General features: G+C 33.7%; 40 protein-coding genes (2 of these 40 only partly in view). 18 read left to right on the top strand and 22 right to left on the bottom strand.

The window, feature by feature from the left end; translation table 11 throughout:
• A protein-coding gene (locus tag IPK88_01715) for a DUF3836 domain-containing protein (GenBank protein ID MBK8242117.1) crosses the window boundary here: on the bottom strand, positions 1–508 show its 5' portion. 839 nt of this gene lie to the left of the window's left edge; 508 of the gene's 1,347 nt are visible here — the first part of the coding sequence; it begins with the start codon at positions 506–508; its stop codon lies beyond the left edge, outside the window.
• 301 nt (positions 509–809) lie between these two features.
• Between IPK88_01715 and IPK88_01710 the strand changes: the two genes are divergently transcribed.
• Entirely contained in the window at positions 810–959 is a 150-nt protein-coding gene (locus IPK88_01710; GenBank protein ID MBK8242116.1) for a hypothetical protein, read from the top strand.
• On the opposite strand, the gene IPK88_01705 is transcribed toward IPK88_01710, so the two are convergent.
• Both IPK88_01705 and katG read right to left on the bottom strand, forming a co-directional pair.
• Positions 943–2,478, bottom strand: a complete 1,536-nt coding sequence (locus IPK88_01705; GenBank protein MBK8242115.1) for a T9SS type A sorting domain-containing protein — start codon at positions 2,476–2,478, stop codon at positions 943–945. The two genes, IPK88_01710 and IPK88_01705, sit on opposite strands and share 17 nt — an antisense overlap.
• 176 nt (positions 2,479–2,654) lie before the next feature.
• Positions 2,655–4,856: a catalase/peroxidase HPI gene (gene katG, locus IPK88_01700; GenBank protein MBK8242114.1), complete on the bottom strand. Its 2,202-nt coding sequence runs from the start codon at positions 4,854–4,856 to the stop codon at positions 2,655–2,657.
• A gap of 499 nt (positions 4,857–5,355) precedes the next feature.
• Here katG and IPK88_01695 point away from each other — a divergent pair, with 499 nt between their 5' ends.
• The 6 genes from IPK88_01695 to IPK88_01670 all read left to right on the top strand — a co-directional run bounded on the left by IPK88_01695 (position 5,356) and on the right by IPK88_01670 (position 10,412).
• Positions 5,356–5,985, top strand: coding sequence for a DUF523 domain-containing protein (locus IPK88_01695; protein ID MBK8242113.1), 630 nt, complete (start codon positions 5,356–5,358; stop codon positions 5,983–5,985).
• Between the two features lie 197 nt (positions 5,986–6,182).
• Positions 6,183–6,572, top strand: a complete 390-nt coding sequence (locus tag IPK88_01690; protein ID MBK8242112.1) for a hypothetical protein — start codon at positions 6,183–6,185, stop codon at positions 6,570–6,572.
• On the top strand, positions 6,559–6,723 hold the full coding sequence (locus IPK88_01685) for a hypothetical protein (protein ID MBK8242111.1): 165 nt from the start codon (positions 6,559–6,561) through the stop codon (positions 6,721–6,723). The genes IPK88_01690 and IPK88_01685 overlap by 14 nt, the downstream gene beginning before the upstream one ends.
• A 38-nt stretch (positions 6,724–6,761) precedes the next feature.
• Positions 6,762–7,706 (top strand): hypothetical protein, encoded by a 945-nt coding sequence (locus IPK88_01680; GenBank protein ID MBK8242110.1) that lies wholly within the window; start codon positions 6,762–6,764, stop codon positions 7,704–7,706.
• A 247-nt stretch (positions 7,707–7,953) separates the two neighbouring features.
• Positions 7,954–8,583: a hypothetical protein gene (locus IPK88_01675; GenBank protein MBK8242109.1), complete on the top strand. Its 630-nt coding sequence runs from the start codon at positions 7,954–7,956 to the stop codon at positions 8,581–8,583.
• A gap of 245 nt (positions 8,584–8,828) precedes the next feature.
• A complete protein-coding gene (locus IPK88_01670; GenBank protein ID MBK8242108.1) occupies positions 8,829–10,412 on the top strand; it encodes a T9SS type A sorting domain-containing protein in 1,584 nt (527 codons plus the stop codon).
• A 592-nt stretch (positions 10,413–11,004) separates the two neighbouring features.
• On the opposite strand, the gene IPK88_01665 is transcribed toward IPK88_01670, so the two are convergent.
• On the bottom strand, positions 11,005–12,912 hold the full coding sequence (locus IPK88_01665; GenBank protein ID MBK8242107.1) for a von Willebrand factor type A domain-containing protein: 1,908 nt from the start codon (positions 12,910–12,912) through the stop codon (positions 11,005–11,007).
• Between the two features lie 344 nt (positions 12,913–13,256).
• On the opposite strand from IPK88_01665, the gene metH reads away from it, so the two are divergent.
• Complete coding sequence (metH, locus tag IPK88_01660; protein MBK8242106.1) at positions 13,257–16,961, top strand: methionine synthase; 3,705 nt, start codon at positions 13,257–13,259, stop codon at positions 16,959–16,961.
• A gap of 128 nt (positions 16,962–17,089) precedes the next feature.
• Here metH and IPK88_01655 read toward each other — a convergent pair whose 3' ends face one another.
• Complete coding sequence (locus tag IPK88_01655; protein ID MBK8242105.1) at positions 17,090–17,476, bottom strand: hypothetical protein; 387 nt, start codon at positions 17,474–17,476, stop codon at positions 17,090–17,092.
• Positions 17,477–17,628: 152 nt separating this feature from the next.
• Positions 17,629–20,598, bottom strand: a complete 2,970-nt coding sequence (locus IPK88_01650) for a PKD domain-containing protein (GenBank protein MBK8242104.1) — start codon at positions 20,596–20,598, stop codon at positions 17,629–17,631.
• Between the two features lie 338 nt (positions 20,599–20,936).
• Here IPK88_01650 and IPK88_01645 point away from each other — a divergent pair, with 338 nt between their 5' ends.
• The gene (locus tag IPK88_01645) at positions 20,937–22,874 is read left to right on the top strand and encodes a T9SS type A sorting domain-containing protein (protein ID MBK8242103.1); all 1,938 of its coding nucleotides are present in this window, start codon (positions 20,937–20,939) and stop codon (positions 22,872–22,874) included.
• 131 nt (positions 22,875–23,005) lie between these two features.
• Here the strand turns inward: IPK88_01645 and IPK88_01640 are convergent, their stop codons facing one another.
• Both IPK88_01640 and IPK88_01635 read right to left on the bottom strand, forming a co-directional pair.
• Positions 23,006–24,970 carry a T9SS type A sorting domain-containing protein gene (locus IPK88_01640; protein ID MBK8242102.1) on the bottom strand — a complete coding sequence of 655 codons (1,965 nt, stop codon included), beginning with the start codon at positions 24,968–24,970 and terminating at the stop codon, positions 23,006–23,008.
• Between the two features lie 225 nt (positions 24,971–25,195).
• The gene (locus IPK88_01635; GenBank protein ID MBK8242101.1) at positions 25,196–26,029 is read right to left on the bottom strand and encodes a methyltransferase domain-containing protein; all 834 of its coding nucleotides are present in this window, start codon (positions 26,027–26,029) and stop codon (positions 25,196–25,198) included.
• Positions 26,030–26,428: 399 nt separating this feature from the next.
• On the opposite strand from IPK88_01635, the gene IPK88_01630 reads away from it, so the two are divergent.
• Genes IPK88_01630 through IPK88_01615 form a run of 4 tightly spaced genes read left to right on the top strand, consistent with a single transcriptional unit; the run spans position 26,429 to position 33,014 of the window.
• Entirely contained in the window at positions 26,429–28,150 is a 1,722-nt protein-coding gene (locus tag IPK88_01630; GenBank protein MBK8242100.1) for a carboxypeptidase regulatory-like domain-containing protein, read from the top strand.
• Positions 28,151–28,174: 24 nt separating this feature from the next.
• The gene (locus IPK88_01625) at positions 28,175–28,741 is read left to right on the top strand and encodes a sigma-70 family RNA polymerase sigma factor (GenBank protein MBK8242099.1); all 567 of its coding nucleotides are present in this window, start codon (positions 28,175–28,177) and stop codon (positions 28,739–28,741) included.
• Entirely contained in the window at positions 28,722–30,194 is a 1,473-nt protein-coding gene (locus IPK88_01620) for a hypothetical protein (protein ID MBK8242098.1), read from the top strand. Before IPK88_01625 ends, IPK88_01620 begins: the two co-directional genes overlap by 20 nt.
• A 51-nt stretch (positions 30,195–30,245) precedes the next feature.
• A complete protein-coding gene (locus tag IPK88_01615; GenBank protein MBK8242097.1) occupies positions 30,246–33,014 on the top strand; it encodes a T9SS type A sorting domain-containing protein in 2,769 nt (922 codons plus the stop codon).
• Between the two features lie 95 nt (positions 33,015–33,109).
• Here the strand turns inward: IPK88_01615 and acs are convergent, their stop codons facing one another.
• From acs to IPK88_01575, 8 genes are all read right to left on the bottom strand, one after another.
• Positions 33,110–35,038 carry an acetate--CoA ligase gene (gene acs, locus IPK88_01610; protein MBK8242096.1) on the bottom strand — a complete coding sequence of 643 codons (1,929 nt, stop codon included), beginning with the start codon at positions 35,036–35,038 and terminating at the stop codon, positions 33,110–33,112.
• A gap of 125 nt (positions 35,039–35,163) precedes the next feature.
• On the bottom strand, positions 35,164–35,577 hold the full coding sequence (locus tag IPK88_01605; protein MBK8242095.1) for a VOC family protein: 414 nt from the start codon (positions 35,575–35,577) through the stop codon (positions 35,164–35,166).
• Positions 35,578–35,775: 198 nt separating this feature from the next.
• Positions 35,776–36,189, bottom strand: a complete 414-nt coding sequence (locus IPK88_01600) for an SET domain-containing protein-lysine N-methyltransferase (GenBank protein ID MBK8242094.1) — start codon at positions 36,187–36,189, stop codon at positions 35,776–35,778.
• Between the two features lie 85 nt (positions 36,190–36,274).
• Positions 36,275–37,369 carry a hypothetical protein gene (locus tag IPK88_01595; GenBank protein MBK8242093.1) on the bottom strand — a complete coding sequence of 365 codons (1,095 nt, stop codon included), beginning with the start codon at positions 37,367–37,369 and terminating at the stop codon, positions 36,275–36,277.
• Between the two features lie 201 nt (positions 37,370–37,570).
• Positions 37,571–38,065 carry a hypothetical protein gene (locus IPK88_01590; GenBank protein ID MBK8242092.1) on the bottom strand — a complete coding sequence of 165 codons (495 nt, stop codon included), beginning with the start codon at positions 38,063–38,065 and terminating at the stop codon, positions 37,571–37,573.
• A gap of 67 nt (positions 38,066–38,132) precedes the next feature.
• Complete coding sequence (locus IPK88_01585; protein ID MBK8242091.1) at positions 38,133–38,627, bottom strand: hypothetical protein; 495 nt, start codon at positions 38,625–38,627, stop codon at positions 38,133–38,135.
• Positions 38,628–38,674: 47 nt separating this feature from the next.
• The gene (locus IPK88_01580) at positions 38,675–40,258 is read right to left on the bottom strand and encodes a DUF1501 domain-containing protein (GenBank protein MBK8242090.1); all 1,584 of its coding nucleotides are present in this window, start codon (positions 40,256–40,258) and stop codon (positions 38,675–38,677) included.
• Between the two features lie 21 nt (positions 40,259–40,279).
• Complete coding sequence (locus IPK88_01575; GenBank protein MBK8242089.1) at positions 40,280–41,941, bottom strand: DUF1800 domain-containing protein; 1,662 nt, start codon at positions 41,939–41,941, stop codon at positions 40,280–40,282.
• Positions 41,942–42,069: 128 nt separating this feature from the next.
• Here IPK88_01575 and IPK88_01570 point away from each other — a divergent pair, with 128 nt between their 5' ends.
• The gene (locus tag IPK88_01570) at positions 42,070–42,672 is read left to right on the top strand and encodes a hypothetical protein (protein ID MBK8242088.1); all 603 of its coding nucleotides are present in this window, start codon (positions 42,070–42,072) and stop codon (positions 42,670–42,672) included.
• Positions 42,673–42,857: 185 nt separating this feature from the next.
• Here IPK88_01570 and IPK88_01565 read toward each other — a convergent pair whose 3' ends face one another.
• Together IPK88_01565 and IPK88_01560 are read right to left on the bottom strand one after the other, a co-directional pair.
• Positions 42,858–44,093: a hypothetical protein gene (locus IPK88_01565; GenBank protein ID MBK8242087.1), complete on the bottom strand. Its 1,236-nt coding sequence runs from the start codon at positions 44,091–44,093 to the stop codon at positions 42,858–42,860.
• Positions 44,094–44,284: 191 nt separating this feature from the next.
• Positions 44,285–45,217, bottom strand: a complete 933-nt coding sequence (locus tag IPK88_01560) for a TIGR01777 family protein (protein MBK8242086.1) — start codon at positions 45,215–45,217, stop codon at positions 44,285–44,287.
• A 42-nt stretch (positions 45,218–45,259) separates the two neighbouring features.
• On the opposite strand from IPK88_01560, the gene IPK88_01555 reads away from it, so the two are divergent.
• On the top strand, positions 45,260–46,993 hold the full coding sequence (locus tag IPK88_01555) for a hypothetical protein (GenBank protein MBK8242085.1): 1,734 nt from the start codon (positions 45,260–45,262) through the stop codon (positions 46,991–46,993).
• 7 nt (positions 46,994–47,000) lie between these two features.
• Positions 47,001–48,035, top strand: a complete 1,035-nt coding sequence (locus IPK88_01550; protein MBK8242084.1) for an ABC transporter permease — start codon at positions 47,001–47,003, stop codon at positions 48,033–48,035.
• A gap of 62 nt (positions 48,036–48,097) precedes the next feature.
• On the opposite strand, the gene IPK88_01545 is transcribed toward IPK88_01550, so the two are convergent.
• The 4 genes from IPK88_01545 to IPK88_01530 form a co-directional block, all read right to left on the bottom strand.
• Positions 48,098–48,397, bottom strand: a complete 300-nt coding sequence (locus IPK88_01545) for a type II toxin-antitoxin system RelE/ParE family toxin (protein ID MBK8242083.1) — start codon at positions 48,395–48,397, stop codon at positions 48,098–48,100.
• Complete coding sequence (locus tag IPK88_01540; protein ID MBK8242082.1) at positions 48,394–48,642, bottom strand: type II toxin-antitoxin system ParD family antitoxin; 249 nt, start codon at positions 48,640–48,642, stop codon at positions 48,394–48,396. Before IPK88_01540 ends, IPK88_01545 begins: the two co-directional genes overlap by 4 nt.
• A 168-nt stretch (positions 48,643–48,810) precedes the next feature.
• Positions 48,811–49,197: a T9SS type A sorting domain-containing protein gene (locus IPK88_01535; protein ID MBK8242081.1), complete on the bottom strand. Its 387-nt coding sequence runs from the start codon at positions 49,195–49,197 to the stop codon at positions 48,811–48,813.
• Positions 49,198–49,373: 176 nt separating this feature from the next.
• A complete protein-coding gene (locus IPK88_01530; GenBank protein MBK8242080.1) occupies positions 49,374–55,100 on the bottom strand; it encodes a hypothetical protein in 5,727 nt (1,908 codons plus the stop codon).
• A 389-nt stretch (positions 55,101–55,489) separates the two neighbouring features.
• Here IPK88_01530 and IPK88_01525 point away from each other — a divergent pair, with 389 nt between their 5' ends.
• Together IPK88_01525 and asnB are read left to right on the top strand one after the other, a co-directional pair.
• On the top strand, positions 55,490–56,731 hold the full coding sequence (locus IPK88_01525) for a glycosyltransferase (GenBank protein MBK8242079.1): 1,242 nt from the start codon (positions 55,490–55,492) through the stop codon (positions 56,729–56,731).
• 3 nt (positions 56,732–56,734) lie between these two features.
• Positions 56,735–57,671, top strand: partial view of an asparagine synthase (glutamine-hydrolyzing) gene (asnB, locus tag IPK88_01520; protein MBK8242078.1) — the 5' portion only. It continues 890 nt past the right edge of the window; only the first 937 of its 1,827 coding nucleotides appear in the window; it begins with the start codon at positions 56,735–56,737; its stop codon lies off the right edge, out of view.

Here is a 57,671-nt window from a genome sequence, read left to right as displayed (position 1 = left end):
TGTGATTTATCCAAGTGTTATCTTCTTTATGCCAGGATTGTTGTAAAGTTTCTAATAGATTATGGTCTACACTATAACTATTAATGAATTGGGTTGTATTTTCCCATTTATTATCGGTTTTATTCCACATTTGGGATAATGTCGCCGTAAGACTTTTTAAACTATCATATTGCAGTAAATATTTAATATTGAATTCCCAATCATTTAGAACAGAGTTCCATTCTTGGTATATATGTTCTATTGAATTATTATTATACAAGAAGTTTAATTTCTTAACATTGACCCAATCATTAGAATTCCTATCCCAATTTTGACTTAGGTCTTCCAATAATTTATCTTCAGCATTATATTTGTAAATGGTTCTTTGAAAATTATTTTTAATTGAGGTTCCAGGTTCATACATAAAAGTTATAACAGTGTCTTTTCTGCACTCGGCATGAATTGTTGAAAAAATGCACATGAGTGTGAACATAAAAATTGTACCGGCGATGTAGTATGCTTTTTTCATAATGGAAATTTTTAAATGTAAATAAAATTTATATTTGGAAATATGTATTGTTAAATATTTCTTTCTCTATAATTGCATTAATGATCAAGTTATTAAATATGTAACTCTTTAGATAAACGAATCAAAAAGCAAAATGTATTGGGTACAGGTTTAAATTTGTATAATAAATTGTAATTTAGGGAATCATGACGTGAGTTCAAAGACTCCATCAATTAAGAAATATTTTTAATACAATTAGGTTATTGGATATTGTATAAAATAGTTCGATATAACACCCAATCGCAATACGATTAACAGTGGTATGAAACCATTTAAAGATATGGCTACAGCTATTATGAAGTTTATTGCTACTTTATCTTCTAAATTGGTTTATTTAATGAATTGCAATACTGACGGTTGCCAATCAACCGATTCCACGATTACCAATCATTTTATCAACGCTCTATTATAACCTTAAAGCCAAGGTCATTGATTTTTAAGAAATAAAATCCATTTGTAATATTCTGATTTAAAGCTAAGGTATTATTCCCTTCATTAAAGACTCCTTTTATTAGAATTTGGCCTGATAGATTCATTAATTCAAAATTGGATTTGTTTTGAAGAATTACATTCAGGTAATTACTATTAGTTGGGTTGGGGTAGATCTGAATATCATTACTTTTTCGAATATCTTGACTATTTACTAGTTGAGCGCAGATGTATTCTTCACGTCTATGGCTTTTAAAATACAAACCTAAAGTATCCCAGCTATTGTAACTATCTTTAGCGATCAAATCTCCAATGGGTGCATATTCATAGGTATATTGATAATTATTAAGCCATGCATTGTTGTTGATATTCCATAGTTGTATTAAATTAAATGTAAGTTTATTTGAATTATTGTATTCATTTGAATTTTTATAATAATTTTCCCAATGGAGATTTAAATAATTCCACATTTGAACTATTTGTTCTATTACTTTATTCTGAGAATTATATGTATAATTAATCTTCAAACTGTTTTCCCAATCACTGTTAAAAGTATCCCATGATTGATCAATTTTTTCCTTAAGATTATTATTTGAATCATAATATGAATAAGACCTTCCTCTGTTTTCCCAATCACTGATATCGGTATTCCATTCTGATCTGAGTTGATAAGTTTCATTATTAATGAGGTCATACTCATAGATGATTTTATTATCATTTATCCAAACGCTATCATTGATGCCTATTTGCCGTAAATATTCTGATTTTTTATTATTGAGATTAAATGTAAACAATTCTTTATCAACAAATGTCCATTTCTTTTTAAAAAAATCCCATCGTTCCCTATATAATTCGATTAGATTGTTATTACTAGCAAACTTATAATTATATCTTGTACCATTCATCCAAGTACTGCTATTATTATCCCAATATTGTGTAGTATATACTGTTTTATTATTATTTACATCATACTCATTATTTTCTTTAATCTGATTTTTCCAAATACTATCAACTTTGGTCCAAGTTTGTTTTAAAAATTCTATAAGGTTATTATTAAGGTCATATATATTTTTGACTTTAATGTTGTTAGCCCAAACATCACAACATATGTCCCATTCTTGATAAATTTCTTCTATTTGGTTATGGTTTGCATCGAAAGTAAATAGATCTCTGTATTTATTTTCCCAGACTGTTCCTCCTATATTCCATTCTTGATATAATAGTTCAATTCGGTTGTTATTCGAATCATAAATGTTGTTTGTTCTTTTTGTATTTTCCCAAATATTAAAACTTGAATTCCATGATTGATCTAATATTTCTAATACTGAATTCGAGGCATTGTATTTATTAATTGTTCTGGCTATAAGTTTTTTAACTGTTGACCCAGGATCAAAATTATAATATAGAATGGTATCAAATCTACACTGAGCACGTACCGATGTAAGATTAAAAATAAAAGCCAGAAGAATTATGGTCAAGGTGTTTCTAATATTTTTTTTCATAGCAGGATATTTAGAATCCAAATATAATACAAGTTATTGTTGGATTCATGAAACCATCGCAGAAAGAGATAATTAAAGGCTATTTTAACTAAATTTGAAAATTCGGGTTGGAACAAAAAAAAGATGGCCTGTCTCCAGACCATCTTCTTTATTCTTGAAATGTTCTCTAATCCATATTAAGCTACATCATAACGATCTAGGTTCATCACTTTAGTCCATGCAGCAATAAAATCTTTGATGAATTTTTCTTGAGCATCTTCGCAAGCATAGACTTCAGCTATAGCACGAAGTTCGGAGTTAGATCCAAAAATGAGATCTACTCGGCTTCCAGTCCATTTATGGTCTCCCGTCTTTCGATCATGACCTTCAAAGATTTCTTGAGCATCTGAGCTAGCTTTCCATGTCGTTCCTAAATCAAGTAGGTGCACGAAGAAATCATTGGTCAGCGTCTCAGGATTCTTGGTAAATACACCGATTTTTGAACGATTGAAATTAGTATTGAGCACGCGCATGCCACCAATAAGGACTGTCATTTGTGGTGCAGTTAAGTTTAAAAGTTGAGCTTTGTCGATGAGCATTTCTTCTGCAGTTGAGCTGTATTTAGATTTTAAATAATTGCGGAAGCCATCTGCTAAGGGTTCCAATACAGCAAAGGATTCTACATCGGTCTGTTCTTGTGTAGCATCAGCTCGTCCTGCAGTAAATGGAACTAAAACTTGATGACCTGCATTTTTAGCAGCCTTTTCAATACCAACGCCACCAGCTAACACGATAAGATCTGCAAGAGAAACTTGCTTGCCATTGGATTGAGCAGCATTGAATTCTTTTTGAATGAGTTCGAGTGTTTTAAGAACTTTTGAAAGTTGATCCGGTTGATTGACTTCCCAATTTTTTTGAGGTGCTAGACGAATTCGAGCACCATTCGCACCACCACGTTTGTCTGATCCACGAAATGTAGATGCTGAAGCCCAGGCAGTTGATACCAATTCAGATACGGTTAAATCCGTTGCTAAAATTTTATGTTTCAAATTTTCGATATCCTGACTATCTATTTGCTTGTAGTTGATGGTTGGAAGTGGATCTTGCCAGATAAGATCTTCTTTTGGTACTTCAGGACCAAGATATCTGGCGCGAGGGCCCATGTCACGATGAGTTAATTTAAACCAAGCCCGTGCAAAGGCATCTGCAAACTGATCTGGGTTTTCGTGAAAACGTCTTGAAATTTTTTCATAAATAGGATCAAATCTCAAGGCTAAATCAGTAGTTAACATGATCGGTGCATGACGTAAATTTGGATCATGAGCATCGGGAACTGAATCGGCACCCATTCCATGTTTTGGTCTCCATTGTTGAGCACCTGCAGGACTCTTGAATAATTCCCATTCATATCCGAACAGATTCCAAAAAAAGTTATTGCTCCATTTAGTAGGTGTAGTTGTCCATGCTCCTTCAAGACCACTTGTGATGGTATTGATACCATTTCCACTACCTAAAGTATTTTTCCAACCTAAGCCTTGTTCTGCAATATCCGCGGCTGCTGGTTCAGGACCAACATATTTGCCTGGATCACCTGCACCATGTGTTTTACCAAAAGTGTGACCTCCTGCGATTAGCGCCACTGTTTCTTCATCATCCATAGCCATTCGACTAAAGGTCTCACGAATGTCTCGAGCTGCGGCTATAGGATCAGGATTTCCATTTGGGCCTTCAGGGTTTACATATATAAGACCCATCTGAACTGCTGCGAGTGGATTCTCTAATTCCCGATCACCAGAATATCGTTTGTCATCCAACCATTTACTTTCAGAACCCCAATAGATTTCTTCATCAGGTTCCCAAACATCAGCACGCCCACCGGCAAAACCAAAAGTTTGAAAGCCCATGGATTCAAGGGCGCAATTCCCGGCGAGTATCATCAAATCAGCCCATGATATTTTTTTACCATATTTTTTCTTGACAGGCCAAAGAAGTAATCGGGCTTTATCCAAGTTTGCATTATCCGGCCAACTGTTTAGCGGGGCAAATCTTTGGTTTCCCGAACCGGCTCCTCCACGACCATCAGCAATACGATATGTTCCAGCGCTGTGCCAAGCCATACGAATGAAAAATGGACCATAATGTCCATAATCTGCTGGCCACCAATCCTGAGATGTGGTCATTAAATCAACAATATCTTTTTTTAGAGCTGCCAAATCAAGGGTCTTGAAATGTTCAGCATAATCAAATCCTTGCTCCATTGGATCAGATAGAGAAGAATGTTGTCTAAGAACATTTAATTTCAATAAATTGGGCCACCAATCTCGGTTTCTAGTGCCAGCTCCGGCGCTTTGTTTTGGTGTTCCACCTGAAAACGGGCATTTGCCTTCGCCGTTTGTCATGTTTGGTTGGGGTGTCGATTTTGAATTAGCTTCCATATTTTTAAAAAATTTATAGATTGATTTTTAAATTTACTTATGAATCAGAAAGGATAACCGAGTCATTATACTATGACACATTTTCTCTACCTGATTTAGTCAAATGTAATTGACAAAGGCGTTTAAAAAATCGGTACTTCACCAATTTACATTTACTAATTTGGTAACAATTGAAACATGTGTTTGTTTGGAGAATTGGCAATTACTATTCTTGTGAATCGTAAGTTGTAGTCATCTTTATTAATTCTGATGCATTCAGCGGTATTTTTCATATTTTTTACAATGTTGCTTTTATCCAAAAAAATATTAATTTTGACGTCAATACATCATAATGGAAAGCATTTTATTGAATTGCTTGAAATAAATACTTTTTTATATCTTCAATAATGTTTTTCAGGAATTTTAAGCTTATTGTTTTAATTATATAATGATAATAAATGGCGACTATTTAAATCCAGTATGAATGACAGATAGAAATTATTTAAACGCATTGCGAATTCCAACTGCAACTGATCCATTAAGAATATTAATGAGTGCTTGTTTGACGGGAGTGACTTGTGGATATGATGGCACTGCCAATGGAACATATCCCAGTGCCTTAAAATTTTTGAATTATGATAACATTAAATTAATTAAATTTTGTCCGGAGGAATATTCGTTTGGAACACCAAGAGCCATGTGCGACATCCATGGGGGAACAGGAATGGATGTCCTTAATGGCAAGGCAAAAGTACTGACTGAACATGGTGAAGATTGGACCGAGGGAATGATCCAGGCATCTGAAAGAATGTTAAGTCTAGCCATTAAGGAAAATATTGAAATTGCCATTTTGATGGATATAAGTGCAGCATGTGGCAGTCAGGTCATTTATAATGGAAATCGATTTATTGAACATCCTTACTATTTAATTGGTGCAGGTGTATGTGCTGCACAATTGATGTTGAATGGATTTAAGGTCATTAGCCAGCGGGATTTTGCATCGTTGGAAATAGTGTATTCAAAAATCGATCGTAAGCATTCTGTAGATCAAGCCAAATTAGATCATCATGAAATAGAATGGTATAAAAATTATTTCAATACATTAGATTTATAGTTAGTGTTAGGAAATTAAAGAACCAAAATCAATTCTAAAAAAAAATCAGTAGAATTTTTGTTTATTGATTTTATAAATAATTGCTTTAGTCTTAAGAAAATGATATTTATCATCATTTACATTGATAAAAATCAATGCAAAATAAATTGTTCTATGTTAACTTTGGATGTAAAACTAAAATAATGACTCAAAGATTAATGACCAGGAATCTTTTGCTAGGCTTTTTATCTTGGTTAATCCCATTTGCAGTGTCTTTTCTTTTTTACAAACCAGGTGGAGAGTTGGTAGTGCCTTATGCCACGTTTAAATCCACAATTATGGTAGTTGGTGTCATTAGTGGCTGCTATTTATTGATAAAGTATTTTAAAATCACAGAAGGCGATTTTATAAAGAATGGTATTATTGTGGGTTTAAGTTGGTTTGCTATTAATATCATACTTGATGTTGTAATTCTAATACCCATAATGAAATCCACTTTTACGGATTATTTTATGTCTATCGGCATAGCTTATTTTTCTATTCCAGCTATAAGTATTGCTATGGGATATTTACTCAAAGTAAAATCAAATATTCATGCCAATAAATAAGGAATGGCATTTAAAACATAAAATGCCAAAGAATCCGACACTGGAACAAAGAATCAAGTGGCACATAACACACGAGAAACATTGCACATGCAGACCTATTCCAGATAAATTAAAAGCGGTAATAGATAGTATGAAAATTAAAGAGTACTGATAAATTGTTAGAAAAAACTGTTTAAGCTATTAGAGAATATGACAGACGAGAACATCATGTCATGGTTGTTGGAAGGTGATGTTTCCATTCAATATCAAACTTACAGAGATTTATTAGATCTCAATAAACCCAAGCTTAGAAATAAAATTGAAAGTGAAGGATGGGGATTGAAATTCCTTTCTCATCGTCAGCAAAATGGATATTGGGGGAAAGATTTTTATCAGCCCAAATGGATATCTACGCATTACACTTTATTGGATTTAAAGAATCTTCAGATTTCACCGCACCAGAAAGACATACGGCGCACATTAAATTTTATTTTTAAAAATGAAAAAGGTCCTGATGGAGGCATTTTGCCAATTGGTCTTACACAAAGATGTGATATTTGTGTGAATGGCATGGTATTAAACTATGCTTGCTATTTTCAGGTGCCGGAATTAGAAATAAAATCGATCATTGATTTTCTTCTTGCGGAAAAAATGCATGATGGAGGTTTTAATTGCAGGTCTAATTCAACTGGCGCCAAACACAGTTCGTTGCATACTACGATTTCTGTTCTGGAAGGCATTCAGGAATATTTGAGCAATGGATATCAATACAGATTGAAAGAACTAATTAAAGCTAGGAATGATTCTCAGGAATTTATTCTAATGCACAAATTTTTTCGATCCGACAAGACCGGAGCAATCATCAACCCCAATTTCTTGAAATTATATTATCCATGTCGTTGGTATTATGATGTGCTTAAAGCATTGGATTATTTTCAATCAGCTCAAGTGCCCTATGATCCAAGAATGAATGATGCCCTTGAACTAATAGTCAAAAAGAAAACTAAGGATGGATTATGGAAACTTGCTTCTAAACATCCGGGACAAACGCATTTTGAAATGGAAAAAGCTGGTCAGCCCAGTCGCTGGAATACTTTAAGAGCACTCCGAGTGTTAAAGGCATATGGCAGTGATTATCATGTTGCAAAGGCTTAAATAAAAGCACATATGAAATGTTTTTCTTTTAAAAGAGTTAGACACGTTCATACTGAAAAAGTTATTTATTTTATCTCCTCTTCATTTCGAAACACATTCATTAAATTCAATTGCAATTATGATATTTCACATAATTAGGATCGCAAGATTGATCGCCTTATATTGTTGAACAAAGGGTTAATAGTATATTCAATAATTATTCAAAAATCAGTTATTTGAATTACTTTAGCACATTCAAAGTAATAGAATGATCAAAAAATATGCAGTAATTATAGGAATCATTATTTCAAGTTTGCTTTTATTAGTTTCTTCATTAAAATACCCTGGCGGATCACAATATAATAAATTCGCCAACGGTTTTGACTGGAAACATAATTATATCTGCAACTTATTTGATGAGTTTGCCGTAAATGGAGATGTCAATGCATCCAGATATTGGGCTATTGCAGGGACATTTTTTTTCTGTGTTAGTTTCGTCTTTTTTTTCGTTCACTTTTCAAATAAACTAGTTTCGAAGAATGCATCCAACGTCATTAAATACTGTGGAGTTAGCGCCATGATAGCTTCATTTCTAATAGTGACCCCATATCATAATGCAATGATTGTTTTGTCAAGCACGCTGGCACTAATTAGTATGTTTTATATTACATATTATATTTTCAAGTCAGATTTGAAGTACTTTAAATTACTTTCCATTATATGTTTGTTGATTTCATATTTCTGTAACTATATTTATTATACCAAACATTATTTGGAATTTTTACCAATAGTGCAGAAAATGGCTCTCGGCATTACGGTCGTTTGGATGTTAGGACTTGAATATTTTACAAGGAAGGAAGATTTTGAAAATATTAAAATTGGTAAAATGAGAAAATAGAATCTATAAAATAATTTTAACCTTCACTTTATAAATCAAAATTAGCCAGTTCAGTTTGAAAAAAATTGAAAAAACTATATTTTCTAAATTTTTTCAAGCTTTGACATTCAAACTTGAAAAGCTGAACAATTTATAAAATGGAAAATTGGAACAGTCAATAAAATTTCTTATACAAAATGACAGGAATATTATTTTATTTTGTATTTTTGAGTAGAAATTTTAAAAATGCAGCAAAATTAAATCCAATGAATCAATACTGTGCTATTTTACTTTTTATATTTTCCTTCTTCTCAAATTCCTTTTCTCAAGTTAAATTTTATAAGACTATTGGAGGTACAAAAGACGATTTTGGCAGTTTTGCTTTGCAGACTATTGATGGAGGTTTTATCGTAGCTGGTTCTACAGAAAGTTTTGGTGAAGGAGTATTAGATATTCATATAAACAAAACTGATGCTCAAGGAAACCTTTTATGGACTAAAACATATGGTGGAAAAGGAGTTGATTATTGTAGTGCCGTTCAAGAAACTAAGGACGGTGGATTTATATTAGTAGGCACAAGCGATATTAGTTCGCCAAGTAATTCTGATGTTTATCTAATTATGACTGATGCAAATGGAACAATTCTTTGGTCAAAAACAATTGGAGGTAATGGTAATGATATTGCATATTCAATACTTCAAACATCAGATGGTGGATTCATATTTGCCGGATCCACTGAAAGTTTTTCTTTAGGAAGTAGAGATATCTATTTGATCAAGACTGATTCTATTGGAAATGTTCTTTGGTCAAAAAGTACAGGTGGAATTGGTAATGAAGTTGCTTTTACAATCCGCCAAACAAATGATGGAGGATACATACTGATAGGAGATACGTATAGTTTTGGAGTTGGAGGTGTCGATATATTATTATTAAAAATAGATTCTAACGGATCTATTCTTTGGTCAAAAACGTACGGAGGACTAGGTGATGATTTTGGTAGAGATGTTTTACAATCTGCTGATGGAGGATATATGATTGCAGGCTTTGGCGATAGTTTTGCATTGGGTAAAAGTGATTTTTATTTGATAAAAGTCGATTTTCAAGGCAATGTAATTTGGTCAAAATCTTATGGAGAAGCTGGTGATGAAGTAAGTAGTTCGGTTCAACAAACTTTAGTCGGAAACATTGTTATTTTTGGGACATCACAAAGTTTTAAAGTTGAGAATCCTGATTTATTTATAATAAAAGTGGACTTAAATGGAAAAGTGCTGTGGTCCAAAACTATGGGAGGGGAAATTAATGATCTTCCTGAATCAATAGAAAATACTAAAGATGGAGGTTTTATTATTTGTGGAACTGGAGGATTTATGAATAGAGATGATTATGATATTTTACTAATCAAAACCGACAATTTAGCAAGTAGTGGTTGCAATGAACAATTGCAAAACACAATTGGATCCATAGCTGGAGTTCAGACAACTAACCCAACACTGATTTTAACTTCTCGTAATAATAGACTAACATCTCCTGCATCTATAACTAAAAGTAGTGGAATTATAAATACGATTTGTACTTCTGTTGGGATAAATGAATTAACTCAAGAAATACCATTTTTAATTTTACCAAATCCTTCAAACGGTAATTTTATTATCAATTTTAATTATATGATTGAGGAGGGAAGAATTGAGCTATTTAATTGTCTTGGCGATAAAATATATAGCGACATAATTAATAAATCTTTCAAAAAATCAATTCATCTGAAAAATATTGAAGATGGTATTTATATGGCAAAAATCTATGATAAAGTCAAGTACGAAATAAAAAAAATAATGATTCAAGACAATTATTAATATGAAATAAAATTTTAGGTTATTAACAGATTTAAAGAATAAACCTTATTAGATATAAAAAAATTTTAACTGATCCAAATGTCGATGCCGGTACATTAGATTCCTAGTCTTTATTGGAGGAAGGTAATTTTTTCGTATTGTATTTTTTTGTTCAATTTTCAAAGAAATTAGTTTCGAAGTCTGCGGCTAGTATCATAAAATATTGTGGCGTAAGCGCCATGATTGCTGCATTTCTAATTGTGACTCCATATCATAATGCAATGATTGTTTTGTCAAGCTCCCTGGCACTAATCAGTATGTTTTATATTACATATTATATTTTCAAGTCAGATTTGAAGTACTTTAAATTACTTTCCATTATATGTTTGTTGGTTTCATATTTCTGTAACTATATTTATTATACCAAACATTATTTGGAATTTTTACCAATAGTGCAGAAAATGACTCTCGGCATTACAGTCATTTGGATGTTAGGACTAGAATATTATACAGGGAAGGAAGATTTTGAAAATATTTGATGTGTTTATTTCAGAAATGCTTAAATAATCTATCTCAGGAATTTCAAATTCCTGAAATAGATTATACTATTATTTTATCTCGTTACAATTGAGTGATAGGCTTGCAATAATGTTTTATACTCTTCAATGTATTTATACTCATCATTCATCTTGATTTGATTAGCTAATGAGATAACACTTTTAATGGATCCATGTTTTAAATGTTTAGAATTGTTTAATATCATTCCGAACATCGCCACTGAGCTGGATAATAACATGTTGTCGGTAATGGATGAGGTTTTTGATTGATCATATACTATGGGTTTAACTAATTCCATGCTCTTGTTTTCATTCGGCTTTTTATATCTGTATTTAATCAATGCATATTCATTGTCAAATGAAGTGGATTTATTTGAACTCTGATATTTTAATGGATCAATCTTCCTTTCTTGGGGAATTTTATTTTTACTATTGATAATTTCATAAAGGATGGTTACGCAATGTCCAGCGCCTATTTCTCCTGCATCTTTCGTGTCATCTTTGAAATCCTCATCGTTCAATAATCTGTTTTCATAACCAATTAATCTATATGATGCAACATATTTTGGATTAAATTCTATTTGTGTTTTTACATCTTTTGCCACAGTATAAAGGGTTCCTCCAAATTCATGAATAAATATTTTTTTAGCTTCCTTTATATCATTTATATAAGCGTATTGCCCATTGCCTTTATCGGCCAGTATTTCTAATTTGGAATCTTTATAATTTCCCATCCCAAATCCCAAACATGTAAGAAAGACGCCTGATTTTCTTTTATCTTCAATTAATCTTTCAAGATCATTTTCATTGCTAATTCCTACATTAAAATCACCATCTGTAGCAAGGATTACTCTATTATTTCCATTGGTTTTAAAATTTTCAATAGCTGTTTTGTATGCAAGTTCAATTCCGGCACCACCAGCAGTTGAGCCACCAGATTCTAATAGATTTATAGTGTTTTTGATTTTGGTTTTTTCTTCTCCTGAAGTGGGTGGTAATGCTAAACCTGAACTCCCAGCATAAACGACTATTGAAATTAAATCTTGTTCGCGCATTTGGTCAACCAATAGATTTAGAGATTCTTTTACTAAAGGTAATTTATTAGGAGTGCCCATCGAACCAGATACATCAATCAGAAAAACTAAATTAGCTGGAGGTAGGTTTTTTGCTATAATAGATTTAGTCTTTGTTCCAATAAGTAATAATTCATGATCTTTATTCCAAGGGCATGGACCAATCTCTGTATACGTTTCAAATGGTTTGTCATCTGTTGGTTCTTTATAAAGATAATCAAAATAATTCACCATTTCTTCAATTCTTACGGCATCTTCTGGAGGTTGTTGACCATTTTCAATAAATCTTTTTACATTTGTATAAGATGCCCGATCTACGTCTAGCGAAAATGTTGATAAAGGATGGTGATCTACATCTTTGAAGTCATTTTCAGTTTGTTTTGCGTATGATTCATAAGTTGGTCTTACCTCATTAGTAGATTTTATTTTTTTATTAGTATTTTTATTATGAATACCAAGCTTAGCTCTTAAATGACTTTTTGAACTATTTTTTATTGTTTGATCACTTGTAGTTTTATCCGTTTCTATTAAAGGAACTCTAAATTGAGTTATTTCAATTGCATCCAACAACATGACCATTTTTAATGTTATATTTAAAGGAGGTATAGTATTGGAATCAATTATTATTTTATTTATTGAATAAGAACTATAACCAATATATATAACATCAATTTTATATTCTCCAGGAGCTAATGTTAAGTTGAAATTGCCATTGAAATCTGTTAATGTCGAATCAACAGATTTGCCATTTATTGAGGCAATAATTTTTGCATGAATTATTGCTTCTTCATTTTCATCTTTGACAGTTCCGGTTAATTGTCCGGTTTGGTTTATGTTTATGTCATCTATTATAGGTAATATAAACCACAATAAATATATTATGCTTTTCATAAATAAGAATTTAATGATGAGAAAATACTATTTGTTGTTAAAACAAAGGAGAAAGGAATCCTTTAATTATACTGCAGTTGATTATATAACGCCTCATTATACAATTATGCTGCTTAAACAATCCGATTAGATTTTAAATGATACTTTTACATCAGCTATCTTTTCGTAATTTAAAAAATTGAAACATTGGAAGCATCTTTTTTCATCCGCTTGCAAATGAATTATCGTCAGAATATTTTGGCAAATGAATCTAATTTTAATTGGTTTTAATATTCGATTTTTACAACAATATCTATTTGTTAATTGTCTATCATAACTATACCTTTGTACACTGATTTTAAATAATGGATACCAAACAAATACTTAAAGATATTGCCGCTCAGAGAATCCTTGTATTGGATGGTGCGATGGGCACTATGATCCAACAATATACATTGACCGAAACAGATTTCAGGGGAGAAAAACTTAAAGATCACCCATTTGATGTTAAGGGGAATAATGAGCTGTTATCACTAAGTAGACCTGATATCATTTATGATATCCATAAAGCCTATTTGGAGGCAGGCTCAGATATTATCGAAACCAATACATTTAGTGCTACTGCAGTGGCACAAGCTGATTATCATCTTTCTCATTTGGCTTATGAGTTGAATGTTGCTTCAGCCAAAATAGCTAGAAAGGCAGTAGATGATTTTATGGTGCTTCATCCCGGACAACATCGTTTTGTAGCGGGTGCTTTAGGTCCTACCAATAGAACGGCTAGTATGTCGCCTGACGTCAATCGTCCAGCTTTTAGATCCATCTATTTTGATGAATTGAAACGCGCCTACTACGATCAGGCTTTGGGACTAGTAGACGGCGGAGTAGATATACTTTTAGTGGAAACCATTTTTGACACACTGAACGCAAAAGCAGCTATTTATGCGATCGAGGAATTGTTTGAACTTAAACAACAAAAATGGCCTGTTATTATATCTGGAACAATTACAGATGCCAGTGGAAGAACCTTAAGTGGTCAAACGGTTGAAGCCTTCTACACTTCTGTCAATCATATTGAATTATTTGCTATAGGATTGAATTGCGCTCTAGGTGCTAAGGAAATGCGGCCACATCTTCAGGAGTTGTCCAGAATAGCTCACTGTAGGATCAGTGCCTACCCAAACGCAGGTTTACCCAATGAATTGGGTGGATATGACCAGAGTCCCAATGAAATGAAGGATTATATTCGGGATTTTGCTGCTCAGGGTTTTGTCAATATTATTGGTGGTTGCTGTGGAACAACTCCCGATCATATCCGGAATATGGCTCAGGCTGTTATCGGTATATCTCCAAGACCGATTCCAACAGATATACATCATTATACCACATTATCCGGTATGGAGCCTTTGGTTTTTAGGCCAGAATTATTATTTGTCAATGTTGGTGAACGAACCAATGTGACTGGTTCCAAAGCTTTTTCTAAATTAATACTCAATAATAAATTTGAAGAAGCTCTAGCGGTGGCGCGGCAACAAGTAGAGGCAGGGGCACAAATCATCGATGTCAATATGGATGAAGGTCTCTTAGATAGTGAAGCAGCCATGGTGGAGTATCTCAATCTAATCGCATCCGAACCTGAAATCGTACGGGTACCCGTTATGATTGACTCTTCGAAATGGAATGTTATCGAGGCCGGTCTAAAATGTCTTCAGGGAAAATGTATCGTTAATTCAATTTCTTTGAAAGAAGGTGAAGCCAAATTTTTAGAACAAGCGGTCAAAGTAAAAAGATATGGAGCTGCTGTTGTGGTTATGGCGTTTGATGAATTGGGTCAGGCTGATACCACAGAGCGTAAAGTAAGTATATGTGAAAGAGCCTATCACTTATTAATAGATAGGATAGGATTTAAACCTGAAGATATCATATTTGATCCCAATATTTTTGCAGTGGCTACAGGTATTGAAGAACATAATAATTATGCCATTTATTTTATTGAAGCTACAAAAGAAATAAAACGACGATGCCCTGGTGTAAAAATAAGTGGTGGTGTAAGTAACCTTTCTTTTTCATACAGAGGTAATGAGACCATACGTCAAGTTATGCATTCTGCTTTTTTATATCATGCCATTCAAGCAGGAATGGATATGGGTATCGTTAATGCAGGTATGATAGATGTCTATGATGATATACCAAAAGATCTGCTTCTACTTGTTGAAGATGTTTTGTTCAATAGAAGGCCTGATGCAACAGAACGATTAACGAATTTTGCCGAGACGATACAGAAGAAAGATAAGAACGCAGAAAAAACGGAAGAGGTATGGCGTCAAAAAAATATAGAAGAGCGAATTAAATATTCTCTCGTAAGAGGAATTTCGGATTTCATTATTCAAGATGCAGAAGAAGCCAGACAATTGTTGGGCAAACCCATTCATGTTATTGAGGGACCATTAATGGATGGTATGAATGAAGTAGGAGATTTATTTGGTGCTGGTAAAATGTTTTTACCGCAGGTTGTAAAATCTGCACGCGTGATGAAACAAGCGGTCGCATATCTGACACCATTTATGGATTTAGAAAAAGATGGTACAACAAAAGCTAAAGGGAAAGTTTTATTAGCTACGGTCAAAGGAGATGTTCATGATATTGGAAAAAATATTGTTGGCGTTGTGTTAGCATGTAACAGTTATGAAATTCATGATATGGGCGTCATGGTATCTTGTGATCGCATCCTTGAGAAAGCAAAAGAAATTAATGCGGATATCATAGGTTTAAGTGGACTTATTACACCTTCACTGGATGAAATGGTTTTTGTGGCATCTGAGATGGAACGAACAGGTTTCAAGTTGCCATTAATCATTGGTGGAGCAACTACATCGAAATTACACACAGCTATAAAAATTGAAAACCAATATCATGGACATGTGGTTCATGTTTTGGATGCTTCCAGGGCCGTAACTGTTGTGTCTAATTTATTATCAGAGGAGCCGAATGTTACAGAGCAATATATGTCGGACATAAGGGCAGAATATGAGCGTGTAAGAATTCAAAGACAGAACCGGCAATTAACTAAAGAATTGCTAAGCATCCAAGATGCCAGACAAAATAAATGGCGTACTGATTGGACCGCAGCGATAATAAAAAAACCAAATCGATTAGGTATCCTTACATATGATTCATTGGATTTAAAAGACATCGTTTCTTATATTGATTGGACCCCATTTTTCCAGAGTTGGGAATTGGCAGGCCGGTATCCGGATATTCTAACCGATGAAGTGGTCGGAAAAGAAGCCTCCAAACTATATGAAGATGCGATCGTATTATTGGAACAAATATTAAAAGATAAACTCATTACAGCTAAAGCAGTCATTGGATTATTTCCTGCCCAAAGTGTAGGTGATGATGTTGAAGTAAATATTAATGCTCAATATTTGAATGAAGATCCAATTAATTCAAATCCTCAAAATATACCATTGCATCATTTGCGTCAACAAATTAAAAAAGCATCAGGACAAGCCAATTTTTGTTTATCAGATTTTATTGCACCCAAGGAATCAGGGATTCAAGATTATATTGGTGCTTTTGCAGTCAGTGCTGGATTTGGAGTTGATGAATTGGTGAACAAGTATGAACAAGCGCATGATGATTATAATGCCATACTTGTAAAGGCCATTGCTGACCGATTGGCTGAAGCCGCGACTGAATATATGCATCATTTGGTTCGAACACAAGTATGGGGATATGATTCGGACGCTGGATTAAGCAATGATGATTTTATTCAAGAAAAATATAAGGGTATCAGACCTGCTCCTGGATATCCAGCATGTCCGGATCACACAGAAAAAGACACCTTGTGGCAATTATTAAATGTCAAAGAAAACATTGGTATTCAACTTACAGAAAGCAAAGCGATGTATCCTGCGGCTTCAGTAAGTGGATGGTATTTCGCACATCCTGAATCTAAGTATTTTGGTATTAGTGAAATAACTTCAGATCAATTACACGATTATTGTGAACGAAAAAAATGGGATATTGCTACGGGGAATAAGTGGTTGAGTCCATTGTTGAGTTGATTCGTTCGATAGTTGCAGTATTAAACTGTTATGTTTTCGTTGCATCGAAGTCAGAGACTTTGAAGATCGTGAATTGAGGAATCGTTGCATCGAAGTCAGAGACTTCGACGATCGAATAAGATACTTGATTAAAAATCCTCAGTTCTGACATCAAGTTCAACCGTACCTTCGTCCCCTTTACTCATCCTATGCCAACTTTTAATACTAAAAGGATCTTTAATATATTTACTGCCATTCGAATTAAATATCTGGAGATTCTTGAATAAATAAATAGAGTCTAAACTTGCAAGATAATTTCTTGAAGTTGAACCAATAGCTGAATGATTAACCAAAAAAAGCTTCTTTTTACTTTCAATAATAGCTGTATCAAATTCATTTCTGCCCAGATTAAATTCATAAATTATTTTAATATTTCCATCTGTACTATTTAGAATATAATAATCGATATAGAATACAGGGTCACAAGAAAAAAATAATGTAATCATTAAGCAAAGAAAAACAATGGAGTTTTTCATAAGATGATAATTATTTAGTTAATTCAATACTTGGTCATTTTATAAAATCTTAATACCTCGATTGTCGAAGTTTTCATCTGTTAAACTATCGTTACATCGAAGTCAGAGACTTCGACGTTCGCACATTAACGATCGTCGCATATTAAAACTACTCATCGATCTGTATTCAGCAATTTCTTCTTTTTATTAGGGCGCTCCGGGCAATATATCGGTGAAACAACATTAATGTAATTTTGCTTAATTACGAAACTAGATCCATTTGAATTCTTTACGGCAAGCTTTACACTAAAGTTGCCGGTTTTATTAAATACCACTATTGGATTTATTAAAGTGGAAATATCTGGTGTAGCACCTTCAATCTGCCATTCAAATGAATTTACATCTTTAGATGATGCGTCATAGAATTGAACTTCATCACTTTGACATACCGTAGTAGAACTTACCCTAAAATCTACTTTGGGAATATAGAATACAATGACTTCTTTTGTTAATTCCTGAGTACCACAATCATTAGTTATTTTTAGTTTGACTTGAAATATACCTTCAGATTGATATTCATGTATTGGAGAGGTCTCAAAGCTGACAGCAGATTGATCTCCAAAATCCCATTCGTAAGTGTTTGCTAATAAAGAAGTGTTAGTAAAAAATACCTGAAGTCCGCTGACATTGTAATTGAAATCCGGGATGGGTTGTGATCGTACTTCTATATAATGAGTTTTAATGATGGAATCTCGATCAGATCCATTTATTATTATAAGTTCTACATCGTATTCCCCGGATGTAGAATAGTAGACTTTAGGATTAATATCTGTACTTGTGTTTGGACTACCTCCCGGGAATTTCCATTCCAGAGAAAGAGCATTGGTGGACAAATTTTCAAAGTTAACTTCGAATGGTACACAGCCTAAAGATTTGGAAACTTTGAAATCAGCACTTAATATTTTTTTGATTTCAATTTGTTGTGTATCTCGGCTTATGCCGCATGTGTTAGAAGTCTGGAGAATCACAGTATAAATACCAGCAGATTTATATTGGTGGCTTGGATTTTTTTCAGTACTTGTTTGACCATCACCGAAATTCCAAAAATAAGCTATTTCATTTATAGATAAACTTGCAAAATCAACTAAAGGACCTATTGGAGGAGTAAATGAGAATAAGGCTATGGGAATGGTGTCTGCTATAATATATTTTTTTCTTAAAAGCGTATCTTTATATTTTGAATTACTTGCGATTAATTGTACATCAAAATTTCCTTTATTCGGATAGCTAATGACAGGAGGATCTTTTAAAGTAGAACTAGAAGGATTTCCTCCCGGGAATTCCCATATATAGCTTGTGGAATTCGTTGATGATTGGTTCGTATATTTAACTTTGTGTGTTGCACAACCGCGTAAAACATCACCAATAAAATTTGCTGAATTTTTTGTAACTATAAAAATGCGTATCGTTTTTTTAACGGTGCCACAGCGATTGGTAACTTCTAAGCTAAGATCATATGCACCATCATTAGCATAGGTATGTTTCGGTTCGGCATCTGTTGAAGTCCCACCATCTCCGAATTTCCACAAATAGGTATCCGCGTACTGTGAAGTATTTGGAAATATAGTTAATTCCCGATTTAAAATGGTGTGTTGCCAGGATGGTTTTGGTTTTTCTTCAACATCAATATATTCCAAAAAAGTAATGGCATTGATACCACCGGAATTAGTAACTTGTAGTGTTACTTCGAATTTTCCATGGTTGCTGTAGGTAATTAATGGATGTTGCAAAGTAGAATTGCTTGGTGTTCCACCTGGAAAAGACCAAAGCCAACTAATGGGATTACCTGAAGAAAGATCCATAAATTGTACTTGACTCATAGCTGGAACACACAGTGTTGTTGGTGTGGCTTTGAAATTTGCAATGGATGGATTGGAGCCCGTGCTACAACCTCCTGCACATCCTCTGGATTGAGCATGTGCACTAATCGCTGTTATAGATATTGCAGACCAGATATTCGAACCACTTATCGTAGGTGCCATAATATACGGAGAACCGCCAGCATCGTGATTCGCACTAAAATTGTGACCCATCTCGTGGGCCTGGAGATTTCTGCTGGTAGAAGCTGCATTGAGATCGCTACATACATTATATCTGAGATTACCACAGACTGTACCTATATAGGCATAGCCTATAGTTCCGCTTTGATATTTTCTGGTCCAGGCAGTTGCAAGACCATAGGACGCCCCACCATAACCACCTGCATTTGCCCAAGTAGCATGTTGATTTAAATGAACCTGAATATCATTAATGCCATTCCATGGATCACTTGCAGATGAAGTGGCAATAAAAATTGTAGAAACATTTAATTCTATACCGACTGTGAATTCATTATCGTAATTGGTTTGAACATTAGCCAATACACCAGTGCACCAGGCTTCAGTTTTGGGTACATCACCACGAAAAGTAAATACGGTAAAATCATTCGCTAGAGCTACCTCAAATGCGATGCAGGTACCACGATTTTGAATATCATTTTCTTTTAAGATCGGTGTTTTGTCTTTTAATTCATTGCTGCCACATTTAATATTTCCATTTACTTTAACATCAGATTCTTTATACACAATCAAATAATCCAAGGTGCAGCTCGAGTCTATTCCAGATAAGGGTTCAAAAAAATAACGTTCATGGCCATCATTCACAAATCCATAGAAAAAATGATTTGCAACAGTTAAACTTCCCATTTCTCCGGCAGCATTCTGATTGGATATTCGGTACGTTTTAATATTTCCTGGTTTTGGTTTTGTAATAATTCCTTCATCTGTTCCAATTCTTAATTGATAATCAGCTTTGATTAAATCGTATTCAAATAAATCCAGATTCCAGTGTTTTGATCCCAGTTGAATGTCGAGTTTTTGATGAACGGTTCTCTGATTGAGAGCGGATTTTATTTGGTCGATATCCAAAGAAATAATTTCGTAGTTTTTAAATATGGATTTTAAAAGGACATCAGAATTATGGTATGAAAGCACTGGGGCTGTAATGGTTTGAGCACAAAGCGAGTGTTGGCAATGTATAATGAGTATTAAGAATAAGCTCAATTTCCAATTCTTGATGGTAATAGAATGTGGTTTAAATACCATATTTAGGGAAGTTAAGGAATGTGAATTTGAATGAAGAAATACAAATTTAAGTAATAACTTTAATTTATCCTTTAAACGTGATAACATTTCTAATAGATGGTTAAAGCAATAGCTAAAAATGAACAAAGTGGATCCTGTCTTCTAAATGATTCTGCTTAAATGGAATGATTATTAATAAATGGATCCAATTTATTAATGGTTAAATATTTTTTGAATTTGTTATATTTGTTTATATTTGAATAACAATTGGGGCTATTTTCTCTATAATAATTGGAAATGACTCGAATTGTTACTTAATTATGCTTTTGTATTACTCATAAAAAAATTAAATTTACCCTATGAAAAATCTTCTATCAACGCTATTATTTATTTTCAGTTTTATTGGTTTCAATAATTTTGGCTTATCTCAATGTGTTCCAGAGTCTGTGGACAATTGTGATGATTCCAACATTTTGTGTTCATTAGATGAATTGAATGGATATACTTGTTCAAACCCAAATTATAGCAATCCTACTGGGTGTTCTCCGCTTTGTCCTTCAGGAGGTGGATCCCATAATACGGCTTGGTGGGGATTTGTAACTGATGGTGGGGCGGTTACAATAACCATAACATATTCTAACTGTTCTGTCAATGGCACTGGTGTCCAAATGGGGATTTGGGGCGATTGTGATTGCGCAGAATCAGTAGCATGTAATCCTAATTGTACAGGACCTGGCCAATTCACCATTCAAGCTAATCTTACAGCTTGTAAAAATTATTATTTGTTTGTGGATGGCTGTAGTGGTGATGTTTGCGATTTTTCAATTCAAACTTCTGGAGGATCACAACCAGAAATTAAACCCTTGGGTAAAATAAATAATGACGACGACCGCTTTATTACTACCTGCGCTGGCAATTGTAATAATAAATTTAAAGTGGCTGGTGAAGAAGCGGGTTGTGAACCCAATTATGAATGGACCCTAGATGGTCAACTCGTAGGTTCTTCAACAAACGAAATCGATTTGGATTTTCAAGATACAGGAGAATTTACTTTATGTGTAGTAAGTTATATTGGTAATCTTAAGAGTCATTCCTTATGCAGTCAGCAAGGTCCTCAATGTGCAACCATTCAAGTTATTAATAGACTGGATTCTATAATGGAAAATAAGCATTTATGTCCTTCAGAATTACCCTATGTTTGGTTTAATCAAAAAATAACTAAGGAAGGCAGTTATACCATAATGCTGAATGATCAGAATTGTTGTGCTACGTCTGCAATATTGAATTTAACAATAGAACCACAAAATCCTCCGGTGACAATAAATTATTTTAATTGTGATCAAATGATTTATCAAGACCCTACAAATCATGTTCTTTATCCAGGATGCAATAAGGAATTAAAAGTAATTTTTCCAGATGGGGATTCTTTGACTTGTGATAGTTTTTATATTTTGAATACCATTAGCCCTAAGGTTGATTGTCAATGGATCGAATCATGCGATTCTAATTATGTAAGTATCATACCACAATTAATGATATCGGGCGTATGTGATGCTGATATTACAAAGAAAGAATTTAAATGGTATCGGCAATCAGATTCTGCTCATACTATGATCAGTCATGATAGTATACTCAGGGTTAATCAAAGCGATATCTACTGTTTGCAATACGATTATCGGGTCCAATTAGATCAACTCAGTGTTGATTGTTCTCAAACATTTTGTGATACGTTTAATGATGCTACTTATTTTCCAAAATTTATTATTGTTGGTGATTTAACAGTAGAAAATGGTAAATTAGGAAGTTATACCTTCAAAATAACCAATGGTTCATCAACTAATATTAAAAAAATCAAATGGAATGTTTCTGGTAGTCGGTTTATTTTTATGGATCCAATTGATAGTACGAAAATATATGTATCATGGGATTCAACGACAACAGACAAAAAAATATGTCTTACCATAGAATCCGTATGCTTTACTTCCCCAGAGATTTGTACAGATGTCATTATTGATTATGGTGTTGCGGTTCGTGATATAAATATCGATAATGTAAGCATATATCCTGTACCCAACAATGGTCAATTTGTTATTGTTGGATTGCCATATGCAGAAAGGACGAAGATCGAAATCATCTCACTGAATGGAAAAAAATATTTTGATAACATTTATTCGATGGATGATGGCAAAATTTCAATTGATTTGTTTGGACTTGGAATACCTAACGCTACTTACTTTATAAGAATAACTCAGAATAAAAAGTCATTTACAAAAAAATTAATATTGATGAATGATTAAAAAGTTGCAATGTATAGCCTCTTAATTTGATCTTGGTATTAAGTACTTAATTTTTAATATAATCTTTCAAGTACTGATTATAAATTATAATAGGTTATTCTTTTATTAAACATAAAATACTTCCTCTTCCTCTAATGAATCACAAATTTCTTAGTCAAGGATCCTTGTTTGGTTTTTAATTGTAAGGAATACGTGCCGCAAGGAAATCCTGTTACATCGAATTGCTTGGATGTTTTGCCTGATTCTATGGATACTAATTTGTTCATCATGATTTTACCATCAATGGATTCAATGGTTGATTGAATGATTTGTTCTGTTGGAGATTCGATGATGGTTTGAAGTATTCCGTTTTGGATAGGATTGGGTTCTATATTTAATGAATATCCATCCGAATTTAGAGGATCAACTCCTACAACAAACGAAATGGTATTATCCTTAGTTATTAACCATAATTCGGGATCAAACTCAACGGATGCAATTGGAAAATTAATCTGTTGTGAAAAATTTTGGCCATTAAATGTGTTGTCCAAAACTATTGTAATGGACTGTCCAGTAGGCCCGTTTATTTTAAGTGGCACAGGCATTTCAAAGAAATCTACGGAACCATGTGATTGGGTTTGATTCAATTTAACATGTATGGTTTGAGTAATATCTTGTGACCAACTGACCTGATATGATGGGTAACCCTGGCCGGTGAACCAATCTGCAAAATACCCGGTTAAATTTTTTCCGGAAACAGTTTCAAGATGTCTTTTTAAGTCTGAAGTTTTTGCATAACTATATGCAATAGCCAGATCATTGATATAATTTCTAATTCCTTTAAAAAATATACTGTCACCACAGATCCATCTCAGTTGATGTAATATCATAGCTCCCTTAGCATAGGTAAGGCGCCCTGAAAAAATACGATTAACGCTGGAAGTATCTGTTACAAATACCGATCCTCCCGGTTGACTTGTTATAGTAGCAATGCGTTGTTGTTTGAATGGCAACCAATATTCAGGAAGTAAATATTGATAGCACAATCCACTCAAATAGGTAGCAAATCCTTCATTTAGCCAGATATCCTGCCATGAGCCACAAGTGACTTTATCACCAAACCAGTGATGGGCCAATTCATGTGCTAAAAGTTCATAACCATAACTGGTAACGAAAGTCATGGTCTGGTGTTCCATTCCTCCACCCCAACCAAATTGAGCATGACCATATTTTTCATTTTGAAAAGGATACATCCCGAATAATTGGTCATACAATTGCATGTGAGTAACATTTTGAGCAACACCTGCTTTAGCATCTTCAAGGTTTTCAGGATATACATAATTCAATATAGTAGTAGTTTGATTTCCAAAGGGAGCAAACTCCGTAAAAACTTCATAGTTGGTTACCGCCATACATATCAAATAAGCTGCTATGGGATATCTATGTTTCCAGTGGGCTGTTATCTTGCCATTTGCAATGGATTCATTGATGAGTAATCCATTACTAGCCGCTTTATATGCTACGGGATTGGTAATGTACACATCTATGGAATCTATTTTATCATTTAAAGATTGTTTGCAAGGCCACCATTCTCTAGCACCGTAAGGCTCTGAAAGGGTCCATAATACAGGCGTTCCGGCGTGTTCGTCAACGATGAAAGATCCAAAGCCCGTGCTCGTTGGTTTTCCATGATAATAAAAAGTCAAACTATCAGTTGATCCATGTAATAATGTTGAAGGAAAATGAACTTGTATTTGATCTCCTGTAATGGTATATTTTAACGAATTATCATGATATTTAACACTATCCATAGTCAATGCTTCAGAAAAATCAAAATCCAGATTCTGAACATTTTCAATGGGTTGGAATATCGTCATGACTTCACCTTTAATGTATGAGACCGCAGGATCTACCTCCCAATGCATCCGAGTATATTTAATGTCAGATTTATTATTGGCGGTAGACATCAAGGATTGATCCACAGTATTGTGATTCCTGGTGTAATTGGCTTGTTCCGCATGAATAATACTTTCAAGAGCATTAGGATTTTGGGCATATATATTGCTCAATCCGATTAAAATCAAAATAAAGGAAACAAGCGGTTTTAAAGATATCATAATTTATTATTCATTGATAAGGCAACAAATGTAAACATTCTTCGAATAGGGTAATGTTTTTTAACTTTTAAATCGGATTATGTTTTTTACATATTTAAACGATTAAAATCATATAAGGATAACCAACTCTATAAGCTAAAACGTTCCCAATACAAGGAATGTGATATGAATTTGGTCCAATTTGAATCACCTTTTAAAGAACTTATGGTGCCAATCACACATTCATTACTCCCTTTTTATCCCTTCAATATACAACATGGGAACGGTTAATTTCAATCCATGATTCAATTTGGAATACTCATTTAACAAAAGCTCTAATGCAGAAAAAAAAGTTATTCTTTCAGTTTCGGGAATTAATTGTCTCCAGGAATCCAGCCATCCAAGCTTTATAAAGTAATGATTTAAAAAAGCGCTACCATTTAAAAAATGCATCTCAAAAGATTCTTCGAAATGTCTGGTTACTGAGAATCCATTGTTGGTAAATAGAGAACATATGGAATCAAGATTTCCTCTATGCTCTATATGTTGGTGTAATTCAGGAATAATGGAATGAAGATTTTTTTCTATAAGGACCTGCTCGAATAAGTCATAGAATTCCTTCCAGTGACCGGAGATATTTGTGGTCAAAACGATCCTTCCATTGGATTTTAATACACGATAGCATTCAGTAAAAACAAGATCAGGTTGTTCAAAATTATTAATGCCCAGATTTGAAACGATTAAATCAATACTGCTATCAGCCAGAGGAATTTTCTCTGCTGAAGCTGCAATCAACTTAACATTGGTCAGTTGATAGTTTATTATTTTTTGTTGTGCTCGTTGATTGGCATGAATCCATGGATCGAGGCCATAACACATGCAGGAATTGCCTAATCTTGCAGCTAGTTCCATCAATGGAAAACCTGCCCCTGAGCCGATATCCAGTACGGATAGATTCGGTTTGAGTTCCAGGTGTTTAAATAATAAGAGGCCAAATGAAGCACTCCAAAGCGGGAGTTCATCGAAGGTATTGATAAATTCTGGGGTGTCCTGGAATTGATAATCTAAGTATTCAATCATATGGATGAATTGATTTTGATATAAATATGAATCTTGTTGCGCGTAGCATTAAATGAATTCGTTAATGTTGATACATCTAAGGTAATAGATCTTTATTGAAATAGAATTTTTCTGAATAATTCCTTTTAATTGATTGGATTTAAAGTCCCTAATATTGGAAATGTACATTTAAAAAGTCAGTGCTTAAGCTTAATGAAAGATGAATCAATAGCCAGAGTAGGTAATATTCAAAATAAGCATGGAATGATTAAACATAGATTAAAAAACAAATGATTATACATTAATTATTATTATATGTATAAATTATTGATATGTATTTATTTAAGTTCATACAATTTTTCTTTATTTCGTGCAGCTTTTACACCAATTGTGAGGTAGTATTGATTAATAGCCGTAGATATGAATAAAAATATTTTATTAGTGGGTTTGCTTATTTTATTAGGCATCTCCTGTCGAAAGACGTATGAAGATATTTCGATAATCAATAATCCCGATCCTCCCAAAGTAGAAATTGAAACGAACATCATTGGTTTGGTTCAGGATCAATATGGACAAGCTGTACTCAATGCAAAAGTAAGTATTGGGAATACCATTACTTTGACTGACAAAAATGGTTATTTTCGTTTTCAAAAAGTTTATATTTCAAAAGATCAGGATTTTCTTAAAATAGAAAGCCCAAATTATTTCGTAAGCTATCAAAGTTTAGAAGGCTTACCGGGAGACCTTAGTTTTACAAGATGCATTTTAGAAGAACGTATTTTTACCAATAAATTCTCAAGTGATGCAGATGCCATCTATACTTACAATCATTTGTATGAAGTTTACATTCCAGCCGATGCGCTTATGAAATCTGATGGTAGTCTATTTCATGGAACTTACAAGGTCGCTCCAAAGTATAAGGATTCATCCATTACCCGGGAATTACAATCAGGTGTGATCGCATTGGATGAAAAAAATTCGAAAAAATTGTTACATATACAACATCATTTAGGCATTGAAGTCAGAAGTATTGAGACCGGTGAACCATTATATTTTTCAAAATCCATTCAGGTTAAATATAATATTAATACATCTCATCTTTCTCCCCTTGTACAGTCTTATAGTTTCAACACCAATGAAAGTAAGTGGAAATACAATGGTCAAGTTACAATGGAACCTAATCAATTGTCTATAATAACCAATAATCCGGAACAAATGGCAATAGGGGTAAGCTATTTATACACCACATGTGAAGGCATGGCAATGTTCAATAAAAATAATGGCATGTCTTTCTCAAGAATAGCAAACACGTTAAACGGACAATCCATTCATGTTACCAGAATTCAATATTCTGGAAAATTTAAACTATTTGTAGTTCAAGACAAATATCAGGAAGTGATATTTCAAGATGAGTGTCAAGATGTAAATAGTGTATTTCCGGTAAACGTTAATCAATTACCTATAGTAAAAGATTTAATTGTAGATAATCCATTGAATTTTGCAATTGAGTTATCAGGTAAAGCCATTTATTGTGATGGAAGTCCCATTACTGAAGGTTATATACTTGCCAGGAATAAAGCCAATCAATCTATTGTTTTTCCAATAGGAGCACAAGGTATCTTTAACTCCCTATTTTTTTCTTGTAACAAATTGGATATGCTATATACTGCTACCGATTTAGTGAATAATAAGACCAGTGAAATAATAACTACATCATCAGTTAACAATTCGAATAGTACCTTTAGAATTTGTGAGAATAAAGTTTCAAGTATAGCTCGATTTAGTTTTAATCATATTGATACTTCTTATTCAATTTGTAGGGTTAGAAAAATTTCAAATCCTAATAGTCCCAATGTTATTTTTATTTTTGAATATGGATCCAATGGAATGTTCACCGAAAAATTAATATTGGAACGTCTTAATCATCCAACGACGGGCAATTATTGGCGGTTAACTTCATCCTCCTTCATAAGCGCCACATATCAATTAAAAGAAATCATTGATGATCCTGAAATTTTCTTTTTTGAATTGGGTGGTGTTCAGATGCTAGAATGTAATTTACCCAAAGTGATTATTGAAGATCAAATTTCTATGAAAAAATATACTACGGATTTGGTTTTTTTTAGAGCCATTATTCAATAAATTGAACTAACTATATTTTTATTGATGATATCTCAATCTGAATTAAAATCCATAATTAAAGCTTGTTTGGACCATGATGCAAGGGCCCAAAGAAAGATCTTTGATATGACTTCAGAAAAGATTAATCAAACTTGTAAAAGGTATAGTTCAGATCCTGAAGAAGTTCGGGACTTATTTCAGGAGACCTATATTAAGGTATTTAAACATCTCGATCAATATGATGTCTCTAAAGGTGAATTGAATGCATGGGTATATCGAATTGCAAAAAATTGTATTCTCACTCATTTTAAGTCCAAAAAAATTCAATACGTCGAATTGGATCAATATGATCTTGAAGAGAAGGGACATATTCATGAAGACCTTGATCTGATCCATCAAGAAGAAATATTGAAAGAAATTCAAAAAATGCCTGATGGATATAGAATCATATTAAATTTATTTGTCTTTGAACATTTAAGTCATCATGAAATTGCAGAAGCATTACAGATTCAGGAAAGTACTTCGAGGTCTCAATTGGTTAGGGCTCGTGCTTATTTAAAAAATAAATTAGAAACACTTTATTCTACAAAATATGAAAAATTCATTATTTGATCATTGGTTAAATAAAAAACTGGACAAGGCATCTGATTCTTTTGATAAAGATCAAGAGTGGGATTTGTTATTGCCAAAAATTCAAACCAATAAAAGGAAAAGGCGTTTTGTTTATTGGATTTTTCTACCATTGATTTTAATCGGATTAGGAATATATTCTATACATTTAAGTGATAAGTTACAGCTTATTTCTATAGTTAATCGTGGTGATGTCGAAGGTACAATTAAGGGGTCTAATGCATTCGACAATAAACAGAATATTAAACAATCCACACATCAAATCACAACAATTCAATCGGCTAATGAATCCAAACAAGAACAACTCACTTCTAAATTTGAAGACAAGACATTTAATGTAAAACGTGTAAAAGGAGCAATAAATCATTATAAAACAGTTAAGACTTCGGTGAAGGAATTCTTGGATCCTGATCCATTAATATCAGCTGGGAAGGAAACAATAATATCAAATGAATCAAGTACTTTCGAAGGCGCTTTACATCATTCAGAGACAAACAAGAATCCAATGGTTATGGGGTATGCCAAGGTTACACAAAATGAACCTGTGAATACTTATTATCAACAATTGGAGGTATCAGATGTAAATCATAATATTAATTATATATTGCCAGTTTTGGAAGCAAAATTTTCTTATATAAATGATCATCATCAATTGCCTTACTTAAAGTTAGATTTGACTATTAAGAATGATGATTTTAAAACAGGGCAAGGATCTAAACTAAGAACGAATTTCGCTATAGGAACTAATATCTCTTATGGACGGCTCTTCCAAACATTGAAGAGCGAATCTGAATTGTTATCAGAAAGGCAAAAAACAGAAAAAGCAATAGATTTGATTAGCATTCAATGTTTAGCACAGCATAAAATTTACAATCATGTTTCACTTAGAGCTGGCTTTGAATGGAGTCAGGCAACTATTGGTTTTCATCAACAATTCAAGGACACTGTAAAAACAAATTTACATGGCCAAGTCATACTTGAAAAAATTAATGCTCAATCTGTAAGTTCATATGATACAGGGACCATTTCGGTAACTCAGTATAGAAATGTAAATCGAAACCATTTTAACCACAGGAGTCAATTTAATATTCCCATATATTTGACTTATCAATTTTTATTGAATTCTAGATGGACCATTCAACCGCATCTAGGAATTGCAATTCCTATTTATCAATCCTTTAATGGTCGAGTTGTCGATTCAGAACAAGATCCATTTGCATTGTCTGAATATGGAAAAAATGTAACTTTTTTCCCAGTGTCATGCAGCTATCGTTATGGAATGGAAGTAGTATATGGTATAAAAGATGATTTAAATTTGAATATTGGATTGTCAAGAAATGATGAGTTTCAATCCTGGGGCGATCGTGATCACTCGATCCGGGAAAAACATGGATCTTTTCAAATACAATTCGGAATATTTTACAAACTTAAATGATACTCTAATTAAATGTTTTATTAATTTACAAATCACTTCAATGTTTTAACTATGAAAAATGTTACACACTTAATTCAAATTTTCTGTTTTTTCTTTTTTGGGATCTATTTCTTTAATAATGAAATTATAGCTCAGAATTGTAATCCCGACCTGGAATCGCCCATTTTATTTACTAAATCATTATACACTGTAAATTTGGATCAAGCCGCTAGTTACCGCTTGGAAGCTACAGAATTGGTTACTGCCTGTGCAGATAATTGTACTTCTTTTGGAAATTTGCGATTTTCATTTTCGCAAAATGTCAATGACTTTGAAAAGTTAATCAGTAGAAATGATCCATTCCCAATGACCTTAACGGTCTATGCTACTGATGCAAGTGGGAATTATACAAGTCAAAATGCGCAATTTCAAATAGCAAAATGTACTCCTTCAATGGTTTGCAACGATCTTATAAATATAACCATAAATCCAGGAGAACAATTGAGCGTAGATCCTGACTTATTTCTTGAGGGATCTTGGTGTTATGATCACAATTTCAAGTATGAATATTTTGATGCAAATCATCAAAAGCAAGCTTTGAATCTGATTGATGAATTATTACCAAAAAGTTTTCAATACTTGGTCACGGATTTGAATACAGGAAACTCTTGTTGGGGAAACGTCAATTTATTAATCAATAGTGTCTGTGATCCTAAGAAGCGATTTGAATTTCAATGTTCAGATATCATTGTACAATGTGCCCAAGAAATTCGACCTGAATTTATAGGATATCCTTGGCCAAGTCATTATCTCGTTGATGCCATTACAAGTCCAAATAAATATCTTGTGACGTATGAAACGGGGTGCCCCTATGTGAAAGTAGTCTATGAAGATGAAAACATGACCTTTGATTGTAACCATTCAAACGCAGGTCAAATCAATAGAAAGTGGACAGCATTTATTGGTGGAACCGAAACCATAACATGTACCCAAAAAATCATTTTTAATAGATCAGCTACTAAATTATTTGCCAACCTAAGAAACTATGATAATATAGATTTACCATCTTTGAATTGTAATGATAACTGGGCTAGAGATTCAGCAAATACGCCAAGTCCGTTATATACAGGGATACCGATAATATCTAGTGTTTGTGCTAATTATATGGGGTATAAATATGAAGATAATATTCTTATCGCTGAAGTATCTGGATGTGGTTTGATTTATAAAGTAATAAGACATTGGACTGTTTACAATTGGTGTACTAGTGAGTCATTTCAACATGATCAAGTAATTAAAGTAAATTGTAGTAGTGACAGTATCTCACCTGTTGCAATTTGTTTTGAAAGATTAAGTGGGGCTTTAAATCCATTTGGGGAATTTTTACTTAATGCTAGTGATGCAGATGCAGGAAGTTATGATAATTGCAGTGCTGTTAAATTTTCATTTGATCCTAATGGAAGAATTGTCAGTAAAAAATTTACGCAAGCAGATTTAGGATCTATCAGTCTTCAATTATACGTGACAGATCAATCCGGAAATCAGAATTCTTGTATTTTTACACTTGATTTACAAGAGAAGGGAACTAAAAGTAATTATAAACACTTAGTCGGTGGTGTATACAGAAATTATCATTTACAACCTATAGTAAGTCCAACGAAAATTGTTTATACCATTAATGACAACACGCACCCCTTGGCATCATGTGCTAATCCATTGGGTTACCCGAATTTAAATTATAGTGTTTGTGTTGATACAGCTGCTCATATTCCTTCTGGTTATTTACAACCAAGAATAATCGTTAATAATCCACTTAATGGAGTATCGACTTATGATTTTGTTCAAGTTGTAAAACGAATGTTTGGAATATCAATATTCAATAAATATGAAGAAATTGCTGCTGATGTCAACTGTGATAATCACATTAATTTATTCGATTTATTCGATATGCGTAAATTAATATTGGGAATCGATACTAAGTTTAGTTGCCCTAATGATGTAGCCTTTTATAATACAGATATATCAAATCCAAAGTTGATTAAAGATTTGGAATTGACAGGACTTCCTAGATTTGATATTGATATAGTTCCTGTAAAAAAGGGAGACATTAATGGAAATTCTATTTATTTCGGTAAAGAAAATAATGAAAAGCGTTCTAACTTGAAATTTAGTTTTACTATGGATGATTTTGAGATGGTTCAAGGTAATGTATATGATATTTGGATGCGTACCAATCAGGCATATAATATTTATGGAATGCAGTTAGGTCAAATATTTGATCCAAGTAAAATTGAAATTCTAGAATTGAGTTCTCCTTATTTAAATTTATCTAAGAATAATGATTACATTATTAATTCAAGAGATTGGAGAGGTTTGTTGTTAAGTTCCGAAGCAGATTTATTTAAGATTGAAAATGGTTTTTTAAGAATTAAGGTTTTGGCTAAAGAAAATGGTAATGTTAAAGATGCTATTTTTGCGAATTCATATCCATTTCCTTTATTTGTAATAGGAGATGATGTTGAATTGTCAGAACCCACCATTGTAATTAAAACCATTACGGATGTACATAATATTACCGATTCCAATCAAATGATGATAGATGTTAGTCCCAATCCGTTTTCTGGTGATTTAAATTACAGTTTGTACTCTGGAAATACAAATCAGGCACAAGTTCAAATATTTGATTTGGATGGTAAGTGTATTTATTCAGAATTTATCGATGATTTTAAAAATCAAACCCAAAGAAAAATAAAATCTGAAGTATTCCAACATAAAGGAGTTTATATATTGAATATAAAATCAAACAATACAACGACTCAACAAAAAATAATTAAGCAATAATTGATCGAATACCTTTCGCAGTCTTAATAAAAAGGGGATGTTCATTCGTCCCCTTTTTTATTTTAATTAGCGATATTTTTAGAAACTAATTTTAATTACAAAATCTTTCCATCCTTAATTTCTTCTACAATATCCGGATCCAATAGCGTGGTGGTATCACCCAGATGATGTATTTCACCTTCGGCTATTTTTCGTAAGATTCGCCGCATAATTTTTCCACTTCGGGTTTTGGGAAGTCCTCTTACAAATTGAATTTTATCTGGTTTAGCAAGAGCGCCAATGACTTTTGCAACGGTCATGTTAATATCTTGTCGTGTTAATTGTTCATTATCATGGGCGCTGTTATAGATTACAAAGGCATAAATACCTTGACCTTTAATATCGTGAGGATAACCTACGACAGCACTCTCAACCACACCTGCATGCATGTTAATAGCATTTTCAATTTCTGCAGTTCCAATTCTGTGTCCGCTAATATTTAATACATCATCAACACGGCCTGTAATTCTATAATTTCCATGTTCATCTTTCAAGGCACCATCACCGGTAAAATACAAATCCTTATAAGTTGCAAAATAATTGATTCTGCATCGTTCATGGTCTCCATAAGTCGTGCGTAGAATAGATGGCCATGGTGCTTTAATACACAAATTACCTTTTAATATTCCGTGTTCATCTTTTTTTATTACTTCATGTCCGTGTTCATCCACTAAAATGGGTTGTATTCCTGGTAAAGGTAGTGTAGCCCAACCTGGAATAGCAGGAGTAATACCTGCTAAATTCGAAATCAAACATCCACCCGTTTCGGTTTGCCACCAGGTGTCTACAATGGGACATTTGTTTTTTCCAATTTGTCGATCATACCAATGCCACGCCTCTTCGTTTATGGGTTCTCCAACAGTTCCTAAAATTTTTAGTGAAGATAAGTTTTTACCTTTTAAAGGTTCAACTCCAAATGCCATCAAACTACGGATAGCAGTTGGGGCGGTATACAGGATATTGACTTTATATTTATCTACGATATCCCAAAATCTTCCTGCGTCTGGCCATGTAGGAATGCCTTCAAACATTAAGGAAGTGGCACCTGCACTTAATGGCCCATAAACTATATAACTATGTCCAGTGATCCAACCAATATCCGCAGTGCAAAAATGAACATCACCAGGACTATATTGAAAAACATTTACAAAAGTGTAGGTGGTCCAAATCATGTATCCCGCACAGGAATGAACCACACCTTTTGGTTTACCGGTACTACCGGATGTGTAAAGAATAAAGAGCATATCTTCTGCATCCATTTCTTCAGCAGGAAAATAAGGATTACCTAGTGCCTCGATTTTAGAAATTTCATCTTCCCACCATTCATCGCGACCCTTAATCATAGAAACAGGAGTTTGGGTTCGAGAAAGGACTATGACTTTTTTTACAAAATCGCATTCAATGAGTGCCTCATCAATGATGTTTTTTAATGGAATGATTTTATTGCCCCTGAAAGCACCATCGCAAGTTATAATGCATGTGGCTTGGGCGTCTTGTAATCGATCAGCTATACTCTGAGCGCTGAACCCACCAAAAATAACAGAATGTATAGCTCCTATTCTTGCACATGCTAAAACGGCAATGGCAAGTTCAGGAACCATGCCCATGTAAATACAAATGCGGTCTGATTTTTTAACTCCATTATTCTTCAAAACATGGGCAAATTGCATGACTCTAAAGTGAAGTTCTCGATAAGTAAAACTTCGATGAGGTTCATTAGGATCATTCGGTTCCCAAATCAATGCGACCTGATCGCCCCTGGACTCTAAATGACGATCCAAACAATTCTCTGTTATGTTGAGTTTGCCACTGATAAACCATTTAATATTTGGTTCTTCGAAATTCCATTCTAAAACATGATCCCATTTTTTTTTCCAAACAAAATGAGATGCAACATCAGCCCAAAAATCAGAAGGATCTTCAATGCTTTTTTGGTATGCCAAGTGGTATTCCGCAAGGGACTTTATTTGAAATGGATAAGACATAATTACCGAAAATTAAATGAAAAAATTCAAGATCAATGACTCAAATTATATTAGCCCAAAAAGAATAAATTAAATCTAAGTTTGATCAACAATTATTCTCCAAAACATTGGGATAAACAAACCTATTACTTAGTTCGCCCTATAATTATCTTATCGTATTCCTCATCTTTGGGTTCCCATAATTCAATTTTATTACCTTCCCCATCCAGAATATGAACAAATTTTCCATAGTCAAAGGATTCAATTTTATCTAAAATGGTAACGCCCTCGTTTTTTAATTGTTCTACCAACCACTCCAGATTTTCTACTCTGTAATTGATCATATAATCTTTCTTCGAAGGTTCAAAATAAGTGGTAGCTTCAGTAAAAGGGCTCCATTGCGTGCTTCCTTTTTTTGTACTATCTGCCCCTTGGAACCATTCAAAATTGGTTCCATATTCATCAGTTTGGAGTCCCAAATGTTTTTGATACCATTCCTTTAAGGTATTTGGATCATTGCATTTAAAAAATATTCCGCCAATACCTGTAACTCTTTTCATAGGAGTATTTATTTTTGATGATTTTGAAAAAAGTAGATTAGAACTATATCCTAATCCAAAAACGAATATAAAAGTAATAATTATGAACAATTTACGCATGATATGTTTGTTTGCTAACAAAGGTAGTAGAAATTATTTAGATACCGATTGAATCATACTGAACATAAAATTTAGTATCCAATGTTTGGTCAATCGGGATTATTTACCATGTTTTTTCCAATAAGAGGAGCCATAGCTGCAGAATATTTCTTCTCCGGATTTTATATTCCTAAGGGCTATTAAACACACATGATCTTCATCATCTAAAGTTATTTTTGCATTATTTTTAAAAGAAGAAACGGATTTGCCAGTTGCATCATTGGCATATTTTGAAAAACACTTATGATCCATAGAATCCAGAATACTACCATTAGGCAAATTGATAAAATACTGATCTCGACCTCGTTCAACTCTAAATTTAATTTGATCTGAAGTTAAAATGCGTCCTTTATATTTTGCAATGATTTCTTCTTTATAAATATCAATCAAAGTATAAAGGCCATGACCAGCTGATGGAATTTGGGAAAGTGCGATGTATAAATAAGCTGACTCTGATGCTTCGATTTTTTCCATATGTAATCTACTTTCTATAATATGTTATAGTGTAATGTTTGATTTTCATTTTGAAAATATATCAAATACTATTATTGCGCAACAACTAATAACTAAAGGGATTAGAATTCAACCAATAACTAAATACAAATAAATGTAATGCAAAAAATATAGCAACAACAGCATACTTGAATTTAAATTGATAAAAATAACTGCTAACTAAAATTGTAATTGGAAAAATAACACTTATATACCGTTGCATTGATATCATCGATCCACTGCTTAATGGGATCAAGAGACTCAGCCATATCAGCACATTAAGACTTAATGAAATTTTTTTGAAACTAAAGAATGATATACTACAAACAACCAAAGTGTACATTGAGTTGAACTGACTTTGAAAATCACCTGATCTAAAAAAAGATAATAGTGGGAATGTTAATTTTTTATACCATCCAATCTGTGCTATTGAGAATGCAAAATACTGACCTGTCATATATTTTTGATATAAACAATACAAAATAAAACAAATAGGTGCCATTAAAAATATTAACGATCGAATCATGATTTCCTTGTTAATTAATGTTTGCCAAATTATATGTCTGTCTATGATCCCTTTGCGGGTTTCCAAAAAAAATAAGTACAGAGGAATTACCATAAAAATTCCATTTGGCCTGACCAAGGTTAATGGAATCAATAACACAAGTAATACCAATTCCTTTTTATAATATATTGCAATAAATGAATAAATTAGAAAAGTTAAAAATAAAGCTTCTGTATACATCATTGAAAAATAGTAATGAAATGGGTAAATCATGAAGATCAAGGTAGCATAAAACGCTTTAGAAATATCTTTTATCAATAACTCACAAAACCAATAAAAACCAATAAAGGTTAAAGTGGAAAATATCAGAGACCATAATAGCCCACTAATATTAAATGGAATATGAAGAACATTACTTGTAAACCGATTTAATCCTGGATAAAAAGGGAAAAAAGCCCATTCACTTTGTTTGAAATTCGCTCCTTCACTATAGCCTAAATCTCGAATGTCACTTATCTTTGGATACCAATTTGATGATATTCGTTCATACCACCCAACATCATTTCTTTTTATAATGTCTATATACCCATTAATTGAAATAATTTCGGCATTGCCATTTAAAGTATAAGCAAACATCAAATAAGATAACTTAAGCATTATAGAAGTGCCTATAATTATAAGTATATTTCGTTTCGTTAATGAACTAATCAATCAAATTAATTTATATATTGTCTTTGACAATTCAAATATATAAAAAGAATGATAATAATTCACGAATTGAGATTGAATTCGAGACTAATCTATAATTATAGGAAACAATTACAATGTCATGCACAGAAATTCAAGGAGAATATCCTCCTAAAACGACAAATGCAATCCCAGACCCTTAGAGGTAGTAATTAAACTCAAGCTATTTGTTTTTGGATTACAATATTGCTTGGATTTTCTTTTTCCAACTATGGCAAAGGGTATGCCTACTCCGAGACAAGCTACGCCAAGTAATGAAATTCCTACTCCAGCCACAAACAAACTATTTTCATGTTTTTCATCAGGTGTTAATTCTGTTTCTGAAAAAAAATTAAAAACAGGATCAGCTCGTTCGGCTCTTACTATACCAGTAACTAAAACTAAACTTCCTGAAGCTATTAATCCAGTACCTATATATTTAATCCTTTTATAGAACTTGCATTTGTTGTCAATAACTTTCAGGTTGGCTTGATGTTGATAGGAATACATACTTAAATGATCTTCAATCTTATCTGTACTGGTTGTCAAAGACTGAGCATTTACATAATTTAAAAAAGTAAATAAAATAAAGTAAAATACGGATAAGGTAAGTTTTAGGTTTCTCATAGTGTTTATTATTAAATGTTCAAAAATATCTCTCCATATTGCAAAGGGCGTTGCAATACAATTTTTTTTAAAAGGATAATTGTAAACCGACTCCTTTCTGAGTTGGAACTAAATTCAAGCTGCTTGTTTTTTTATCACAATATTGTTTTGATTTATTTTTTCCTATGATGGTTAATGGAATTCCTGAAGCCAGTCCAGCAACACCGAATACCATACCTACATAACCTACTGCGAGCAAGCCAATGTTTTCATCACTAACTTCAACATTGGGGTCGTTGGGATCATCAATTGCACTTGCTACACCAATTACAAATAGCGTTGTTCCAAGAACTAATGAGGCACCACCTCCGATCATCAATCCCATACCAATGCCTTTCATTTTTTTAAATTTGGAACATTTATCTTTTTCCATTAGAGAAGGTGGGGCATAATTGGAAAGAGAAATTTCCCGATCAATACTGGCTACTGGCATTAAATTAGAATTCAATTGGGCGTTAACATTATTTCTGCCAATGAATACTAAAAGACCAAAAATCAAAAACATGTTTTTTAATAAATTCATATAAAAAGTTTAAGTTTAAAAATAAAATGATGCTTTCGTTTTATGCATTATAATACGATCATCAAGGGTTCTACTTTTTGGGCATTACCCTGTTGGATTCTTAAATAATAATTTCCCGGAGCAAAAGTATCGTTATTTAATCTGAAGGTATGAGATCCCTCATCTAATCGGCCAGCATGAACGATTTTACACAAGCGACCTAAGGCATCTATTAATTGTATTTGGGTGTATCCTCGTGCAGTTTTTACTTTGATCTCTGTATGTGTGACCATTGGATTAGGGTAAGCAATTATAGTAAGCTCAGACTCTAGTTTTTGGTGTTCATCAATGGATACATTGGAACATTCATTTTTGACGATTGGAAGATTCTGATAGGTCTTCAACATGATGTTTTGTAATTCAGGTTCCTTGACACAAAACCAATCTTTCAATATGGATGAATACACCGATCTAAAATCATATTGCATGGGTACATTATCATCCACCGTAGCTACAGCCGGAAGTATTGGATTGGCACCCACAACACCCCCCTGGATTTTTTTACCAAATACAAACAAAGGTGCAGCGGCCCCATGATCCGTACCATTACTATCATTGGATTTGATTCGTCTTCCAAATTCAGAAAAGGTCATCCCGATTACTCGATCCGCAAGATTCATGGCTTCTAGATCACGTTGAAATGCCAATACGGCATCTCCCAATAATTTTAATAAATTAGCGTGTGCACCTATGTGAGTTCCTGCACTATCAACCTGATCAGCATGTGTATCAAAATTACCAATACTTACTAAAAACATTCGTGTTTTCATACCGCCTTTTACAACTCTGGCAACTACTTTAAGCGTGTCTGCCAAATAATTATTAGTAGGGTAGTTGGCTACATTATTTCCTTTTAAATATCCTTGAATAAGCGCATCAGCAAATGATTTAGATTGTCGTGAAATGGTACGAATGAAATTGAGCTCTTTTCCTTTTGGTGTACCATCAGTTGGATCACTGATACCATTGGGCCATGCTCCGAAAATATCAGGATTGCCCACATTCATTGACATTTGAGCCACCGGTCCCTGAAACATTAATGGAATATTCCCGCCAATTTGAACAGCTAAAGGATCCGGATTGACAGCATTTGGATAGTCTAATGGAAAACCGGGAAACTCTTCATTGAGATATCGTCCTACCCAACCGGTATCCAGAAATTGATCTGAATTACGACCACTTGCCCAAATATCTGTAGAAGCAAAATGGGAAAAATTGGGTGAAGGATAACCTACTGATTGAAGTATATTGAGTTTGCCTTCATTGTATAAAGTTTGAAATCCGGTCAGAGACGGGTGCAAGCCAACTTTAGTTGTTCCATTTAATTTTAGAATATTGGCATCCTTAAGTACTACGTTTGGACGGGCCACATTTAGTTTGGATAATTGATCTAAAGGTACTACTGTATTCAATCCATCATTTCCACCATTCATTTGGATGATAACCAACACATGGTCCGTTTCTACACTTGGATTAAGAACGGTACTTAACCATTGATTCGTGCTGTGTGCCTGAAGGGGAATCCCATTGATCATCGTAGGAACTACAATACCTGCTGCAGCTGCACTTTTTATAAATTTACGACGTTTCATTTTTTTAATTTTTAATCTGTATTAAGAAAGATGATATTCTGCCTGACTGATTATTTCGCGATACATAGCACTTAGACGAGTACTCACGGTATTCTTTTTAACCGGATCATTTGGGTTGCCCTTGAAATCCAACCATGCTTCGGTCCAATAAGAATCATTTGGAAGTCCTGATATCAAGAAATTTTTAAAATACAGATAGGAAGTATCCGAGAGTTTAAAATTATAAATAAAATCTACCGCTTCTTTGACCAATTCTAGAGCATTTTCCGGATTAGAAAATTGAGCTGTTAGTATGGTCGGATCCATTTTTAATATGGTCACGGCATTATATTGTATCCCTTTAGCGCTCGTAATATTTTCAGCCACCCTGTTTCTACTTGCCAATGAGTCAGCATTAATCCAAATCTCATGAAACTGTGGTGCTTGGTACCATGCCTGCCATCCGGCAACTGCAGGAGGATCTGCTATGTTTAATCCCTGATACGCAGCTAAACTGGTTATTGTTCCCCAAGCGATATATTGATCTAATGGGATAGTGTTGTTTGGAAATTGAACACTAAATTCTTTACAAATTCCAATAGCATAATCCAAAGGACTCTTTATAACACAAGCAGTATTCAATGAATCGTAGAAATGCTGAGATTTAAATAATGTTTCTATAGTTTTTTTAATATCAAAACCTGATGATTTAAAAAAATCTGCAAGGGGACGAATAAAATTTTGTTCAGCATCCGGAGTAATATCATAATAAATAAAAAATTGATATAATTTTCTACAAAAATGTCTGGATGTCTCAATGTGGTTCGTCAACATGGTGATGAGTTCATCTAATTCTTGTTCACCTGCAGGGCCGAACTTCCCATTGATCGTGGTATTATTGTAAAATGAAGAAAAGCGCTTAACAGATAAATCATGCGCATTAAAATCAAAGTAATAACTAACAGGATTCGTGAGTGGATTGATTCTATATCCGGTTAAAATTTTGGCTGCTGCCTTTACATCATCTTCTGTGTATTTAGAATCCGGGCCTTTTCCTATGGTGAATAATTCTTGTAACTCTCTTCCAAAATTTTCATCTGGCGCACCTTTGGCATTCAAACTACCATTCAGATATTTAAGCATGGCAGGATGAACAGAAATAAGTTTTAATATTTTTTTGTAATCACCCAAGCAATTATTTCTCAAGAGAGCATAATAATCATAAGTAACCTGTGCTATTTGAACAGAATCTGCTTCTACAGGGATCAGGTTAAATAGGAAGAGAGTCATCTTTTCTGTAAGGGTAGTCTTTTGATTGATCATATTACCAACCCACCAGGCTTTCAAAGTATCGGTTCGTGCTTGATAATATTGTGGTGGTATAACTGTAGTAACTGGGGCATTTACCCAGGTCTGGCCAAAAGGTGTACTGGGATCAGGATCTTGCGCTGTGCTGTAGACATTTAATGGAAGTGAGGGTAAAGCATCATTAGACGCATCTAAAAGTTTACCAACTGCGCCATTTACGCCTAAAGCTAAGAAAGCATCCACATCTGTTTTGCGAAGTCCAAACTGAGTTCTCCTTAAAAGATGGGTTACCTGTGTCCTAGTCCACGGTCCGGAATAGGGATCCAGCGAAGCTGGAGGCATTGGGGCTTGTTCCAGCGTAGGGCGGAACTTATTTAAAAATTCTGATCGCTTCATATAAATCATTTAACGCTACAAGATAAAAAATTAATATGGAAATAAAACTTCAAATTATAGATTTGAGCTGGATTTAATGTTTTCTTAAGATTTCTTCGTAATTTAGCAACTCACTAAAACTAAATAAAATGAAATTATTTGCACTCGTAACACTTATTTTAAGTTGTAGCCTAATGGTTGAAGCCCAAAAAATCAGATGGGAATCAGGGAAGGATTTGAAATTTTTAAAAAATGAAAAATTCATTAATACCGAATATGATTATAGCAATATGTCTGTGGGCAAATTCGACAAAGAAGAAGATTATATTCAAGAAAAAGTAGCAGAACAAAATAAAAAGGAAAAAGGTAAAGGTGATAAATGGTTAGTCAATTGGAAAGCCGACCGCAAAGCATCTTTCGAACCTAAATTTGAAGAGTTACTCAATAAACATGTTGAAAAATTGGATAAGTTATTTTTGAAAAAGGAAAATACCAATATTACAGTCGTATTGGAAACAACAAAATTCGAACCTGGATTCAACATTGGGGTCATGAAGAAACCGGCATACTGTGATTTCATCATTAAATTTATTGACAATAAAACGAAAGCCGTTTTGGCATCTGGCTTTTTGAAGAATGTTCCCGGATCACAGTTTGGTGGAAATGATTATGATGTCACGAGTCGAGTTGCAGAGAGTTATGCTAAAGCTGGAAAGGTCCTTGGAAAATATATTACGGATCAATTGGAATAAAGAATTAATTCATTGATAAATTGAATAACAGTAGATTGTTTTACTAAAGTTAAAATATTCTATTTCATTTATTTTTATAAACTAATGGACCTTGAATTTTGATTTAATTCAAGGTCCTTTTTTATTGATATATTTTAAGGTACAAACTAATAAATGTTTAACAATAATCTAACTTTCCAATATTGTTATTCAGCATTTAAAATGATTATAGGGACCGTAATAATTTTATGCTCTGACTCTATTTGAATTGTAGCCATTCCAACACATCCTATGGGAATATTGATCTGTAATTCGCGATTATTTAACCAGAGACCTTGAACTGGATTAATAGATCCGTTTATTGTGCAAATATTTATTTGTTTTACTTCAGATTGCGTTACATTGTTTAATTGTAACTTAATATAATTTGTGCATGGATTGGGATACATGGTTATTAAGTCTTTATTTGCCAAATGAGTTCCACTTGCCATATTTAGTTTTAATATTCGTCCTGTATGTGTACAAATAAATCCTAAGTCTTTTGAAATTAAATCAATGGAATATAAATGTTCGATGCCTAATGGGCTTATCATTGGAGTCCACGAAAGTCCACCATCATCAGTCTTCAAAATAGTACCGTTGAAACCACAAACAATGCCATGTAATTCATCCACAAAATCGAGATCAAATAAAGGTTCTTGTACACCGGATGCCAATCGTTCCCAATGATCCCCACCATCTTCGGTTTTATATATTCTACCAATATCAGCGCAGGCAAAACCTACTTTTTCATTTACCATCTTAATGCATCTGATCCAATCTGCAGGCGCTTCAAATGGAAAATCTGCAATTGGATACCAACTCAGACCCAGATCATCAGTTTTCCACAAGGTGTTTGATCCGGATGCAAATCCAATACCTTTTGGTGTAAAATACACATCATAAAACAAATTATTTATTCCGATGGGTATAGTCTCCCAATCGTTCCCGCCATTTTTAGTACGAATAATAATTCCGTTTGACCCGACAGCAAAACCAATTTCAGAACTTATAAAGTATATACCCCAGAGTTGTTCTTTGGTATTCGTATTCATCGTTTGCCAACTCTTACCACCATCTTTGGATCTGATCACCAAACCTTCATTGCCACTCATAAAAATAGTGGATTGATCCTGAATAAAAATATCCATGAAACGCATGGCCGTATATCCTGAACTAGCATCGGTCCAAGTCTTCCCTCCATCATGCGTTATATGAATATTTTCCGTGGAACCATTATAAAGACTACCAGCAGTAAAGCCCGTCATGCCATCTAAAAATTTGATTCTATTCAAGGTTTGTTGGGGGTTAAAATGGTAATGGTCTTTCCAATTCTGAGACACACACCAACTGAGGGGAACTATCATCCAAAATAACTGGAAGGCTAATTTTTTATAAATCATTTTTTTTAAGTTATATTTGATCGAATGTAGCAATAAAAATATAAAACAGTTCCAGAGAATCAAATTCAAAAATAGTAAATTTGTAACCAGAGTATTATAAATAAAAATAATTTATAATATGATTTTCAAAATGAAATCAAATACTTGATGAATCAAACCTTTGAATTAATATGGTTTCAACCACAGTTAAATTAGTATATGGATTTCATTAATTTCTGAACAGCTTGATCAATAGTTGGATAATCGAATTGAAATCCCTGTTGGACCAATTTGTTGGGCAACACACAAGCATCAGTCATCAACATCGAAGCTAGATCACCAAGAAACATTTTGAGGGCAAAAACTGGAATGGCAAAACCAAAAGATATAGAATGCAAGTTGGCTCTAATGCTTTGTATCAAATTTTTTTGAGAACAAGGGTTGGGTGAAGTGAGATTAACAGGTCCGCATATGGATTGGTGTGTTATGATAAAAGATATAGCCTTACAATAATCGTCAATGTGTATCCAAGAATACATTTGATGGCCATTCCCAAACCAATTAAACAATCTGATAACTTTAGTCATCAATAATTTTGTCCACAATCCTCCTTTATTACTCAGCACAAGTCCTGTACGAGCTATAACCAAGCGTTCGGTATAGGAGGATAAATCTTCAGCTTTTGCTTCCCATTTTTTGACGATTTGGCTAAGGATATCATTGGATCCGGGGGAGCTCGATTCATCAAGTTTTGCTAAAGGTTGTGAGCCATAATAGCCAATAGCACTGCCATTAATAATAAGTTGGGGACGGTTGGCTGATGAGTGGAGACCTATTAACAAGAGCTCTATCGCAGCTGTTCTAGAGTTTAGAATATCCAGTTTTTTTTTTGCGGTCCACAATCCATCTGAGATTGAAGAGCCAGCTAAATTGATAAATATATCTACATCTTGAAAGGCATGTGGATCATAGGTTCCAGCTTGTAGATCCCACTCATAAGACTTCCTATGAGAGGTATGGTTGGCATGGCGTCCTAACCAACTTACCTCATGACCTTGGTGTTCCAAATGCTCTGTTAGGGCTCTTCCTATTAAACCACTGCCTCCTATAATAAGAATTTTATACTTCTCTGCGTTAGATACCATGATAAAGCCATACTTTAGTGGCATACAAATTAAATGCAGATTATGCGAACCAGTAGATTTATTTTTTTATCCCTATTATCAGTTTATATATTTCTTAATGGTATGGGATGTACGGGGAATCAGAAAGACAAAGGTTTCGTCTTGAAAATTAGAGTAGCGGAGGAGCCCGATTGTTTAAATCCCATCGTTTCTCAATCTTCAGTGGCGACACAGATAGAAGGTTTCATCATGCCACCTCTGTTTGAATTCAATCCAGATCATCTTGAATTGTCACCATTAATGGTGCAGCGTATGTCACCTGCTACTATACTCAATGATACAACGGTACAATATGAATATCAAATTCTGGATCATGCTGTTTTCAGTGATGGTCATCCAGTCTCAGGTATTGATATTGCCTTTACTGTTAAAGCAGCTTTAAATCCGCATGTCAAGAATGGAACCTGGCGGGGATCATTTAAAAATATACAGAATGTCGAAATTGATCCAAAAAATTCAAAGACATTCAAAATATCAATTGCTAAAAATTATATGTTGAGTCAGGAATTAAGCGGTAATTTCAATATTTATCCGGCTCATGATTACGATCCCAATCATATCATGGATCGATACAATATTCCTGAATTGGTACATAATGATTCTACCGGATATTCAACCGAAAAATGGAATGCACTGAAATCTTTTGCCGAAACATTTCAATCTGCCGCTTTTTGTCGTGAGCGAATAACCGGTGCAGGTGCCTACGAATTAAAATCATGGCAAAACGGAACCAAAATTATCCTTGAAAAAAAGAAGAACTGGTGGGGTAATGAATATATAAATGATTATCCAATGTTGACGGCATATCCAGATCAAATTGAATTTTGGATCATGCCAGATGAAGCAGCTTCAGTTATTTCATTGAAGGATGGAACGATTGACTTAATGGCTAAGGTCAATGCCAAGCAATTTGATGTATTAAAGAAAACGAATGCCGATCAATTGGATTTTATTACTCCCACGACGATGCAATATTATTATTTGGAATTGAACACTCGAAATCCTGGGCTCAATGAAAAAAATGTACGCAAGGCATTAGCTTCCATCATTGATGTGGATTTATTTATTCAATCCAATTTTAATGGTTTGGCGCAACGGATTATAGGTCCTGTGCACCAAACTAAAACTTATTATAATACAAAACTTAAACCCATAGCATATGATTTAGAATACGCTACCAACCTATTAGCGGAGGCAGGATGGAAGGATACCGATAAAGACGGCATATTGGATAAAAACGTCGCTGGTAAAAAAATCAAACTACAATTTAAAATGCTCGTTGCGGGCAAAGAAATTGGAAAAAATTTAGGTATCGTTTTACAAGAGAACGCAAAGAAAATAGGAATCCAAATTGATCTCGAAAGTAAAGAATCTGCTTTATTATTGGACGCAGTCAAAAATCAACAATTTGATATAGCAACCATGCTCAGTTCTCAACCCAATACCTTATGGGATCCGTTTCAAAGCTGGCATTCTTCTAATACCAATGTTGGAGGAAGTAATCGATGTGGATTTGCTACGGTTCAAACAGATAGTTTGATAACTCAAATTCGAAATGCGCACACCAGTAAAGAGCGTGAAGACGCATATCTATGGTTTCAGGAAATCTTATATGATGAACAACCACAGATTTTTTTGTTTTCTACCATGGAACGGATTGCATTCAACAAACGTATTTCATGTAAGCCAACGTCCTTAAAACCGGGATATGTAGCAACATTGATCACAAAGCGATAAACAAAAAATGATACTATTTATCATTAGAAGAATCATATCAGGAATTCTATTAGGCCTTTTTATGGTATTGTTTGTATTGTGGATGATCGAACAAATTCCCGGTAGTTACGCTGATATCATCAAGGCAGAAGATCCTAATGATAATTCTTTGGTACACACAACAAATACCAAAGAAATTCCACTATTTTATTTTAGTATTTTACCACTAAAAGTAGATCCGTTAATCTCTAATGAAACGCAATCTTTTTGGCCTAATCCCAGATGGAATGGCTTGAATAATAAATATCATTTATGGATGACGCAATCTCAATATTCTGTACGAGATCAACGACCGGTTTCATCCAAAATATATGAAGCATTTGGATGGACCATGTGTGTACAATTGCCAGCCATATTATTGATTTTTGGTTTGGGTATTTATTTGGGATTCTGGTCTGTAAAAACAAGTCAAAAAAAATTACCTCAATATTTGAATCTATTCTTAACAGGATTACATTCTGTACCTGTTTTTTGGATTGCGAGTTTGTTGTTATTAGTATTCTGTAATCCCAATTTTATACAATTATTTCCAAGTACGTTTATCAGTGATCAGGAGATGAGCCCAATCAATATTTGGTTTCGTCAGCCTCAATATTTGATCTTGCCATTGATCAGTTTGGTATTGCCTTCGCTTGCTATTTTATATAATATGACGCGTCAGGGATTAATCGATCAGCAGCAAAAACCATTTTGGTTTCGAGCTTTGAGTGTAGGACTCAGTCAGCAAAATGTATTAAAAAAAGAAGTTTTGCCCTTAGCGCTCATTCCGGTACTAGGATGGATTGCATCTGCATTACCTTTTCTCATAGGTGGGTCCATCGTTATCGAAACCATATTCAGTATTCCTGGAACCGGAAGATTACTTTTTCAATCCATTTATTACCGTGATTGGACTGTTGTACAGGCCTTATTTATGTGGGGAGTAGGAATGACGATTTTAGGAATGCTTTTGGCTGATGTGTGTCAAAGGGTATATGATCCGAGATTGGAAGTGGAACAGTAGAGCATAATTAAAAGAAAATAATTCTTTATATTTTTAGCAATTAATGCAATATATAATTTGAGTTAATATCCTATTATTCTATTATGTAAATCCATTTTTTGATGCAGAATTCTAATGATTTCAATGGTTTCATTATTAATAATTCTATAGAAGATGATATGAGATTTTTGATTATAACCAAAATAATCTTTTCTAATATATTCATAACTTTTACCTAAATCAGGATTTTTACAAATTTCATTCATCCCATGAACAAGAATATTAAAATATTTATCTGCTTGTTCCAGAGACCATTTTTGAAAGGTATATTCCCAAATATTTATTAAATCTTTTTGAGCTTTTTCAGATACTTTTAAATTCATTTAATTCCATGATTAATATGGAGTTTTTCTAATAACAAATCTGGATTGAAGTTTATTACAAAACCACTTTCTTCACCCTCAATTAGTGCATTTTCCAAAACTATGGCGCTCTTTTCCTGATCTTCTAGTAGGCGTAGCGCTGCTCTAATAACTTCACTGGCATTATTATACCTTCCACTTTTCAACGCAATAGAAACGAAATTTTCAAAATGATCGCCTAACGAAATGGATGTATTTCTGCCCATTCTTTTATTTTTTTACAAAATTACCAATATTTGGTAATTAAATAAATTTTTTTTGACTTTGGAGGAAAACTTTCAAAATTATCAAATTATTATAATCCTTAATGTTTGATTTTGGAGCATAAAACAAAGTAGATTTTAAAATATAAAATGACACCCATTAATTGCCAATCAATTCTTAATAAATTTATTGGTCTGCGTTCCTTTGGAGGTAATTATTTTTAATAAATATTTCTCAGTCGGAATGGAACGAACATCAATTGTATTATTAGTCAGATTTGTAGCCATCAAAATAGGTTTACCCAGGATATCAAAAATTTCACAAGTATATATTTTGTTTTCTGTATCTATGATGATTTCATCTTGAGCTGGATTAGGATATAGTTTTAAAGGTTCAGATTTTAACACCGTCTTAGTAGCTAAAAGTTTTTTGTAGTTCTTGAAAAATTCCCAATGAAGCGGGGTTACATTAACAGGATAGTTTGTTCCATTGGGATAAACATGTTTCATGTCTTTAACTATAGTGAATTTAAAAAATCCGGCTTCAATAGGCAGCATAAACATTATTCTGTGCGTTATTCAATTATTAATGCTTGGAACATCATCAAATTATGATAAGCATATAAGATGATTTGTCCCCAAAGAATAGCATTAAATCTAACTCAAAGGAATATTGGTTGTTTAAATATGTGATTTAATTGTCTAAAGTAGAGTGAGGGATTCATCCCATCACTCTATTTTTTTATTACATGAATGATTCCATTGCCGTTTATAGATTCCCATTTTAAATGATAAACATCAGCTGGTAGTTGTTCTACATTAATTTGATCTAGCTCTGCATTACTTTCACCATGCATGATTTGAACACCAAGATTATTGTATAACTCCCATTTCATAAACTTGGCACCGATGAAATTCCATTGTATGGTTTGTTGTACCGGATTATTTAACAGAACAAGACTTGCTTTATTGTGATGCGCTATTTGAATCATATTACTTTCTGTAATTGCATTTTGATGTGTGTATCTGATTTTGTAAGCTAAATCTTTAATGTTTTCCAGATTAATATTTTGATCAAGAAATGTGTAGTTTGTCATTTTTTCTTGTGGATAACTTTCCTGAGTGCCAATTATTTCCCATTGATTTTCAAAACGTAAAATTTCCATAGTGCCACCATCAAAATTTCCTATACAATTCCAATTCAAACGAATGTCTTTACCTTGCATAGTATAATCCAAATGAATGTCTTCTATAGCCAATATGGATTTATACACCAGACCACCATCTACATACCACATGTTATCTCCATTTTGTAAGTACATCATTTCTGTAGTGCCATAACCATGTGAATTGTCAATATCACTGTTCATGTCCAGTGGTAATGATGGATCATTAGTTGTGATTTTCAAGACATCTGGAACTTCAAATTGTAAATAGTATGCACCTTCAGACGCTGATAAATGATATTCTCCTTTGATATTGGTTAACGTACTATCTACATATTGACCTTGGTCATTTACCAAATATACTTTTATATCATGTATGCCTTTTTCATGTTCATCTTGATATCCATTTGAATTGGCATCATTCCAAACCAAGTTTCCAATCAAACCACCGGATCTAAATCCACCATCTAAATCAAGTTTAAAAGTACCGGAAATAATATTAAATAGATCTGTTGTATTAAGACCATTAGCACCTGTAATGTCGCTATCTAATCCATCGTCATTTCCGATATTGGGTAAGGTCGGAATGATGCCAGAATTAGGTTCAAATTTGATGTAATAGTCTCCGGGAACAAGATCATTGAATTCATAAAATCCATCCAGACCTGTATCCGGATTGTATCTGGTTTTGATTTCGCCGAACATCGTACCGTTTGATCTAAAAACTAAAACGGTGACATCATTAATTCCTGGCTCGTTTAAATCTTGTATTCCATCCCTGTTATCATCCATCCATACATAATTTCCAATCGTGGACTTACGGAATAATCCCAAATCAACATCTTGCAAATTAAGATTCAATGTTACATCTATGGTTTGTGTTCTGAAACTGACATTGATTAAAGAGAAGTCTGAATCTTTTGTAGTATCTGTACCTTGATTAAATTTCGTTACACATAGTGTATCCGGTAATTGAACTTCAACATAATATTGACCAAGGGGAACATATTTAAATTCGTAGAATCCCGGATTATTGTTAGCATCCATTTTACTTTGTAATGTTCTTATTATAGTACCAGTTGATTCTTCAATTAAATGCAGGGTGATGTCATTAATTCCGGTTTCATTGGCATCTTGAATACCATCTCCATTTTTATCCACCCAAACAAAATCACCTAATTGACCATAATCCCGAATTAATCCGGCATCAAGAGACGGAACGGTCTGAGTAAATAAATTAAGAACGATGTCTCCAAGATTATCTACATCGCTGTCTCTCAATTCATCTGCTCCTTGATTTGAAATTGTAAAATCAAAAGTAGGTAAATGTTCAAAGCGGATGAGGTAATTACCATATACCACTTGATTGAATTCATAAGAACCATTGGCTTGGGTTAAAGTACTATCTAATCTGTTTTGTAGCATGTCCAATAAAATGACCTTATATTGATTTAATGCAGGTTCAAAGTCTTCTCGGATACCATTTTTATTTTGATCTTCCCAAACATAACCATTCACATTACTGCATTCATTAATATTAAATGATGGATAGACAGCGCTTATAGAACCACATCTTCCTTTGTCGCTAATAAATTCTGTAATGTAATCAAAGTCTGCTCCATCTCTTCCATATTGATTGAAATCAAAATAATCTGAATTCGTATTGTCTTCTGAAAAAACAAAAGCAATAATAGAATATTGACCCAAGGTATTCGTTTCGAATAGTGAAGTATCTGAACTGGATATAATTATGTGATCTGGTTCTGATATCAAAAAATATTTTAATCGAAATCCTGAGGGAATGTTCATAGGACTTTGAATTCCAGCTGCCATGTGTACAGATTGCTGTGCATAACAAATGATGGGTTGATTGTTGATATCATAAAGCGAAGGAGCGATTGCAAAGCAGTTTAAACTAATTCCTGCATCAACACGCTGATTGGTTCCTCCCGGAATGCTGTAGATTATGGATAAACCATTAAAATCAACATCACTATCTATGGCTTCATCCTGACCAACATCCTGAATGGTAAATTCATAATTTGGGGTATTTGCAAAACGCAATTGGTAATCAAAGGCCGGAGTTCTGCTTGTAAAAGCATATTGTCCATTGGAATTGGTCATCATGGAATCCAATAAGGTTCCCTGGTCATTATATAAATAAACATTCAAATCCCGGACCGGAGGTTCTGCTACATCCTGAAGACCATTTCTGTTTTCGTCATACCATACATAACCATTGAAATGTATACATTCATTGATAATGAAATTAGTACCACGTGGAGAAATACCTGCACAAATATTTTTGTTTAAATACAATGAAGCTAAATCCACCAGGGTTGTTTGGTTGAGCACAATTTGATTGAGATCAAAATAATTAAAATCTGTGGTAATCGGATTATAAGCAAAAGCATAAATACTAAATACACCTGCAAAAGAAACACTGAAATCCGGTGTGTCTGATATTCCAATAATTTTTTGAGTTGGGCCAAAGGCAAGCAAGTATTTGACTTGATATTGAAATGGAATATTATGTGGAATAATTAAATCAGCATGAATCATTTGAGTTCCTCCATTGTAGCATTCAAATTCAAGGGGTCTGGATTTGAGTTGGCCAAGCGTGATCTTACAATCGATATATAGACCAGCATCTATTGTTAATAAACGTGTACCGGGAATTTGAACAATGTCCGAGTATCCTCCAAGGTCCACATCGGAATCATTGAATTCGAATCCTGATGCATCTTTTAAAGTAAATAAAAATCCGGATGGATTTTTTACTTGAATTCTATACGAGTTGGCTAAATTCAAATAGGTAAATTGGTACATTCCATTTTGATCTGTTCGAGCAGAATCCAGGAATTGACTTTGGGCATTTAATAAGCAAACTAAAACATTTGCAAAGGGTTTGTCTTGTGGATCGTGGATACCATCAAATCCATAGTCATACCAAACTTGTCCATTGATGCTACCGCAGTTATCGATTAAGATAGTTAATGGAATTTTTGAAACCGAATAACATATAAAATTTTGTTTAAGTGATTCTTCCAATTTGGAAAATGATGATATTCCTTTTTGAATGGTATTGATATCAAAATAATTAGGTCCATTAATATTGGTCTCGTATATGAACGCGATAATTTCATAGGATATTCCACCATTTACAAGAAAAGAATTTTGTGCTGCGACATCTACAATGACCTGATCATTTGTACGAACAAGTAAATAATTCACCGCATAATTTTGTGGAATAAAATAGGTTTGAATTTCAGAAAAATGCACTGTGACGCCTTGACCCAAATCACATGGTTCTGATGACGAATCAAATTTTAAATTCGCAGCAGATGCGGTGCAATCAAAATAAAAACCGGCATCAATATTAGTTGTAGTTCCTCTTGGTAGTATCAGTTGATCAGATAAACCTTGTGGATCCACATCACTATCTTTATCATCAGTAGTTTGGTCTTTTAAAGTATAAGCATATTGGGTTTCAATTTTGAATTGGACATAAAATGGAATATTTGATTTGAGTTTATTAAACACATAATGACCTGTGCCGTCAGTAAGTGTTGAATCTTTTATGCGTTTTGAAGCATCAAGTAGGAATACAGGAATGAATCCCATGTTATGTTCTGATAACTCTCGTTCACCGTTTTTATTTCGATCATACCAAACCAATCCTTCAATGGCGGATACCCGATATAATCCAAGATCTATATCTGCATTGAATCCTAGAATATTAAGTTGAAATGACTGTGTTCTACCCGTAGCATCAAAATCATTATCATTAGCTGGACTACCAACTTTATAGTCGGCTACGCCATATTCATTTGGGATTACTGCCTGAATGGTGTATCTGCCAACGATGACCTTAGGAAATAAATAGTGTCCCTGAGCATCACTTAAAGTGGAATCTACTATTTGATTGGCTTGATTAATCAGATATAATTTGATCTGAGGAACTCCGGGTTCGTTGATATCAAATATTCCATTTTGATTCAGGTCTTCCCATACCTGGTCTCCAACTGAAGCGTACTCATAATACCCAGCATCTATATCCGTTTTGTGTTGTCCAGGTTTTAAATAAAATATTTCCGTAGTATTGGTAGCAATAGAACCATCCACATCACTGTCTTGAGTGATATCATTTCCTTGATGCGCAGGACTAATTTTATAATTTAATTGGTTATCAAATTTTAGATAATAGTAACCTGTGAGGAGACTATCAAATTTATAAATACCCTGTTTATCGGTGTAGGTAGTTGTCAAAAGTTTTTTAGTGAATCCATCGAAAAGGCTCACGGACATATTGGCAAGTCCCGGTTCATTGAGATCTTGAAGTCCGTTTGTATTTTCATCCAACCATATTCGATTCCCAATTGACCCCAATGAACAATCACTGACTAAGACGGACATACAGCAAGGTGAAGAAATCCCTTGATTGCTTTCTGTACTCACACAAATGTCGTGGACGCCATTAGGTAATCGTTCAAAATTCAAATAGGTATAATAATCATTTTGAGAACCAGAAATTTGGATCACTTCTCTAGGAAAACTCCAGTGATATTTGATGGCTCCAGGCACCGGATCTACATAGAAAAAAGCACAAGCCTTCATGCAAGTCGAAGGAAGCGCTGTATAATAGATGATTAAGCGGATTTTGTCCAATCTAAGGGTTGTAAGTGAGGTACTGTTATTTTTTAATTTAATTTTAAAACCAAAGTTTGAGGCATTGACTACTGAGGGATTTAATGGGAGGCTCCACATATCGTTTACGCCTCCATAAGTCCATGTTTTATCGTTTGAAGGGTTGCCGGTAGCCCAGGCTCCTTTGATGGAAGTGCCAGCTTTGTTTTCTCCTAAGGCATTTCCGTTTTTATCGGTAAGTTGAATGAGAACCGGTGTTATACCTGAAGAAGTGGTGTGACCTTCTATTTCCAAACCCAGGCCATAGATGGTGCTGCCATCTGGTATATTTAGATCAAAATCATGTAGCCAAAGACATTCAGATGCTGCTCCTGGTGATAGGTTTAATTCGGTGTAAAGGTCATCGGCATAAGAAGTATTTTTTGGGTTCACCCAAGGAATATTTGAAGTACCACCGCATTGTTGTACGTCTATTGCCAAGGGTCGCAAACTCAATTTTCCGGAACGAAGCCCTTGACCATTACGCATTGGACATGCTTTAGGAAGGCCATTTAATGAGGTTGAGTAAATGGCATTCTGGAAAATAAAAAAACACAAAATGTTAACAAACAGCACTTTAAGTGCGTTTATGGCGAGATTTGAGCTCATGATTGAGTTGATTTTGGTATTAAATACAATCTTTTTATAAAGTGTTATAAATTGATTGTTGTGCAAATATATATATAAAATATTTATAATATATGTATTATATTAAATATTTATTATATATGTTATGAAATAACATAGCACCACTATATTTGGCTCAATAAGGATGTGTCATCTGATTCAATTTAAGCCCAATTCGAAGGTGTTTGTATTCATGTCCATAAAAATCCAAAGCCCGAAACCCCAAATAATAATTAACTTAGCCCTGCGTTTTTAGCGAAGACTTTAGCCTAATGAATAAAGTTTAGTCCTTAAAATTTCCAAATATCAAAAAAGTACTCATCATCGTTTATTATTGGCCACCCAGTGGTGGGAGCGGCGTTCAGCGGTGGTTGTATTTTGCAAAATACCTTCGTGAATTTGGTTGGGAGCCCATCATTTACACACCCTTGAATCCGGATTTCGAGCTTAAAGATGTAAGCTTGCAAAAAGAAATTCCATCAGATCTGTGTGTTATTAAAAGACCTATTTTTGAACCTTACGCATTATACAAAAAATTACTAGGTCAAAAGGAATTAACCGTAGGACAACAAATATGGAAAGAAGATACCAAACTCAAGACCTCACAAAAATTGATAACATGGATCCGAGGTAATTTTTTTATTCCTGATCCCAGAAAATTTTGGATTAAGCCCTCTGTACGATTTTTAAAATCATACATTCAAAAAGAAAAAATAGACCTCATTATCAGTACCGGACCACCTCACAGTATGCATGTGATTGGTCTGAAATTGAAGCGTACATTGGGTATTCCCTGGATCGCTGATTTCAGGGATCCTTGGACACAGTTGGTTTATTTCAATAAATTAAAACTATCTCCTTCATCCAGAAAGGCACACCATAAACTCGAATCTTCTGTAATTGCAGAAGCTGATCGGATTACGACAGTCGGAAGTCAATTATTGAATGATTTTATGACTATAAATCATCAAAGGGATTCATCAAAATTCCGAATTATTTATAATGGCTTCGACCAAATTCATCAGGCAAGAACTACTGCAAATGAAAACTTTACAATTTGTTATACAGGTAGATTAGCAGCGTTACAAAATCCAACCAACTTATGGATAGCCTTAGGATTATTGGTAAAAGAAAATCATGAATTTGCACAAAAATTAAAAATAAATTTAGTTGGAGAAATTGATACTGTTGTATTAGAAGACATTCAATCCAATGATCTTAAACCGTATCTCAATCATAAGGGATATGTATCACATCAAGAAGCGATAGATCTTCAGCAAGATGCTGATTTATTATTATTGATGTTGTTTAAGAATCATGATTCCAGGGGAATACTCACAGGAAAGATTTTTGAATATTTAGCCACACATCATTTTATTCTGGCATTTGGAACACCTGGTGGTGACGTAGATACGATTTTACAAGAAACAAAATCAGGAATCATTTATCCATTTGATACAGATATCCAATTAATAAAACAACACATTCAACAAAGATTCAACTTACATCCATCGAATTTAGCATTGGACAAAGATGCAATTAATACATACTCACGTAGAAATCAATGTAAACAGCTAGCCTCCATTTGTGACGAACTCGTTAAATCATATTAAAATATGTGCGGAATAGCAGGATTTGTAGATCAGACATTAAATAATGTCCAACAACAAGCGGGACTTAATTCAATGCTCCAAGCCATTGCACATCGGGGACCAAATTTCAGAAATACATTTTTTCATCAAGCAGTTGGTTTAGGACATAATAGACTAAGTGTTATCGATCTGACTTCAGGTGGTAACCAACCTAAAGAATTTAAAGATTGGGTGATTGTATTTAATGGTGAAGTTTATAATTATCTGGAGCTTAGATCTGAACTTCAATTGTTGGGCTATACCTTCACTTCCAATTCGGATACTGAAGTAGTCTTATCAGCATATGATTGCTGGGGGAAAGCAGCGATTCAAAAAATGGTGGGCATGTGGTCGATGGTCATTTACAATAAAAAAACGCAACGTTTATTTGTATCCCGTGATCGGTTTGGAATCAAACCATTTTATTATACTTTTATTAATGGTAGATTTTATTTTGCATCTGAGGTCAAGGCACTAGTGAACACACCAACTTTTACTAATGATTTAAATTACGATCAAATTTATAGGGCGTTGCAACTGGGATGGGTTCATCATCAAACAGAAACTTTTTACCGAGTCGTACATTCTTTACCTGCAGCTCATCATTTAGAATTAATAAATGGTGAATTGCACATTGAAAAATATTGGGATATCAACACTTCAGTGACCAATACCAATACTTTTGAAGAAAACAAAGACATATTCCGATCCTTGTTTTATCAAAGTATTGATCTTCATTTAAGAAGTGATTTACCTGTTGCTGCCTGTCTTAGTGGAGGATTAGATAGTAGTGCCATTGCTTCAGTTATTAAATCCAAATATCCGGATACTATTTATAAATCATTCTCCATATTTTATTCCGGAGATCATGAAGTAGACGAACGACCATTTATCAAAAAACTGATAGACCAATATCCGGGTA

Source organism: Candidatus Defluviibacterium haderslevense, from assembly GCA_016712225.1.
Lineage (GTDB): Bacteria > Bacteroidota > Bacteroidia > Chitinophagales > Saprospiraceae > Vicinibacter > Vicinibacter haderslevensis.
The sequence above is the reverse complement of the archived record's forward strand: the minus strand, read 5'-3'. Positions and strand labels throughout refer to the sequence as shown.

Bases quoted from the DNA above. Each gene is read 5' to 3' on its own strand.
- IPK88_01710 (MBK8242116.1), top strand. From the start codon at position 810: ATGAAACCATTTAAAGATATGGCTACAGCTATTATGAAGTTTATTGCT.
- IPK88_01705 (MBK8242115.1), bottom strand. From the start codon at position 2,478: ATGAAAAAAAATATTAGAAACACCTTGACCATAATTCTTCTGGCTTTT.
- katG (MBK8242114.1), bottom strand. From the start codon at position 4,856: ATGACAAACGGCGAAGGCAAATGCCCGTTTTCAGGTGGAACACCAAAA.
- IPK88_01695 (MBK8242113.1), top strand. From the start codon at position 5,356: ATGACAGATAGAAATTATTTAAACGCATTGCGAATTCCAACTGCAACT.
- IPK88_01690 (MBK8242112.1), top strand. From the start codon at position 6,183: ATGACCAGGAATCTTTTGCTAGGCTTTTTATCTTGGTTAATCCCATTT.
- IPK88_01685 (MBK8242111.1), top strand. From the start codon at position 6,559: ATGCCAATAAATAAGGAATGGCATTTAAAACATAAAATGCCAAAGAAT.
- IPK88_01680 (MBK8242110.1), top strand. From the start codon at position 6,762: ATGACAGACGAGAACATCATGTCATGGTTGTTGGAAGGTGATGTTTCC.
- IPK88_01675 (MBK8242109.1), top strand. From the start codon at position 7,954: ATGATCAAAAAATATGCAGTAATTATAGGAATCATTATTTCAAGTTTG.
- IPK88_01670 (MBK8242108.1), top strand. From the start codon at position 8,829: ATGAATCAATACTGTGCTATTTTACTTTTTATATTTTCCTTCTTCTCA.
- IPK88_01665 (MBK8242107.1), bottom strand. From the start codon at position 12,912: ATGAAAAGCATAATATATTTATTGTGGTTTATATTACCTATAATAGAT.
- metH (MBK8242106.1), top strand. From the start codon at position 13,257: ATGGATACCAAACAAATACTTAAAGATATTGCCGCTCAGAGAATCCTT.
- IPK88_01655 (MBK8242105.1), bottom strand. From the start codon at position 17,476: ATGAAAAACTCCATTGTTTTTCTTTGCTTAATGATTACATTATTTTTT.
- IPK88_01650 (MBK8242104.1), bottom strand. From the start codon at position 20,598: ATGGTATTTAAACCACATTCTATTACCATCAAGAATTGGAAATTGAGC.
- IPK88_01645 (MBK8242103.1), top strand. From the start codon at position 20,937: ATGAAAAATCTTCTATCAACGCTATTATTTATTTTCAGTTTTATTGGT.
- IPK88_01640 (MBK8242102.1), bottom strand. From the start codon at position 24,970: ATGATATCTTTAAAACCGCTTGTTTCCTTTATTTTGATTTTAATCGGA.
- IPK88_01635 (MBK8242101.1), bottom strand. From the start codon at position 26,029: ATGATTGAATACTTAGATTATCAATTCCAGGACACCCCAGAATTTATC.
- IPK88_01630 (MBK8242100.1), top strand. From the start codon at position 26,429: ATGAATAAAAATATTTTATTAGTGGGTTTGCTTATTTTATTAGGCATC.
- IPK88_01625 (MBK8242099.1), top strand. From the start codon at position 28,175: ATGATATCTCAATCTGAATTAAAATCCATAATTAAAGCTTGTTTGGAC.
- IPK88_01620 (MBK8242098.1), top strand. From the start codon at position 28,722: ATGAAAAATTCATTATTTGATCATTGGTTAAATAAAAAACTGGACAAG.
- IPK88_01615 (MBK8242097.1), top strand. From the start codon at position 30,246: ATGAAAAATGTTACACACTTAATTCAAATTTTCTGTTTTTTCTTTTTT.
- acs (MBK8242096.1), bottom strand. From the start codon at position 35,038: ATGTCTTATCCATTTCAAATAAAGTCCCTTGCGGAATACCACTTGGCA.
- IPK88_01605 (MBK8242095.1), bottom strand. From the start codon at position 35,577: ATGAAAAGAGTTACAGGTATTGGCGGAATATTTTTTAAATGCAATGAT.
- IPK88_01600 (MBK8242094.1), bottom strand. From the start codon at position 36,189: ATGGAAAAAATCGAAGCATCAGAGTCAGCTTATTTATACATCGCACTT.
- IPK88_01595 (MBK8242093.1), bottom strand. From the start codon at position 37,369: ATGCTTAAGTTATCTTATTTGATGTTTGCTTATACTTTAAATGGCAAT.
- IPK88_01590 (MBK8242092.1), bottom strand. From the start codon at position 38,065: ATGAGAAACCTAAAACTTACCTTATCCGTATTTTACTTTATTTTATTT.
- IPK88_01585 (MBK8242091.1), bottom strand. From the start codon at position 38,627: ATGAATTTATTAAAAAACATGTTTTTGATTTTTGGTCTTTTAGTATTC.
- IPK88_01580 (MBK8242090.1), bottom strand. From the start codon at position 40,258: ATGAAACGTCGTAAATTTATAAAAAGTGCAGCTGCAGCAGGTATTGTA.
- IPK88_01575 (MBK8242089.1), bottom strand. From the start codon at position 41,941: ATGAAGCGATCAGAATTTTTAAATAAGTTCCGCCCTACGCTGGAACAA.
- IPK88_01570 (MBK8242088.1), top strand. From the start codon at position 42,070: ATGAAATTATTTGCACTCGTAACACTTATTTTAAGTTGTAGCCTAATG.
- IPK88_01565 (MBK8242087.1), bottom strand. From the start codon at position 44,093: ATGATTTATAAAAAATTAGCCTTCCAGTTATTTTGGATGATAGTTCCC.
- IPK88_01560 (MBK8242086.1), bottom strand. From the start codon at position 45,217: ATGGTATCTAACGCAGAGAAGTATAAAATTCTTATTATAGGAGGCAGT.
- IPK88_01555 (MBK8242085.1), top strand. From the start codon at position 45,260: ATGCGAACCAGTAGATTTATTTTTTTATCCCTATTATCAGTTTATATA.
- IPK88_01550 (MBK8242084.1), top strand. From the start codon at position 47,001: ATGATACTATTTATCATTAGAAGAATCATATCAGGAATTCTATTAGGC.
- IPK88_01545 (MBK8242083.1), bottom strand. From the start codon at position 48,397: ATGAATTTAAAAGTATCTGAAAAAGCTCAAAAAGATTTAATAAATATT.
- IPK88_01540 (MBK8242082.1), bottom strand. From the start codon at position 48,642: ATGGGCAGAAATACATCCATTTCGTTAGGCGATCATTTTGAAAATTTC.
- IPK88_01535 (MBK8242081.1), bottom strand. From the start codon at position 49,197: ATGCTGCCTATTGAAGCCGGATTTTTTAAATTCACTATAGTTAAAGAC.
- IPK88_01530 (MBK8242080.1), bottom strand. From the start codon at position 55,100: ATGAGCTCAAATCTCGCCATAAACGCACTTAAAGTGCTGTTTGTTAAC.